The 43,855-nt window shown below is 67.6% G+C and carries 35 protein-coding genes and 3 pseudogenes (1 of these 38 running past the window's edge); 20 read left to right on the forward strand and 18 right to left on the reverse strand.

All coding sequences use genetic code 11. The features are described from left to right. From atpA to FHP25_RS27225, 6 genes are all read left to right on the forward strand, one after another. Positions 1–751 carry the final stretch of a F0F1 ATP synthase subunit alpha gene (gene atpA / locus FHP25_RS27200; RefSeq protein WP_147850128.1) on the forward strand. 779 nt of this gene lie to the left of the window's left edge, so only the last 751 of its 1,530 coding nucleotides appear in the window; the start codon falls outside the window, past its left edge; the stop codon is at positions 749–751. A 66-nt stretch (positions 752–817) separates the two neighbouring features. Continuing rightward, the gene (locus FHP25_RS27205; RefSeq protein ID WP_147850129.1) at positions 818–1,696 is read left to right on the forward strand and encodes a F0F1 ATP synthase subunit gamma; all 879 of its coding nucleotides are present in this window, start codon (positions 818–820) and stop codon (positions 1,694–1,696) included. 15 nt (positions 1,697–1,711) lie between these two features. Next, positions 1,712–3,166, forward strand: coding sequence for a F0F1 ATP synthase subunit beta (gene atpD / locus FHP25_RS27210; protein ID WP_231712493.1), 1,455 nt, complete (start codon positions 1,712–1,714; stop codon positions 3,164–3,166). Positions 3,167–3,193: 27 nt separating this feature from the next. Further along, entirely contained in the window at positions 3,194–3,607 is a 414-nt protein-coding gene (atpC, locus tag FHP25_RS27215; RefSeq protein WP_147850131.1) for an ATP synthase F1 subunit epsilon, read from the forward strand. Positions 3,608–3,750: 143 nt separating this feature from the next. Beyond that, positions 3,751–4,569, forward strand: coding sequence for a ferritin-like domain-containing protein (locus FHP25_RS27220; protein ID WP_147850132.1), 819 nt, complete (start codon positions 3,751–3,753; stop codon positions 4,567–4,569). Positions 4,570–4,719: 150 nt separating this feature from the next. After that, positions 4,720–6,102 (forward strand): S41 family peptidase, encoded by a 1,383-nt coding sequence (locus FHP25_RS27225; RefSeq protein WP_147850133.1) that lies wholly within the window; start codon positions 4,720–4,722, stop codon positions 6,100–6,102. A gap of 379 nt (positions 6,103–6,481) precedes the next feature. Here the strand turns inward: FHP25_RS27225 and FHP25_RS27230 are convergent, their stop codons facing one another. Beyond that, positions 6,482–6,886, reverse strand: coding sequence for a hypothetical protein (locus FHP25_RS27230; RefSeq protein WP_178133813.1), 405 nt, complete (start codon positions 6,884–6,886; stop codon positions 6,482–6,484). Positions 6,887–6,897: 11 nt separating this feature from the next. Between FHP25_RS27230 and FHP25_RS27235 the strand changes: the two genes are divergently transcribed. Together FHP25_RS27235 and FHP25_RS27240 are read left to right on the forward strand one after the other, a co-directional pair. Continuing rightward, positions 6,898–8,079: a divergent polysaccharide deacetylase family protein gene (locus FHP25_RS27235; protein WP_147850135.1), complete on the forward strand. Its 1,182-nt coding sequence runs from the start codon at positions 6,898–6,900 to the stop codon at positions 8,077–8,079. Continuing rightward, the gene (locus FHP25_RS27240; RefSeq protein ID WP_147850136.1) at positions 8,076–8,567 is read left to right on the forward strand and encodes an RNA pyrophosphohydrolase; all 492 of its coding nucleotides are present in this window, start codon (positions 8,076–8,078) and stop codon (positions 8,565–8,567) included. The genes FHP25_RS27235 and FHP25_RS27240 overlap by 4 nt, the downstream gene beginning before the upstream one ends. 18 nt (positions 8,568–8,585) lie before the next feature. Here the strand turns inward: FHP25_RS27240 and gpmI are convergent, their stop codons facing one another. From gpmI to FHP25_RS27285, 9 genes are all read right to left on the reverse strand, one after another. Further along, positions 8,586–10,193 carry a 2,3-bisphosphoglycerate-independent phosphoglycerate mutase gene (gene gpmI, locus FHP25_RS27245; RefSeq protein WP_147850137.1) on the reverse strand — a complete coding sequence of 536 codons (1,608 nt, stop codon included), beginning with the start codon at positions 10,191–10,193 and terminating at the stop codon, positions 8,586–8,588. Between the two features lie 236 nt (positions 10,194–10,429). Further along, entirely contained in the window at positions 10,430–12,058 is a 1,629-nt protein-coding gene (locus tag FHP25_RS27250; RefSeq protein WP_147850138.1) for an ABC transporter ATP-binding protein, read from the reverse strand. A gap of 2 nt (positions 12,059–12,060) precedes the next feature. Next, positions 12,061–12,927 carry an ABC transporter permease gene (locus FHP25_RS27255; RefSeq protein ID WP_408068552.1) on the reverse strand — a complete coding sequence of 289 codons (867 nt, stop codon included), beginning with the start codon at positions 12,925–12,927 and terminating at the stop codon, positions 12,061–12,063. 65 nt (positions 12,928–12,992) lie between these two features. Then, the gene (locus FHP25_RS27260) at positions 12,993–13,934 is read right to left on the reverse strand and encodes an ABC transporter permease (protein ID WP_147850139.1); all 942 of its coding nucleotides are present in this window, start codon (positions 13,932–13,934) and stop codon (positions 12,993–12,995) included. A 32-nt stretch (positions 13,935–13,966) separates the two neighbouring features. Further along, positions 13,967–15,553: an ABC transporter substrate-binding protein gene (locus tag FHP25_RS27265; RefSeq protein WP_147850140.1), complete on the reverse strand. Its 1,587-nt coding sequence runs from the start codon at positions 15,551–15,553 to the stop codon at positions 13,967–13,969. 131 nt (positions 15,554–15,684) lie between these two features. Beyond that, positions 15,685–17,268 (reverse strand): ABC transporter substrate-binding protein, encoded by a 1,584-nt coding sequence (locus FHP25_RS27270; RefSeq protein WP_147850141.1) that lies wholly within the window; start codon positions 17,266–17,268, stop codon positions 15,685–15,687. Positions 17,269–17,387: 119 nt separating this feature from the next. Next, entirely contained in the window at positions 17,388–18,215 is an 828-nt protein-coding gene (locus tag FHP25_RS27275; protein ID WP_147850142.1) for an enoyl-CoA hydratase-related protein, read from the reverse strand. A gap of 19 nt (positions 18,216–18,234) precedes the next feature. Continuing rightward, positions 18,235–19,539 carry an LLM class flavin-dependent oxidoreductase gene (locus tag FHP25_RS27280; protein ID WP_147850143.1) on the reverse strand — a complete coding sequence of 435 codons (1,305 nt, stop codon included), beginning with the start codon at positions 19,537–19,539 and terminating at the stop codon, positions 18,235–18,237. A gap of 88 nt (positions 19,540–19,627) precedes the next feature. Further along, positions 19,628–20,596 (reverse strand): GlxA family transcriptional regulator, encoded by a 969-nt coding sequence (locus FHP25_RS27285; protein ID WP_147850144.1) that lies wholly within the window; start codon positions 20,594–20,596, stop codon positions 19,628–19,630. Between the two features lie 96 nt (positions 20,597–20,692). Between FHP25_RS27285 and FHP25_RS27290 the strand changes: the two genes are divergently transcribed. Next, positions 20,693–21,394, forward strand: a complete 702-nt coding sequence (locus tag FHP25_RS27290) for a DJ-1/PfpI family protein (RefSeq protein WP_147850145.1) — start codon at positions 20,693–20,695, stop codon at positions 21,392–21,394. Here FHP25_RS27290 and FHP25_RS27295 read toward each other — a convergent pair. From FHP25_RS27295 to FHP25_RS27315, 5 genes are all read right to left on the reverse strand, one after another. Further along, positions 21,378–21,992, reverse strand: coding sequence for a class I SAM-dependent methyltransferase (locus FHP25_RS27295; protein ID WP_231712495.1), 615 nt, complete (start codon positions 21,990–21,992; stop codon positions 21,378–21,380). The two genes, FHP25_RS27290 and FHP25_RS27295, sit on opposite strands and share 17 nt — an antisense overlap. Before the next feature lie 17 nt (positions 21,993–22,009). Continuing rightward, positions 22,010–24,931 carry a glycosyltransferase gene (locus FHP25_RS27300; protein ID WP_147850146.1) on the reverse strand — a complete coding sequence of 974 codons (2,922 nt, stop codon included), beginning with the start codon at positions 24,929–24,931 and terminating at the stop codon, positions 22,010–22,012. Positions 24,932–25,294: 363 nt separating this feature from the next. Continuing rightward, complete coding sequence (locus tag FHP25_RS27305) at positions 25,295–25,675, reverse strand: response regulator (RefSeq protein WP_147850147.1); 381 nt, start codon at positions 25,673–25,675, stop codon at positions 25,295–25,297. 117 nt (positions 25,676–25,792) lie between these two features. Beyond that, complete coding sequence (locus tag FHP25_RS40950) at positions 25,793–26,296, reverse strand: hypothetical protein (protein ID WP_178133814.1); 504 nt, start codon at positions 26,294–26,296, stop codon at positions 25,793–25,795. Positions 26,297–26,306: 10 nt separating this feature from the next. Further along, positions 26,307–27,989 (reverse strand): ABC transporter permease, encoded by a 1,683-nt coding sequence (locus FHP25_RS27315; protein ID WP_147850148.1) that lies wholly within the window; start codon positions 27,987–27,989, stop codon positions 26,307–26,309. 641 nt (positions 27,990–28,630) lie between these two features. On the opposite strand from FHP25_RS27315, the gene FHP25_RS27320 reads away from it, so the two are divergent. Then, positions 28,631–29,614, forward strand: a complete 984-nt coding sequence (locus FHP25_RS27320; protein WP_231712497.1) for a cation:proton antiporter domain-containing protein — start codon at positions 28,631–28,633, stop codon at positions 29,612–29,614. Further along, a complete protein-coding gene (locus FHP25_RS27325) occupies positions 29,611–30,045 on the forward strand; it encodes an NUDIX hydrolase (protein ID WP_147850150.1) in 435 nt (144 codons plus the stop codon). Before FHP25_RS27320 ends, FHP25_RS27325 begins: the two co-directional genes overlap by 4 nt. A 344-nt stretch (positions 30,046–30,389) precedes the next feature. On the opposite strand, the gene FHP25_RS27330 is transcribed toward FHP25_RS27325, so the two are convergent. Further along, the gene (locus FHP25_RS27330) at positions 30,390–30,770 is read right to left on the reverse strand and encodes a YkvA family protein (protein ID WP_147850151.1); all 381 of its coding nucleotides are present in this window, start codon (positions 30,768–30,770) and stop codon (positions 30,390–30,392) included. 164 nt (positions 30,771–30,934) lie between these two features. Here FHP25_RS27330 and FHP25_RS27335 point away from each other — a divergent pair, with 164 nt between their 5' ends. Then, on the forward strand, positions 30,935–31,864 hold the full coding sequence (locus tag FHP25_RS27335) for an NAD(P)-dependent oxidoreductase (protein ID WP_147850152.1): 930 nt from the start codon (positions 30,935–30,937) through the stop codon (positions 31,862–31,864). Positions 31,865–31,871: 7 nt separating this feature from the next. Here FHP25_RS27335 and FHP25_RS27340 read toward each other — a convergent pair whose 3' ends face one another. Further along, entirely contained in the window at positions 31,872–32,465 is a 594-nt protein-coding gene (locus FHP25_RS27340; RefSeq protein WP_218578627.1) for a hypothetical protein, read from the reverse strand. Positions 32,466–32,684: 219 nt separating this feature from the next. On the opposite strand from FHP25_RS27340, the gene FHP25_RS27345 reads away from it, so the two are divergent. The 5 genes and pseudogenes from FHP25_RS27345 (at position 32,685) to FHP25_RS27355 (ending at position 39,837) form a co-directional block, all read left to right on the forward strand. After that, positions 32,685–33,620, forward strand: coding sequence for an LLM class flavin-dependent oxidoreductase (locus FHP25_RS27345; protein ID WP_147850153.1), 936 nt, complete (start codon positions 32,685–32,687; stop codon positions 33,618–33,620). 1,072 nt (positions 33,621–34,692) lie between these two features. Continuing rightward, positions 34,693–35,778 (forward strand): annotated as a pseudogene (locus FHP25_RS42690) (sensor histidine kinase); the annotation flags it as partial. A gap of 222 nt (positions 35,779–36,000) precedes the next feature. Further along, positions 36,001–36,339: pseudogene (locus FHP25_RS42695) on the forward strand (response regulator transcription factor); the annotation flags it as partial. Between the two features lie 108 nt (positions 36,340–36,447). Beyond that, positions 36,448–38,592: pseudogene (locus FHP25_RS42700) on the forward strand (response regulator); the annotation flags it as partial. Between the two features lie 267 nt (positions 38,593–38,859). After that, positions 38,860–39,837, forward strand: coding sequence for a Bug family tripartite tricarboxylate transporter substrate binding protein (locus FHP25_RS27355; protein WP_147850154.1), 978 nt, complete (start codon positions 38,860–38,862; stop codon positions 39,835–39,837). Here FHP25_RS27355 and FHP25_RS27360 read toward each other — a convergent pair whose 3' ends face one another. Further along, positions 39,838–40,749: a LysR family transcriptional regulator gene (locus FHP25_RS27360; RefSeq protein ID WP_147850155.1), complete on the reverse strand. Its 912-nt coding sequence runs from the start codon at positions 40,747–40,749 to the stop codon at positions 39,838–39,840. 71 nt (positions 40,750–40,820) lie between these two features. On the opposite strand from FHP25_RS27360, the gene FHP25_RS27365 reads away from it, so the two are divergent. The 3 genes from FHP25_RS27365 to FHP25_RS27375 are packed head-to-tail and all read left to right on the forward strand — an operon-like array spanning position 40,821 to position 43,762. After that, a complete protein-coding gene (locus tag FHP25_RS27365; protein WP_147850156.1) occupies positions 40,821–41,810 on the forward strand; it encodes an HpcH/HpaI aldolase/citrate lyase family protein in 990 nt (329 codons plus the stop codon). Then, a complete protein-coding gene (locus FHP25_RS27370; RefSeq protein ID WP_147850157.1) occupies positions 41,807–43,021 on the forward strand; it encodes a CaiB/BaiF CoA transferase family protein in 1,215 nt (404 codons plus the stop codon). The genes FHP25_RS27365 and FHP25_RS27370 overlap by 4 nt, the downstream gene beginning before the upstream one ends. Before the next feature lie 18 nt (positions 43,022–43,039). After that, on the forward strand, positions 43,040–43,762 hold the full coding sequence (locus FHP25_RS27375) for a TauD/TfdA dioxygenase family protein (protein WP_147850158.1): 723 nt from the start codon (positions 43,040–43,042) through the stop codon (positions 43,760–43,762). Positions 43,763–43,855: the final 93 nt, after the last annotated feature.

Here is a 43,855-nt window from a genome sequence, read left to right on the forward strand (position 1 = left end):
CGGCATGCACGCCGTGATCGTGTACGACGATCTTTCCAAGCAGGCCGTCGCCTACCGCCAGATGTCGCTGCTGCTGCGCCGTCCGCCGGGCCGCGAAGCCTATCCCGGCGACGTCTTCTACCTGCATTCGCGGCTGCTGGAGCGCGCCGCCAAGCTCAACGACAAGAACGGTTCGGGCTCGCTGACGGCGCTGCCGGTCATCGAGACGCAGGCCGGCGACGTGTCGGCGTACATTCCGACCAACGTGATCTCGATCACCGACGGCCAGATCTTCCTCGAGACCGAGCTCTTCTACCAGGGCATCCGGCCGGCCATTAACGTCGGCCTGTCGGTCAGCCGCGTCGGCTCCTCGGCCCAGATCAAGGCGATGAAGCAGGTTGCCGGCTCGATCAAGCTGGAGCTGGCACAGTACCGCGAGATGGCGGCCTTCGCCCAGTTCGCCTCTGACCTCGATGCCTCGACGCAGCGCCTGCTGGCGCGCGGCCAGCGGCTCACCGAGTTGCTGAAGCAGGGCCAGTTCCAGCCGATGCCGGTCGAGGAGCAGGTGGTGTCGATCTTCGCCGGCACGCGCGGCTACCTCGATCCGCTGCCGGTAGGCAAGGTCGGCGAGTTCGAGCGCCGCGTGCTCGAAGCGCTGCGGGCCTCCAACAACGGCGTGCTGGACGGCATCCGTACGGCGCGCGAGCTGACCAAGGATATCGAGGCCAAGCTCAAGTCCTTCCTCGACGACTTCGTCAAGAAGTTCGCCTGACCTGCCGGGCCGGGGCGCTGCGCCGGCCTTGCGTGACGCACACAGGACAGACGGGCAGAAGCGCCGATGCCAAGCCTCAAGCAATACCGACTACGGATCCGAAGCGTTCAGAACACGCAGAAGATCACCAAGGCGATGAAGATGGTCGCCGCGGCCAAGTTGCGGCGCGCGCAAGAAGCGGCCGTGGCCGGTCGCCCCTATGCGACGGCCATGGATCGCATGATGGCGTCGCTGGCCGGCGCCATGCAGGGCAAGGCGGGCGCGCCCAGGCTGCTGGCGGGCACCGGGGACGACAAAGTCCACCTGCTGATCGTCGCCACGGCTGACCGCGGCCTGTGCGGCGGCTTCAACAGCTCGATCGTGCGCGAGGCGCGGCGTGCGGTACGCGCGCTGCAGGCTGACGGCAAGACCGTCAAGATCCTCTGCGTCGGCCGCAAGGGCCGCGACCAGCTGCGCCGCGACTTCGGCAGCCTGATCATCGACACCATCGCCGACCTCGGTCGGCCGCGGGTCAGCTTCGGTGATGCCACCCAGGTGGCGACCAAGGTTGTCGAGTTGTTCGAAGCCGGCGAATTCGATGTCGCCACTCTCTTCTACAACCGCTTCCGCTCGGCGATCAGCCAGATCATCACCAAGCAGCAGATCATTCCACCGGCCCTGCCCGAGCAGGCGGCGCCGGTGGCTGGCGCGGCGCCCTACGAGTTCGAGCCCGACGAGGAAACGATCCTCAAGGATCTGTTGCCGCGCAACCTCACGGTCCAGGTCTATCGCGCCCTGCTCGAGAACAGCGCCTCGTTCTTTGGCGCGCAGATGACGGCGATGGACAACGCCACCCGCAACGCCGGCGACATGATCAGGAAGCTGACGCTGTCGATGAACCGGCAGCGGCAGGCCGCGATCACCAAGGAACTCATCGAGATCATCTCCGGCGCGCAGGCCGTGTAACGCGCGCCGAAACGAATGCAGAAGGGAACAACCATGGCTGCCAACAACATCGGCAAGATCACCCAGGTAATGGGCGCCGTCGTCGACGTGCAGTTCGAAGGCGAGCTGCCGGCCATTCTCAACGCCCTGACCGTCGACTCCGACGGCCGCAAGGTCGTGCTCGAAGTGGCGCAGCACCTCGGTGAATCGACGGTGCGCACCATCGCCATGGACACGACGGACGGCTTCGTGCGCGGGCAGAAGGCGACCGATAGCGGCGCGCCGATTGCCATGCCGGTCGGCCCCGAAACCCTGGGCCGCATCCTGAACGTCATCGGTGAGCCGGTGGACGAGCGCGGCGACGTCAAGGCCAAGCGCACGCTGCCGATCCATCGCAGCGCGCCGGAGTTCGTCGAGCAGTCGACCGAGGCGCAGATCCTGGTCACCGGCATCAAGGTCGTCGACCTGCTGGCGCCCTACGCCAAGGGCGGCAAGATCGGCCTGTTCGGCGGCGCCGGCGTCGGCAAGACCGTCGTCATCATGGAGCTGATCAACAACATCGCCAAGGCGCATGGCGGCGTGTCGGTGTTCGCCGGCGTGGGCGAGCGCACCCGCGAGGGCAACGACCTCTATCACGAGATGATCGAGTCGGGCGTCATCAAGCTCAACGACGACGGCACGACGTCGGGCTCCAAGGTGGCCCTGGTCTACGGCCAGATGAACGAGCCGCCGGGCGCGCGTGCCCGCGTCGGCCTGTCGGGCCTGACGGTCGCCGAGTATTTCCGCGACGAGGAAGGCCAGGACGTGCTGTTCTTCGTCGACAACATCTTCCGCTTCACGCAGGCCGGCTCGGAAGTGTCGGCACTGCTGGGCCGCATTCCTTCGGCGGTGGGCTATCAGCCGACGCTCGCCACCGACATGGGCGCCCTGCAGGAGCGCATCACCACCACCAACAAGGGCTCGATCACCTCGGTGCAGGCCATCTATGTGCCGGCCGACGACTTGACCGACCCGGCGCCGGCGACGTCGTTCGCGCACCTTGACGCCACCACCGTGTTGAACCGTGCGCTCACGGAGCTGGGCATCTACCCGGCGGTGGACCCGCTCGACTCGACCTCACGCATGCTCGACCCGCGCGTCGTCGGCGAGGAGCACTACCAGGTGGCGCGTGACGTGCAGCGCGTGCTGCAGCAGTACAAGTCGCTGCAGGACATCATCGCCATTCTGGGCATGGACGAGCTGTCGGAAGAGGACAAGCTGGTGGTGGCCCGGGCGCGCAAGATCCAGCGCTTCCTCAGCCAGCCGTTCCACGTCGCCGAGGTGTTCACCGGCACCAAGGGCGAGTTCGTGAAGCTCGAGGACACGATCAAGGGCTTCAAGGGCATCGTCGCGGGCGACTACGACGACCTGCCGGAAGCGGCGTTCTACATGGTCGGCACGATCGAGATGGCCGTGGCCAAGGCCAAGAAGATGGCAGCTGAGGCCGCCTGAGCGGACAGCTGAGCGGAGGCCCTGACAATGGCCAAGGTTGCATTCTCCCTGGTTCTGCCGGAGCGCGAGCTCGTCACGACCGATGCCGACATGGTGGTCGTGCCTGGCAGCGAGGGCGACTTCGGTGTTCTGCCGGGCCACATCCCGATGATCACCACCGTGCGGCCCGGCGTGATCGAGCTTCACGACGACGGCAAGGTGACGGCGCGCTACATCGTCGCTGGCGGCTTCGCCGAAGTGACACCGGAACGCTGCACGGTGCTGGCCGAGGAGGCGCAGCCCCTGGCCGACGTCACGGCCGACCAGCTGGCGGCCCGCGTGCGCCAGGCCGAGGAGGCCGTGGAGGACGCGACGGCGCCGGCGGCGAAGGCCAATGCCGAGCAGGCGGTGACCGTGGCGCGCGAGCTGCAGCGTGCCCAAGCTTACTACGCCGGTCGCTAAGCCCCTCTGGCGGCAGGGAAATTTTCTTTCGAATGTGGAAAGGGCCGGTTGAAAGCCGGCCCTTTCTCCCTTTATGACAGGGGTATGTCGGGCCTTTCGGGGCCGCAGTAGTAGGGAACGGCGATTCGACCGCCGGCGGGTTCATGAAGAACTGGACGCTCGACGATATCGCCTGGGACGCCTTCGATCGCTCGAAGGTCGATCCGGACCTGTTGAAGCTGGTGAAGGCTGCGGCGCTGGTCGAGCGCAACGCCTATGACTACGAGACGTATCTCAGCAACGTCTTCGGCGACGACCCCGAGTTCAGGGCCGCGATCGGCTGGTGGGCGCGCGAGGAGGTGCAGCACGGCGAGGCGCTGGGGCGCTGGGCCATGATGGCCGACCCGAGCTTCGATTTCGCGGCCGCCTTCAAGAAATTCACCGAGGGCTACCAGCTGCCGCTGGACGCGACCACGTCGGTGCGCGGCACCCGCGCCGGCGAGCTGATGGCGCGCTGCATCGTCGAGACCGGCACCAGCTCTTACTACAGCGCCCTGCGCGACGCCGCGGCCGAGCCGGTGCTGAAGCAGATCTGCGCCAATATCGCCGCCGACGAGCTGCGGCACTACAAGCTGTTCTACACCCATATGCGGCGCTGGCTGGAGCGTGAGCACCTGGGCCGCTGGGGACGCCTGCGCATCGGGCTGGCCCGTATCCATGAGAGCGAGGACGATGAGCTGTCCTACGCCTACTATGCCGCCAATGCCGCTCCCGGCGAGGCCTACGACCGGACGGTCTGCGCCAAGGCCTATGCGCGGCGCGCCTATGCGGTGTACCGCCCCGGCCATGTCCAGCGCGGCGTGGCGATGGTGCTGAAGGCTGCCGGGCTGGATGCCACGGGCCGTCTGAACGCCGGACTGACGCGCTTGGCCGTCAGCTTCATGCGCTGGCGCAGCCAGCGTCTGGCGCGCAGCGGGGCCTAGGCGGGGCTGGCCGCGGGTCATATTTTGAACCCTCGCAGGGCGACGCACACCATTGCGCGAGCCTTTCCGAGTCGCCCTTGTTCAGCCATAAAGCGGCGGCTATCGTGCCGCTGTAGCTGCTTTTCCGCCCTCTCGGTTTCGGAAAGAGTCATGAGATTCTTGCGCCATCCGGCCCTCGCCGCTGCCCTCTCCCTTTCGCTTGTGGCCGCGCCGGCCATCGCCTGGGCGCAGGACAAGGCCCCCGACAAGGACAAGCCCAAGACCGACAAGAGCGAGCTGTACCAGCAGCTCAACCTGTTCGGCGACGTGCTCGAGCGCATCCGCAACGACTACGTCGAGCCGCCGAAGGAGACCGACCTGATCGAGGCGGCGATCAACGGCATGCTGGCGTCGCTCGACCCGCACAGCTCCTACATGAACCCCAAGCAGTTCCGCGACATGCAGGTGCAGACGCGCGGCGAGTTCGGTGGGCTGGGCATCGAGGTCACGATGGAGAACGGCCTGGTGAAGGTCGTGGCGCCCATCGACGACACGCCGGCAGCCAAGGCCGGGCTGCAGTCGGGCGACCTGATCGTGTCGCTGGACGATCAGCCGGTCATGGGACTGACCTTGCAGGAAGCCGTCGAGAAGATGCGCGGCAAGGTCGACACCAAGATCAAGATCGGCGTGCGCCGTCAGGGAAAGGATCCGTTCGACGTCACGCTCACCCGCGCGATCATCAAGATCCAGTCGGTGAAGGCGCGGGTCGAGGGCGGTGACATCGGCTACGTCCGCATCACGTCGTTCACCGAGCAGACCGCCAGCGGACTGAACGCCGCGCTCGAGAAGTTCAAGAAGGACCTGGGCCCGAAGTGGAAAGGCCTGGTGCTTGACCTGCGCAACAACCCGGGTGGCCTGCTGGATCAGTCGATCGCGGTCAGCGACGCCTTCCTCGACAAGGGCGAGATCGTCTCGATCCGTGCCCGCAAGCCGGAGGACGTGCAGCGCTGGAACGCCAAGCCGGGTGACCTGACCGAAGGCCGGCCGATCGTCGTGCTGGTCAACGGCGGTTCGGCATCGGCGTCCGAGATCGTGGCCGGCGCGCTGCAGGACCATCGCCGCGCCATCATCCTGGGCACGCGCTCCTTCGGCAAAGGCTCGGTGCAGACCATCATGCCGGTGACCGGCGGCGGCGCCATGCGGCTCACCACGGCGCTGTACTTCACCCCGTCGGGCCGCTCGATCCAGAAGGAAGGCATCAAGCCCGATATCGAGGTCGAGCAGGCCAAGATCGAGGCGCTCAAGCCGGGTGACCGTACGCGCGAGGAGAACCTCCGCGGCTCGATCGCCAATCCCAACGGCCGCAAGGACGGCAGCAAAGCGCCGGATGCGCCTAAGCCCGAGGCGAAGCCGGATGGGACGTCGCCGGAGGCGAAGGATACCCCGCCGCAGGATCCCAACGAGCCGGCAGCGCAGGCCGCCAACGACTATCAGCTTCTGCGGGCCATGGATTTGATTCGCGGCATCAACCTGTTCAGCCAGCGCAGCAACTGAGGCGCTGGCCTCACGCCGGCGGCCGGCGGCTTCGCTGCCGGCCCGTGATGGGCTACAGACGCGACCGGCCTGAAGCGTTGTCGCAGAACGCGCAGAGAAGGCCTGGATCAGGGCGCGTCTCTGCTAAGATGCGCCCGCTGTCGGCCCTGCCGGCATGTGTAGCGGAGCGTCAGTATGACCAGGCAAGCCCCCTCGCCATGGCAGGCAACCAGACTTCGGTCGCGCGGTGGCCGTCGGGCAGGACCTTATGCGGCAGGCGCCGCGGCTGCGGTGCTGTTGCTGGGCGTGGGCGTGCTTGGCGTCGGCCTCCTCGGCGGTATTCCCTGGCGTGATGCTGCACGCGCCGTCGCCGGACCGCGCCAGCTGACGGCGACGCTGATCATTCCGCCAGTGCCGGAAGCGGCTGCGCCGCGACCGGCCAATCGCCCGACGCTGGTCCAGCATGGCGGTTCTTCTCCGCCACCGGTGGAGAGCCCGGCCGCGCCTCCGGCGTCGCCACCCCCGGCAGCGCCAGCGCCGGTCGAGACGCCGCCCCCGGCACCGTCGATATCACCACCAGCAGCCGCGACCACGCCGCCGCCGGCACCGGCATCGCCACCCGACGCCGCGAGCGCGCCGCCAGCACCGTCATCGCCGCCTGCTGCTGTGGCCACGCCGCCCTCACCACCGGCGTCGCCGGAGCCTGAAAAAGCGCCATCATTGCCGCCGGCAACGCCGTCGCCTTCGGTTGCCGAGGCGCCGCCGGCCGCGCCAACGCCGGCACCGGAGCAGGCACCTCCATCATCTGCTCCGCCGGTGCCGCCGGCGGCTGCCGACAGCGCCACGGCCACGCCGCCACCTGCGATACCAGCAACCGAGCCGGCGCCGGCCGTTCCTGCCCAGCCACCGCCAGTCGCCGCCGACACCGCACCGCCACCTGCCACGGCCAAGGATGCGCCCCCGGCGTCGCCGTCGACTGGGCCGTCAACCGAGGCGCCGGCGCCTTCCGGCAGCGCCGGCGCCACCGTGCCTGCCGCCCCGTCCGACAAGCCTCCCACCGAGGCGGCTGTCCCGACGCCGGCGCCGCTCGTGGCGCTGATCGCCGCCAACGGCTTGCCGGCGCCGCCACCCGAAAAGCCGGCGGTGCCGGCGCGCTGCCCGCCGCTCGATCCCGCGGCACTGGTCGAGTGGACCCCGGTCGGCCGGCTGCCGCGCATTGATGCCAATGGCTGCATGCCGTGGCTCGCCAACGCTGCCGCTTTCAACTATCGCGAGACGCGTCCGCGCGTCGGCGTGATTGTGCTCGGGCTAGGCAAGGATCCGCAGCTCACCCAGCGCGCCATCGATGCGCTGCCGCCGCGCATCTCGCTGGGGTTCGCATCCGATGCGCCTTGGCTTGATCGCTGGATCGACCGCGCGCGTGCCCGCGGGCACGAAGTGCTGGTGATGCTGCCGGTGCAGGCACCCGACAAGCCGCGTGACTCGACATGGCCGCCGCTGCGCGCCGATGTTGCGCCGGAGGAGAACATGCGGCGGCTGCACACGCTGCTCGCCCGCGCCGGCGCCGGCTATATCGGTGTGATCGTGCCGACCACGACGCCACTGAGCAGCACCGACGCGGCCTTGCGTCCGTTGCTCAAGGAGGTCGGCGACCGAGGGCTGCTGGTTCTCGAGACCTTCCGAACCGGCCGGACGGTCTACCAGACCAGCAAGGAGCTGGGCGTGCCGTATAGCAGCGACGCCGGCTGGATCGACCGCAAGAGCGAGCCGGATGAGATCACGGCCAACCTCCAGGCGCTGGAGGAGTTCACGTTGGTGAACCGCTTCGCGCTTGCTGTCGCCACGGCGCAGCGGGAGACCATCGAGCGGCTGATTGCGTGGTCGAAGGATATCGAGACGCGCGGAATTGCCCTGGCGCCGGTGACCGGCCTCACCGAATGCGTGGACCTGTGCGCCGAGCGCGTCCGCAAGGCGATGGTCGGCGGCGGTGGGCGATGAAGCGCAGCGACGATCTGCCGAAAGGCTATCGCCCCAATGTCGGCATCATGCTGATCGCGCCGGACCGGCGTGTCTGGATCGGCCAGCGTTTTGATAGGAATCCCGATGCCGATCAGGCTGGCTGGCAGATGCCGCAGGGAGGCATCGACAAGGGCGAGACTGCGGTCGTGGCGGCACGGCGTGAGCTCGAGGAGGAGGTCGGCACGGACAAGGCCGATATCATGCGCGAAAGCGCCACGTGGCTCGCCTACGACCTGCCGCCGACCCTGGCCAGGTCGTTGTGGAAAGGCCGCTTCCGCGGCCAGGCCCAGAAATGGGTGGCGATGCGTTTCACCGGCAGCGATGCGGACATCGACATCGCGACCGAGCACCCCGAGTTCCGCGCCTGGCGGTGGGCGCCGGCAGTCGATCTGCCGGGACTGATCGTGCCCTTCAAGCGTGACGTCTACCGCGCCGTGCTGGCCGAGTTCGCCGATCTGTTGGGGTGATGAGCCGCGCGTCGCGGACTATGCCACCTTGCGCGCCGCCTCCTGGCGCATGGCGGCCGGCACTGTCAGGACATGGTCGCGCGGCGTCGCGCGCAGGAGCGATTGTCCGGTCATCTCCGCCGGCTGCTTGATCCCCATCAGCGCCAGCAGGGTCGGGGCAACGTCAGCCAGGCGGCCATCGGCCAGCGACACCACGCCGGCCGGCGCGTTGAAGAGGACGGCGGGCACCTTGTTCAGCGTGTGCTGCGTATGCGGCTGGTTGGTTTCGTAGTCGAAGAGCTGCTCGACATTGCCGTGATCGGCGGTCACCAGCAGCGTGCCACCGGCCCGCTGGACGGCATCCATCAGGCGGCCCAGGCTTGAGTCCACGGTTTCGACCGCTTTCACGGCAGCGGCGAAGACACCGCTATGGCCGACCTGGTCGGTGTTGGCGTAGTTCACCACGATAAGGTCGAAGCGCTTGGCATCGATCGCTTCCACCAGACGGTCGGTGACCTCCGGCGCGCTCATCTCGGGCTTCAGGTCGTAGGTCGCGACCTTGGGCGAGGGAACCAGGATGCGGTCCTCGCCGGGGAAGACTCGCTCCTCGCCGCCGTTCAGGAAGAACGTGACATGCGCGTACTTCTCGGTCTCGGCGATGCGCAGCTGCGTCAGACCGGCTTTGGACACCGTCTCGCCCAGGCCGTTGGCGATGGCGATCGACGGGAACAGCGTGTCGAGGAAGGCGTTGAGCGCCGTCGAGTACTCGGTGAGCCCCAGCGCGCCGGCGAACGATACGACGCGCGGCCGGGGGAAGCCGTCGAACAGCGGGTCGAGCAGCGCCGTCAGGATCTCGCGCGCCCGATCGGCGCGGAAGTTGCCCATGAGCACGCCGTCGCCGTCCTTCATACCGTCGTACCCGGCGATCACGGTGGGCAGGACGAACTCGTCGGTGGTCTTGGCCGCGTAGCCCTGGGCCACGGCAGCGTCGGGCGTGTCGGCGCGCTCGCCCTGCGCGTCGGTGAGCGCGACATAGGCCTTGGTGACCCGATCCCAACGCTTGTCGCGGTCCATGGCGTAGAAGCGGCCGGACACGGTGCCGATCGTGATCGGCAGGCCGGGCTTGAGAGCCGCCTGCAGGTCGGCAAGGTATTCGCGCGCGCTCTGCGGCGGTGTGTCGCGGCCGTCAAGGAAGGCGTGCACGCGCACATGCACACCGGCTGCGGCCACGATGTTGGCCAGGGCCGCGATATGGTCCTGGTGGCTGTGCACGCCGCCAGGCGAAACCAGCCCCATCACGTGGCAGGCGCCGCCGCTGGCCTTCAGCTTGGCGATGAAATCCTGCAGGGCGGGGCCCTTGGCCAGGCTGCCGTCGGCGATCGCCCGATCGATCCGCGGCAGGTCCTGCATGACGACCCGGCCGGCGCCGAGATTCATGTGGCCGACCTCGGAATTGCCCATCTGCCCCTGGGGCAGGCCGACATAGAGTTCCGAGGCGTCGATCAACCCCTGCGGGCAGGTCGACACCAGCCGGTCGAAATTTGGGGTGCGCGCCGCGAGGACGGCGTTGTCGCGCGGATCGAGCCGGTGGCCCCAGCCGTCCAGGACACACAGCACGACGGGGCGGGGGGCGATCGGTTGCGCCATGAAACGACCTCAAGCTGGCAATCCCACCGTCCCCGGCGGGCCTAAGCCTGATGGGTATAGGCGCTGCCGGCGCATTGCTCCAGTGACCATATCCTCTCCCGCGCGCGGGCTAGGAAGGGGCCCATCGCGAAGCGATGGGAAGGTGAGGGGCCAGGGACGAAGTGCCTTGCATGGAGCCCTCACCCGTCGAGCGCTTCGCGCTCGCCGACCTCTCCCGCCGGCGGGAGAGGTGGAGGCTAAGCGGCCTCGAACTTGCCGAACTCCCAATCGCGCCCCGGAGCGGCGGCGAGGAGGGCCTGGGTGTAGGCGTGCTGCGGCCGCAGGAAGACGTCGGCGGCCGGCCCGTACTCCACGACCTTGCCCTTCTCCATCACGGCGACCTCGTCGCAGACCTGGGCTGCCACCCGCAGGTCATGGGTGATGAACAGCATGGCAAGGTTCATCCGCTCGCGGATCTCGTCCAGCAGCTTCAGCACCTGCGCCTGCACCGAGACATCCAGCGCCGACACGGCCTCGTCCGCGATCAGCACCTCCGGCTCCATCGCGAGCGCGCGGGCGATGCAGATGCGCTGGCGCTGGCCGCCCGAGAACTGGTGCGGGTAGCGATCGAGGGCATCGGGGTCCAGCCGCACCGTTTCCATCAGGGTGCGGGCACGCTGGGTTGCTGCCGACCGCGAGGCGCCGAAGTTCATCGGCCCTTCGACGATCGATTCGCCGACCGTGCGACGGGGATTGAGGGAGCGGTAGGGATCCTGGAACACGATCTGGATCCGGCGGCGATGCCGGCGCAGCAACCGCTGCGGCAGCAGCGCCACATCGTCCTCGCCCAGTGTCACCCGGCCTTCGGTCGGATCGATCAGCCTCGCGATGCAGCGTGCGACGGTGGACTTGCCGGAACCCGACTCGCCTACGATCCCCAGCGACTCGCCTTGCCGAACCACGATGCTGACGTTGTCGACGGCGCGCACGGTGCGCGCCTTCTGGAACATGCCGCCGCCGCCATAGACCTTGGTCAGCTTCTCGGTGCGCAGCACCGTGCGGGCGCCGTCGTGCCGCGGGCGCTCGGCCGGCAGCATGCTGGGCACGGACGAGATCAGCATGCGGGAGTAGGGATGGCGCGGTCGCGACAGGATGTCGTGTGTCGGTCCTGCTTCCACCAGCTCGCCCAGGCGCAGCACGGCGACGCGATGGGCGATGTCGCAGACGACGCCGAAATCATGGGTGATGAACAGGACGCCCATGTTCTTGTCGCGCTGGATGTCCTTGATCAGCTCGAGGATCTGCGCCTGGGTGGTGACGTCGAGCGCCGTCGTCGGCTCGTCGGCGATCAGCAGGGTCGGCTCCAGCACCAGCGCCATCGCGATCATGACGCGTTGGCGCTGACCGCCGGAGAGCTGGTGCGGATAGGAATCATAGATGCGCGGCGGGTCGGGCATGCTGACCCGCTCGAACACGCGGATGATCTTGTCCTTGCGTTGCTGCGGCTCGAGCTGGGTATGCGTGCGCAGCACTTCGTCGATCTGGTCGCCGCAGGTCATGACGGGATTGAGCGCCGTCATCGGCTCCTGGAAGATCATCGACATGCGCACGCAGCGCAGCTCGCGCAGACGGTTCTCGGTGGCGTGGGCGATCTCCTCGCCCTCGAGCCGGATCTCACCGCCGGTGACCGGCAGCGACTTGGGCAGCAGGCCCATCACGGCCTGGGCGATCACGGACTTGCCGGAGCCGGACTCCCCCACCAGGCAGACGATCTCGCCGGGATTGATGACGACGCTGACCTTCTCGACCGCATGCGGCCGGTCGCTGCCTTTGGGCAGCGCGATCGAGAGGTCGCGGATCTCGAGGACAGGGTGGTTCGAAGCCATGGTCAGACGCGCTTGCTCATCTTGGGGTCGAGCGTGTCGCGCAAGCCGTCGCCCAGCATGTTCACGGCCAGCACAGTGAGCGCCAGGAAGATCGCCGGGAACAGGATGTTGTGCGGATACACGCGGAAGAACTGGCGCCCCTCGGCCATGATGTTGCCCCAGGTCGGGGTGTCGGTCGGTATGCCGATGCCGAGGAAGCTCAGCGTCGCCTCGGCAAGGATGGCCGACGCGCAGATGAAGGTGCCCTGCACGATCACCGGCGCCACCGTGTTGGGCATCACGTGCCGCCACAGGATCTTGTGCAAGGGCGTGCCGACCGAGACCGCCGCCTCGACATAGGGCTCCTCGCGGATGGTCAGCACGACGGATCGCACCAAGCGTACGACACGGGGTATTTCCGGCACGACGATGGCGAAGATCACGGTGCCGAGACCGGCGCGGAAGAGCGACACGAGGCCGATGGCCAGCAGGATGCCGGGTATGGCCATCAGGCCGTCCATGATGCGCATGATGAAGCCGTCAAGCCATCGGATGTAGCCGGACAGCAGGCCGATCAGCACGCCGACGGCGATGCTGATGGCGCCCACGGCAAAGCCGACGACCAGCGATACCCGGGCGCCGTACATGACCCGGCTGTAGATGTCGCGGCCCAGGCTGTCGGTGCCCATCAGCGTCGTGCGCTGCGTGGTGGACCCGTCGTCATTGCGCACGGTGATCTCGACGCCCGGCTTCTTGTTGCGCACCGTCGGGTCGATCTGCGCCGGCGGCACCGTGCCGAGCAGCGGCGCGCACAGGCCGATCAGGACCATCAGCAGCACGATGCTACCGCCGATCAGCACGCTGGTATGCCGCAGCAGTCGGATCCAGATGCTGGGACGTGCAACAGCGGCCGCGCGTGCTGCGGCGGCGTCGACTTCGTTTTCGAGGGCGACGGTCAATAGCGGATCCTCGGATCGAGCACGCTGTAGGCCAGGTCGATGACCAGGTTGACCAGCACATAGACGACGCTGAACATCAGGATCACGACCTGGATCACCGGGAAGTCTCGCGCCAGCACCGCGTCCACGGTCAGGCGGCCGATGCCGGGGATGTTGTAGACGCTCTCCGTCACCACCACGCCGCCGATCAGCAGCGCGATGCCGATGCCGATCACGGTGATGATCGGCACGGCGGCATTGCGCAACGCATGGCGCAGCAGCACGATCCGCGCCGGCAGGCCCTTGGCGCGCGCCGTGCGGATATAGTCCTCACCCAGCGTCTCGATGACGCTGGCGCGGGTGATGCGGGAGATCAGCGCGATGTAGATCACCGCCAGGGTGATGCTGGGCAGGATCAGGCGTATGATGAAGTCGCCGAAGCCTTCGGATATTCGCCGGTATCCTTGCACCGGCAGCCATCCCAGCACGATCGCGAAGACGTAGATCAGGAGGTAGCCGATGACGAACACCGGCACCGAGAACCCCATCACGGAAAAACCCATGACGATGCGGTCGACCCAGCTGCCCTGACGCGCAGCGGCCAGGACGCCGACCGGCACGGCGATCAGGACCGCCAGGATGATCGTGCAGAGCGACAGCATCAGTGTCGGCTCGACCCGCTGCAGGATCAGCTCGGCGACCGTCTTCTTGAAGAAGAACGACTCGCCGAAGTCACCGACCAGAACCCGGCTCGACCAGATGAAGAACTGCGACCACAGCGGCTCGTTCAAGCCGAGCTTGGCGCGGATCGCGTCGACCTGGTCGGCGGTCGCGTTGTCGCCGGCGATGATGGCGGCCGGGTCGTCCTTGGTCATGCGCAGCAGCATGAACGCGAACACCGCCACAAAGAGCAGCACCGGAATCGTGGCGATCAGGCGTCGGACGATAAAGGCGAACATCAAACCATCCTGACGTTGGGCGACGGGCCGGCTCAGGAGCCGGTCTTCTCGATGTTCCAGAAGACGGGCACCGGCGCCTTCAACCAGCCCTTGATGTTGTTGCGATGGGCGCCAGGACCATACCACTGGCCGATCCAGCCGTATTGCGCCGTCTCCAGCGCACGCAGCTGCACCTTCTCTGCCAGCGCCTTCTGCTTGACCGGATCCGTCTCCCTGGCGAATGCGTCACGCAGCTTTTCCATTTCCGGGTCGGTCGGCCAGCCGAACCAGCTTTTGTCGCCGGCCGCCACCATGTACGAGGTCGAGATCGGGTTCAGCACATCGGCTGAAACGGAGTAGGTGTGCAGGATGTTCCAGCCGCCCTTGTCGGCCGGATCCTTCTTGGTGCGCCGCGAGACCAGCGTCTGCCAATCCATCGACTGCATGTCGACCTTGAAGCCACCCTTCTCGAGCAGCGCCTTGGTCACCGGCGCGGTGTTGGTGAGGATGGGCAGCGTGGTCGACTGCATCACCACCACGGGCGTGCCGTCGTAGCCGGCTTCCTTGAGCAGGGCCTTCGATTTCTCGAAGTCCGACTTCAGCAGGATCTCGCCGCCCTTGTCGGTTGCGAACGGCGTGCCACAGATGAACACTGCGGCGCAGACTTTGTAGTAGGCCGGATCGCCCACCGTCGCCTTCAGGTAGTCTTCCTGATTTATGGCATACAGCGCCGCGAGCCGGATCTTGGGATTGTCGAACGGCTTCACGACATGGTTGAAGCGGATGATGAACTGATGTCCCAGCGGGTTCCAGTCGTCGATGACGACGCTCTTGTCCGCCTTCAGCATGGGCAGCAGGTCATGCGGCGGCGCCTCGATCATGTCGATCTCGCCGGCAAGCAGCGCGTTGGCCTGGATCTGCACGTCCGGCATCTCGATCAGCTCGACGCGGTCGACCTTGACCACCTTGCCGCCGGCAAGACCGGACGCGGGCTCGGCCCGCGGCTTGTATTTGGGATTCTTGATGTAGACGTGCTTCTCGCCGGGCTTCGACTCGTCGGTCTTGTAGATGAACGGTCCCGAGCCGATCTGGCTCTTGATCTGCTCCATCGGGCTCGTCTCGGCGACGCGCTTTGGCATCATGAACGGCACGTTCGACGATGGCTTGCCCAGGGATTCGAGAAGCAGTCCGTACGGCTCCTTGAGAACGATCTCGAATGTCTTGGCGTCGACGGCCTTCAGCTCCTTCACGAAATCCCAGAGCTTCAGGCCCATCGCATCGCGCGCCGCCCAGCGCTTGAGCGACGCGATGCAGTCCTCGCCGGTCACCGGCTGACCGTCGTGCCACTCCAGCCCGTCGCGCAGCGTGAAGGTCCATGTCAGCTTGTCGCCGCTCACCTTCCAGGTATCGACCATCTGCGGCTTGACCACGTTGTCGGCATCGGTCGCAAACAACGTGTCGTAGATCAGGTATCCGTGGTCGCGCGTGACGTAGGCCGTCGTCCAGATCAGATCGAGGATGGTCAGGTTGCCGCTCTTGACGACGCGCAGCGTGGTTTGCGCAAACGCGCCGCTGGATATCAACGCGGCCAGCCCAGCGGCTGCCAGCGCGCGCTTCAAGGTAGTGGTGACGAACGCCATGGTGCCTCCCGAAGATCTTGGCGGGCGCGGTCGTCGACGGTGGCCCCGTCTGTTGTCAGCAAATCCTGTGCCGCGTCCTTCTCTCCTGACAGCAACGCGGCGGAGCTGAGCTCCGCCGCGTTCACTTCGCATTATTTCTTGGTGACGTTCCAGAACACGGGGACGGCGCCCACCAGGTTGCCGTCGACGTTCGAGCGTCGGGCCAGCGGCTGGTACCACTGGCCCAGATGCGCATGGGTCGGGTACTCCACCCAGCGCTTCTGCACGGCTTCGGCGATCGCCTTCTGCTTGACAGGGTCGCTTTCACGCGAGAACTGGTCGCGCAGCTTCTCCAGCTGCTCGTCGCAGGGCCAGCCGAACATCGCCTTGTCGCACGAGGCGTTGAGGAAGCCGGCCATCACCGGATTGAGGATGTCGGCTGCCACCCACGAGGTGAGGAAGGCATGCCAGCCGCCGGCATTGGGCGGGTCCTTCTTGGAGCGGCGTGCCACCAGCGTCTGCCAGTCCATCGACTGCATGTCGACCTTGAAGCCGGCCTTCTCGAGCTGGACCTTGGCGACCGGCGCAAGGTTGGTCAGCACCTGCAGGTCGGTCGACTGCATCAGCACGATGGGCGTGCCGTCGTAGCCGGCCTCCTTCAGGAGCTGCTGCGCCTTGGCGGCATCGCCGTTGAGCACGCCGTCCATGCCGGCGGTGGTCTCCAGCGGCGTGCCGCAGATGAACATCGCCTTGCAGACCTTGTACCACTGCTTGTCGCCGACCACAGCCTGCAGGAACGGCTCCTGGCTCAGCGCCACGAGCGCTGCGGTGCGGATCTTGGGATTGTCGAACGGCTTGTGCAGGGTGTTGAAGCGCATCGTGAACTGGTTGCCGGTCGGGTTCCAGTTGAACAGGTTGATGCTCTTCTCGGCGGCCAGGATCGGCAGCAGATCATGGCCCGGCGATTCGATCATGTCGATCTCGCCGCTGATCAACGCGTTCACCTGGGTCTGCACGTCGGCGATCCAGACCCATTCGACCCGGTCGAGCTTCACCACCTTGCCGCCGGCCAGCCCCGAAGGGGGCTCGCTGCGCGGCTTGTATTTGGCGTTCTTGACGTAGACCACCTTCTCGCCCGGCTTCCATTCGTCGGCCTTGAAGATGAAGGGGCCGGAGCCGATCACGTCGGTCGGCTTGATCTGCGTGTTGGGATCGGTCTCGGCGACGCGCTTGGGCATCATGAAGGGCACGTTCGACGACGGCTTGCCCAGCGACTGCAGCACCAGCCCGTACGGTTCCTTCAGCACCAGCTGGAAGGTCTTGGCGTCGACGACCTTGAGCTCCTTGGTGGTGCCCATGAGCTTCTGGCCCATCGAGTCCTTGGCGCCCCAGCGCTTGATCGAGGCGACACAATCCTCGGCCGTGACGGGCGTGCCGTCATGCCATTCCAGGCCGTCGCGCAAGGTGAACGTGTAGGTCAGCTTGTCGGCCGACACGTCCCACTTGTCGACCATCTGCGGCTTGACCTCGAACTTCTCATCCATGGCGAACAGCGTGTCCCAGACGAGATAGCCGTGATTGCGCACGATGTAGGCCGTGGTCCAGATCGGATCGAGGATCTTCAGATCCGAATGCATCACCACGCGCAGAGTCTGCGCTGACGCTGGCGGCGCCATCGCTATCGCACCGGCCACCAGAGCCGCACCGACCAAACGCTTCCACAAAGACATGAGCATCCCCCTAGTCAGTCATTGATTGCACACACACGATTTATCCCACCCTAGCACCCCAACCGGCGCTGACAAGGCCGAAGCGCAGCCATCACCTCCATGCACGGTCTGTACCAATGGCTGCGTCAGCTGTGCCGGCGCTCACCGGCCTGAAATCGCGGCGGTCGCTTCTCGACGAAGGCGCGCACCGCTTCCTTGTGATCCTCTGTGCGCATGCAGCGCACCAGGCGCTCCGCCTCGCGCTCGATCGCGGTTGCATGATCGATGTGAAGCGCCTCATCGAGATTGTCCTTGATGCTGTGCAGCGCAGCGCGCGGCCCCTGGGCCAGCGACCGTGCAAAGGCGAAGGCTTCTTCCCGCAGCCTGTCGTTCGGCACGACGCGGTTCACCAGGCCGATGCGCTCGCAGCGGCCGGCATCGACGCGCTCGGCGGTGAGCATCAGCTCGCGCGCTCGCGTCGGGCCGACGGTGCGCGTCAGCAGCCACGCAATGCCGTAGTCGCCTGATAGGCCGATCTTTGCGTAGCCGGTGCTGACGACGGCCGAAGCGGCTGCGATGCGGATGTCGCAGGCCAGCGCGATGGCGAGGCCGGCGCCGGCGGCGGCGCCCGGCAATGCGGCGATGGTCGGCTTGCGCAGGCCGACCAGGGCGCCCGTGACCGCCGCATGCTGCCATTTCAGCTCGGCGACCCGTTCCTCGACACTCATGTCCTTCTTGGCGCTGCGATCACCCATGCCCTTGACGTCGCCGCCGCTGCAGAAGGCAGAGCCGGCGCCGGTGATCAGCAGGGCGCCGACCTCGGGATCGGCGCCGCGCTCCTTGATCTGCGCGCGCAGCGCCGGCCGCATCTGGTCCGACAGCGCATTGCGTGCCTCCGGTCGGTTGAGCGTGATCACCGCCACGCCGTCTTTGATCGTGCAGAGAAGCTCGGTCGTCCCGGTATCGATATCCATGATCACTCTCTCCCAAACGCTACTGCGCAGCCTCAACCTTCCTGGATGGATCCTGCAGGGGCACGTTGATGTCGCCGCGGCCGAAATCGGCGACCTTGCCGTCCTGCGATATCTCCGCCTGCTGGCTGGTGGCCACGACCTGGCGGCCCAGCGCCATGTAGGTCGGCACCTCGTCGTCGGTGAGCGCGCGCATCTTCTGCTTGCGCGCCATGGCCTGCTCGAGATAGGGCGCCAGCATCTCGAGCTTCCGGGCCTCGCGCTCGGCCGCCCGCTCCTTGAATTCCGGCATGATGTCGCGGCCGAACAGCTCCAGCGACTCGCAGATATGGTCGTGGCGGTTGTTGCCGCCCTGCTGGACGAAGCAGACCTGATCGACGCCGGCCTCGGCGAAGCCGCGCAGATGCCGCCGCACCTCGTCGGGCGTGCCGATGCCGCGCGCTTCGTTGGTGGGCATCATGCCGCGTGCGGCCTGGTACTTCTGCCACACGTCGGTGCGGCCCGGCTTGTGCTCACCGAAGATATAGAAATGGCCCAGCGCGAAGCCGAAGAACATGAAGCCGTCGAGCCCGCGCTTCAGCGCCTCGTCCTTGTCGGGATGGACCGAGAAGCCGCTGACCATGCAGATGTTCGGGTTGATGCTGTGCCCGATCGGCACGCACTCGGTCTTGAGGATGCGGTAGTAGTCGTCGACCCAGTGCCTAGCCTCGGCCGGATCGACAAAGGCGAAGGTCAGCGCGCCGATGCCGCAGCGCGCCGCCAGATGGATGGTCTCGCGCTTGGAGCAGGCGATCCAGATCGGCGGGTGCGGCCGCTGCACCGGCTTGGGCACGACATTGCGGCAGGGCATCGAGAAGTACTTGCCCTCGAAGCCGGGATACGGGCTCATCACCATCATGTTGGCGGTCTGCTCGACCGCCTCGGCCCACATCGCGCGCTTCTCCTCGACCGGCACGCGGAAGCCGCCCAGCTCCATCAGCGACGAGGATTCGCCCGTGCCCCAGTCGACCCGGCCGTTGGAGACGATGTCCAGCGTGGCGATGCGCTCGGCGACCCGCGCCGGATGGTTGTAGCCGGGCGGCGACAGGCAGATGCCGTGGCCCAGGCGGATGTTCCTGGTGCGCTGCGAGCAGGCGGCCAGGAACACTTCCGGTGCCGAGGAGTGCGAGTACTCCTCGAGGAAATGGTGCTCGACCTCCCAGGCGTAGTCGATGCCCAGGCGGTCGGCGAGCTCGACCTGCTCCAGCGCCTCGTGGAACAGCTTCTGCTCGGCCCCGTCGGTCCATGGCTTGGGCAGCTGGTGCTCGTAGAAGATCCCGAACTTCATCGCCGCATTCCTTCCCTTGGCAGGATCCTTTGGCGGCGAGCCTATCAGCGCATGACGGGAGCGTCACCGTTGCCGGGCGCAGACGGTGTCATGCCGCGAAACCGGCACGATAGGCGCGCGGCGACACACCGAGATGGCGATGGAAGGTGCGGCGCAGCCGGTCGGGATCGCCGAAGCCGGAGGCATGGGCCACGATGCCGATCCGGGTTTCGGCGCCTTCGAGCTGGCGGCGTGCCGCCTCCAGCCGCAGCCGTGCCACGGCCTTGGCTGGCGTCACGCCGGTCTTGGCGCGGTAGACCCGTGCGAAATGGCGCGCGCTCATGCCGGCGCGCGCCGCCAGCGCCTCAACCGACAGGTCGGCATCGAGGTTGGCGGCGATCCATTGGTGCAGCGCATCGAACGTGCCGTCGTCGGCGCTCTGGGCGCGCAAGGTCTCGCTGAACTGCGACTGGCCGCCGGGGCGGCGGGCGTAGACCACCAGGTGCCGCGCGACGCGCATCGCCAGCGCCCGGCCGAGGTCCTCTTCGATCAGCGCCAGCGCCAGGTCGATGCCGGCGGTGACGCCGGCCGAGGTGAAGAGCTTGCCGTCGCGGATGAAGATGGCGTCGGCATCGACACGCACCTGCGGGAAGCGTTCCGCCAGCCGGCGGCACTCGCGCCAATGCGTCGTCGCTGCCCGTCCGTCCAGCAGGCCGGCGGCGGCGACCAGGAAGGCGCCGGTGCAGACCGAGCCGGCCCGGCGTGCCGCCGTCGCGCGCCGCCGCACCCAGTCGACATGCCGGGGATCGCGGGATGCGTCGTGCACACCGGGGCCGCCGGGCACGACGAGCGTGTCGGCCATCAGGCGGGCCGCCTGCTGGAACGACACGGTCTGGATGTGCAGGCCGGATGAGCTCGCCACCAGGCCGCCGTCGCGCGACACCACGACCGGCCGATAGGCGGCCACGCCGCTGAGCTCCGAAGCCGTCGCGAAGCTCTGCAGGGGCCCGGTAACGTCGAGCAGCTGGAAGCGGTCGAAGGCGAGGAAGGCGATGGTGCGCTGCGGCTTGTGGCCCATGGACGCCTCTGGCAGGAATTGCCGGGACTATGTCATTCCCGCCACTGCATGTCAGGCCTATCCTTCGCCCGCTTGCGCCGTTCCAGGAGGGTGATCATGGCCGCCACGCCGTTTCGGGTCGGGTTCCTGCTGTTCCCCGACATCACGCAGCTCGACATGACCGGGCCGTACGAGGTGCTGACCAAGCTGCCCGGCGCCGAGGTCCACCTGGTGTGGAAGAACCGCGAGGCGGTGCGGGCCGCCGGCGGCATGCAGATCGTGCCGACCATCACCTATGCCGACTGCCCGCAGCTGGATCTGGTCTGCGTGCCCGGCGGCGCCGGCATGAACGCGCTGCTGGAGGACGAGGAGACGCTGTCGTTCCTGCGCCGCCAGGCCGCCGGCGCCCGCTACGTGACGTCGGTGTGCACCGGCTCCCTGGTGCTGGGCGCCGCCGGGCTGCTGCAGGGCAAGCGCGCCGCGACACACTGGATGTCGATGGACATGCTGAAGGCCTTCGGCGCGATTCCCGTGCCCGAGCGGGTCGTGGTCGACGGCAACACCATCACCGGCGGCGGCGTCACGGCCGGCATCGATTTCGGCCTGACCGTGGCGGCCCAGGTCGCCGGGCCGGAGGCGGCCAAGGCGATCCAGCTGGGCATCGAGTACGACCCACAGCCGCCCTTCGATGCCGGCTCGCCGACGGGGGCCGGCGCGGCGCTGACCGAGATGGTCACGCAGGCGGCGGCGTCGCGCCAGGCCGAGCGCGCGGCGGCCGTGGCCCGGGCCGCGGCGCGCCTGGCTAAGCCCGCCGCGTGAAGCGCCACACCACCGCGGGCGGCAGGTTGGACCACACCCGCCGGCCGCGGGTGGCGTCCAGCTGCAGGCGCCGCAGCAGCTCGGGCGGCACCGGCGAGGTCGGGCCATAGGTGAACTGCACCAGCGCACCGCCCGGCGGCAGCACCGCCACGGCGCCGGTGACGATCGCCTCGACCACCGGCGCCGGCATGGCCAGCAGCGGCAGGCCCGAGACGACGGCGCCGACCGGCGCTACGCTGTGGGCGGCCAGCAGCTCGGGCAGGCGCGCAGCATCGCCGTTCAGCAGGCGCAGCGACGGGAAGGCGTGCTTGAGGTGCGCATGCAGCTCGGTGTCGAGCTCGACCGGCACCAGCAGCCGGTCGGGCAGGCCGGCGGCCAGCAGGGCGCGCGTGATGCTGCCGGTGCCGGCGCCGAGCTCGATCACGACGTGATCGGCAGGCAGGCCGGCGAGGGCGGCGCGCGCCATGGCGCGGCCCAGCGCCTGGCTGCTGGGCGTGACGCTGCCCATGCTCAGCGGGCGGCGCAGCCAGCGCTTCAGGAACACCGCGCGATCGCGCGTCGTGGTCGCCGGCATGGGGCGGCCGTCATTCGTCGTCATGCGACAGCGGCCCGGCGTCAATCGCCGGCGGCCAGCGGCACGGTGGCCTCGGCCGCCACCGGCTGGGCCGGCGCCGGGATCACCAGGGCGCGGGACTGGCGCATCTGCTCGAGCGCGTTGACCAGCGACACGTACAGCGCTGCGACATAGGGCAGCGACTGCACCACCAGCAGCACGGCCCATAGCCGTGCCTCGGGATCGATGGTGCCCTTGCCGAGCCAGACGCCGATGGCCGCCAGCCACAAGGCGACGGCGATCAGCGCCTCGTCGCGCGCCATGGCCACGGCGCGGCCCAGCGTCGCGCGCGAGTCCATCTTGGGCGTGCGGATGAACGGCAGCTTGCTGGTCAGCAGGCCGTAGATCACCGCCCGGCCCACCGTATAGGTCAGCGACAGGCCGGCGAAGGCCGCCCCGATGCTCTGGCGCAGGCTGCAGTTCACGCGCGCGCCATAGAGGGCGAAGGAGTAGACCAGCTTGAAGACGAACAGCGCCAGCGTCGGCACCACGAAGGATTCCGGCGGCAGCGGCAGGGTGCCCCAGTCCTTGGCGGCCATCATCGGCGACAGCGCGTTGCCGACCAAGCCTTCGGCGCCGACCAGCGAGGCGAGCCAGGTGAGCGCCGCGCCCAGCGGCGCCAGCGGTGGCACGATCGGCACCAGCGCGCCGAAGGCCCAGACCAGCCCGGCCAGGGTGAAGACGACGTTGAGCGCGTCGGCGAACCACGGCAGCCAGCCGGTGGCGAAGTGGTACTTCTGCCACAAGGTCAGCTTGGTGCCGTTGCTGACGAGGCTGCGCCAGTGGCCCTTGAGGATCTGCATGGCGCCATAGGCCCAGCGGAAGCGCTGCTTCTTGTAGCCGGAGAAGTTGTCGGGCGTGAGCCCCTGGCCGAAGCGCTCGCGGCTGTAGGCGGCGGAGTAGCCGCGCTCCATCGAGCGCAGGCCGAACTCGGTGTCCTCGGTGATGCACCAGGTGGCCCAGCCGTCGAGCTCCTCCATCAGGCTGCGGCGCACCAGCGTCATGGTGCCGTGCTGGATCAGCGCGTCATACTCGTTGCGCAGGCACATGCCGATGTCGAAGAAGCCGGCGTACTCCCACTGCAGCATCTCCTTGAAGCGGTCGTCACGCCAGTCGCGATGGTCCTGCGGCGCCTGCACGTAGCCGATCCGGGGGTCGTCGAACTGCGGCACCAGCGCCTTCAGCCAGTCCTTGCGCACGACATAGTCGCTATCGATCACGCCGATGATCTCGGCGTCGGGCGCCGTCTCCTTCAGCACGTGGTTGAGCGCGCCGGCCTTGAAGCCCTTCATCACGTCGAAGTGGAAGAAGCGGAAGTGCGGCCCGAGCTGCTGGCAATGCTCCTCGACCGGACGCCACACCGCCGGGTCGCGGGTGTTGTTGTCGATGACGATGACCTCGAGGTTCGGGTAGTCCAGCGCCGCCAGCGAATCGAGCGTCTCCTTCACCATGGCCGGCGGCTCGTTGCAGATCGCCAGGTGCAGCGACACCTTGGGCCAGCGCCGGATCGCGGGCAGCGACGCCAGCACGTCCCTGGCCGGCGGGATGGCGCGCACCCAGCGCCGGCGCCAGATCGTGTCGGCCAGCTCCAGCGCCTGCGCCAGCACCATCGCCAGGCTGGCCAGCAGGAACGCCATCAGCAGCAGCCAGCCCAGCACCTGGTACCAGACCATGTAGGTGCCGGCGGCGACGTAGCCGGCATAAACCATGCCGGCCCCGGCCAGCGCCACGACGCCGCCGAAGGCGACCTGGCCGGCGAAGCGGATGTTGCGCATGGTCCACAGGAACAGGCCGAACACCGGCAGCGCCAGCGCCAGGGTCCACAGCGCCAGCTTCCACCAGGCGCCGAACACTGTGACCGGTCCGGTCCAGTCGAACTTCTGCTGCCGGTCGGCGTCCCACAGGCCCCAGTAGCCGCCCGCCATACCCTCAAGGTCGCGCGATTTCCACGGCTGGTCGAAGGCCTCGATCACGAAGTGGTCGATCTTCTGCTCGCGCAGCCAGGCGACGGCGTTGCGCACCTGGCGCGCCTGCTCGGCGGGCGAGGCGGTCTTGACGCCGGTGCCGCCCTGGTCGTGGCCGATGCGCGAGGCGCCGTGCGAGGGCCAGCCGACCTCGGTGACGACGATGTTCTTGTTCGGATAGCTCTCGCGCAGCTTGCCGATCTTGTCCTTGAGGTAGGCCATGGGGCCGTCCTTGCCGGCGCCCTCGTCCCAGTAGGGCAGGATGTGGACGGCGATGTAGTCGACCTCGCGCACCAGCTCGGGGTGGTCGAGCCAGACGTGCCACGGCTCGGCGGTCGACACCGGCACCTTCACGTTCTTCTTCACCTGGCGGATGTACTCGATCAGCCGCTTGGTCGAGATCTCGCCGCGCAGCACCGTCTCGTTGCCCACCAGCACGCGCTCGACATTGGGGTTGGCGTTGGCGATGCGGATCAGGGCCGCGATCTCGCGATCGGTCAGGCGCTGGTAGAACTCGAGCCGGCCGCGCTGGTCGTTGGTGACGCCGACATGGTCGTAGACCCAGCTGCCGGCCACCACCTTCAGCCCGTACTGGTCGGCGATCTTGGGCACCTCCTCGATGCCGTCGAGCGCCGAGTAGGTGCGCACGTAGCGCACGCGGCCGGCCAGCGTGCGCATGTCGCGCTCGATCTGCTCGCGCCGCGGCCCGTGCTGCAGCACGGCCGCCTTGGCGCCGGCGTCGTCGGACAGCGCCGCGCGCTCCTTGGCGATGCCGAAGGCCATCGCGTCCTGGTCCTTGCCGTAGGGCGCGTAGGTGACGCCGTAGAGCTGCCCGTCCATCGGCGGCGGCTCGATGGCGTGGCTGAACAGGTTCCAGCCCAGGAAGGTGGCGGCGATGATGGCCAGCAGCGCCGCGAGCGCGCTGGTCCGGGACGCTGAATGTCGGTCGTCGGCACGCATGGACAACAGAAGGCGTTCCCCCGGCTGGAGCCGTCGCAAATCGCGTGCCGTTCGGCGGCGTTCGGGACGCCCGTCGCAATCGCGCCGCTGGGGGAAGCGACACCGGCGACAGGGAATTCGTGCGTCACACCGACCGTGGCCGACAGCGACGTGCGGCGAACCTCGTGAGGCTCTTTACCCTGCGCCTGTTTCCTCGTCGCCGACCCGTCGGCGCCGATACGGCGATGTCGGTCTATAGCGTTGTCGCGCGCACCCGGGCAAGTGTCTCACCCGGAAAGCGGCGAAGAATCCTTGAGTGCGGCGAGGTTGGGGCGCGGCCGTGTCGGGCATGCCACGACTGCGGTGCGGCGAAGGCGGACGCCGCTACAGCGTCACGGCCGCGGTCGCCGGCCGGATCGCGGCGTTCACCGCGTCCATGACCTTGCGCAGCGACAGCGGCTTCCAGATCACGGTGCGCGCGCCGGCGCTCAGCGCGTCGTCGACGTCGGACTGGCTGGCCTGGCCGGTCATCAGCAGCACGGCCGGCGGTTCCGTCAGGCGGCTGCAGGCGTGGACGACCTCGACGCCGCTGCGCGGCGGCATGCGCATGTCGGTGACGACGACGTCGAAGCCGCCACCGCCGTCGAGCGCGGCGCAAGCCTGCTCGACGCCGCCGGCGCCCGTCACCTGATGTCCTCGGCGCTCCAGGAAGCTGCGCAGCTCGTCGACGATGTCGTGCTCGTCGTCCACCACAAGAATCTTCATAGCTAGTCCAATGGCTGCCCGACAAGTTCGAGCGATACTGCAATAGAGTCAGACTGTCCCTTGATTTGATACCCTGTTCGTGAATTTACATCCAGAACGCAATTACCCATTCTGGGTTTATGCGGGCGGGTCCAGGTCGTAGATCCCGTCCTCGAGGCAGGTGTTCAGCAGCCGCAGGGTCTCGGCCGACAGCTCCTCGAACAGCCGCTGATAGGGCGGTGACTGCAGGACGCCGGGCTGCCACACGTAGTCGCGGGTGCTGCGGCGCACCAGGATGCCCATCTCGACCAGCTGCTTCATCTTGCGCCGCACGGTCTCGCGCGGCAGGCCGGTGGCCTCGGCCAGCGACAGGGCGTTGCAGCCGCGCTGCCGCTCGCCCACGATCGTGCGGATGTCGGCAAAGTCGCGGCGCTGCGTGGCGTCGCGCATCAGGGCATCGGTGACGACGATGCCGGCGGCGCCGGCGATGATCGCCAGGTCGATATCGCCCTGCGACAGCTCGCGCTGCAGGCGGCAGACGCGCTGGAAGTAGCGGCCGAAGGCCATGGCGAACAGCCGCGACGTCGCGTCGTGGTCCTTGTGGGCGAGCCGGAAGCGTTTCTTCCTGACGGGAGCCGGCATGGATGTCCTCTCAACGCGGGTGGCCGGGCCGGGCCCGCAAGGCGGCGCGCGTCAGCAGCACGATCGGCAGCACGCCGACGGCGACGATGGTGAGCGCCGCCGTCGATGCCTCGGCCAGCCGCTCGTCGCGCGCCAGGTTGTAGGCTTGCACCGCAAGCGTATCGAAGTTGAAGGGCCGCAGCATGAGGGTCGCCGGCAGCTCCTTCATGGTGTCGACGAACACGATCAGCGCGGCGCTGGCGAGGCCGCCCTGCAGCAGCGGCCGATGGATGCGGCGCAGGGTCTCGAGCGGGCCGGCGCCCAGCGTGCGCGAGGCGCCGTCGATGCCGGGCGTGATGCGCGCCAGGCCGGCCTCGATGCTCTGCATGCCGGCAGCCAGGAAGCGCACGACGCAGGCATAGACGATGCCAACGATGGAGCCGGTGAGCAGCAGGCCGGTGGAGACGCCCAGCGCCGCGCGCATCCAGGCATCGAGCGCGTTGTCGAACAGCGCCAGCGGCGCCAGGATGCCGACGGCGATCACGGCGCCGGGCACGGCGTAGCCCATGCCCGCCAGGCGCGCGATCCAGCGCACCGGCGCGCGCCGCGCGCCGCGCGCCGCATAGGCGATGATGGTCGCCAGCGCCACGGCGATCACCGCGACCAGCGCCGCCACCATGACGCTGTTCAGCGTCAGGCCCAGGTAGCGCCGGCCCCATTGCGCATCGCCTGACAACAGCGCGAAGCGCAGCAGGATCACGACCGGCAGCGCGAAGCCCACCAGCAGCGGCACGGCGCAGACCAGTGTCGCGGCGGCGGCGCGCAGGCCCGACAGATGGAACGTGGGCAGGGCGCGATAGCGCTGCGTCGCCTGGTGGAAGCGGCGCGAGGCGCGCGAGGCGCGCTCGACCAGCAGCAGGCCCAGGGCGAACAGCAGCAGCGCCGCCGCGAGCTGGGCGGCGGCGACCTTGTCGCCGAACGAGAACCAGGCGCGGTAGATGCCGGTGGTGAAGGTGGGCACGTCGAGATAGGCCACGGCACCGAAATCGGCCAGGGTCTCCATCAGCGCCAGCGCCACGCCGGCGGCGATCGCCGGCCGCGCCAGCGGCAGCGCGACGCGGAAGAAGGTCTCGGTGGCGCTGGCCCCCAGCGTGCGGCTGGCGTCGATCGCGCACACCGATTGCTCGACGAAGGCAGCGCGTGCCAGCAGGTAGACATAGGGGTAGAGCGCGACACTGAGCAGCACGATGGCGCCGCCGGGTGAGCGGATGTCGGGGAACCAGTAGTCGCCGGCCTGCCAGCCGAGCAGATCACGCAGCGCCGTCTGGACGGGCCCGGTGAACTGCAGGAAGTCGGCATAGACGTAGGCCAGCACATAGGCCGGCACGGCCAGCGGCAGGGTCAGCGCCCACTCGAAGAAGCGGCGCCCGGGGAAGCGGCACATGACGACCAGCCACGCCGTGACCACGCCGCCGAAGGCGGTGCCGGCGCCGACGCCGAGCAGCAGCCACAGCGTGTTCAGCAGGTAGGCCGGCAGCACGGTGCCCATCATGCCGCGCCATTCCTCGCCGCTGGGCTGCAGCAGATGGGCCAGCACACCCAGCGTCGGCACCGCCACCAGCACCCCGACAATGGCGGCGGCCAGCGCCAGGCCGCCGCCGCGGTGACGCCGCGGGCGCGCTTGCAGGTCGATGGCGGGGCTCGAGAGGGTCATCGGATCAGGCTGTCACGCGAATGCCGTGCGGCGGGGGTGGAAGGTGGCCTCAGGCGGCGGCGGGCGCGGGTCACGAGTATCGATTGGCAGGAAAATTCTTCAAGGACAACAATGGTTTGCTGTTTTTCATGCCGGAAAACCGGTGACGCAAACGTCGGAAACGACGAAAACGCGGCGGCGCGATAGTCGCGGACCGACGTGGCCGCTGCAGGGACGGAACGGGAACATCAGCTCTCGGATGCTCGGTTGGATCATTCTACGCCCCAACGGCTTCGGCCATGCAGTGGCCATATGCACCATACATGTATCATGTTTCCGATTTAAGAACAACAGGAAACGTACCCTTGACCGACGGCGCCTGGAGACGATGTGGCGTCGATTGACTTCCGGGGGGTGTGGGCTAGGTTGGCCCGGCCATGACGACGATTTCGCTCCACGACCTTCATGAGGCTTCGCGCCGCAAGGTCGGCTCCTTGCCCGGACGCGCGTGAAGAAGGTTCCGCGTCCGGGATAGTCGGGCGTTCTTCGATCAGGTCTTCAAAATTGGTGTCCGCCCCGGTCGGACGGCCGGTTCGCTCGCGGCCCCCGACGGGGCGGCGCGCGCGTCGTGAGGGCGTTGCATGTCCGGGGATTTGTCGTTGATGGAGGTGATGGCTGGCGGCGCCGTGCTGGCCCTGGTGCTGGGCATGATTGCCCATCGTCTCAGGGTGCCGCCGCTGGCCGGATTCGTGCTGGCGGGAGTCATGCTGGCGCCCGCGACTCCGGGCCCGTCCATCAGTCCGGTCCATGCCGGGCTGCTGGCTGATGTCGGCCTGGTTCTGCTGATGCTCGGCATCGGCCTGCGGGCGCCGTGGCGGGCCTTGTGGCCGCTCGATCGCGCGGCCGTCGCGGGGGCCTGCGCGCGCCTCGGCGGCGGCCTGGCTTTCGGTGGGCTCATGGGCATCGGCTTCGGCTGGTCGCCGGCGACGAGCATGGTCTTCGGGGCCTGCCTCGCGCCAGCCAGCCTGGTCGCGACCCGGCGCCTTCTCGGGAACAGGCTCTGCGGCTCGGCCGGCCGGTTCACGGCAAATGTCGCGATGATCGAGACACTCGTTTGCGTCGCCGCCGCGGCCGTGCTGCCGGCAGTGGTCGGCCCGGCCGGCGGCAGCGCGATCCTGCCCGGGATGCCGCTGGCAATCGGCGCGCTGCTGGTTGGCGCAGCGCTTGGCGTCGACGCAGCGATGCGGCGAACGGTCGAGCAGATGCTGCCCTTCATGGATGCGTTCGCCGTTCCGTTCTTTGTCGCGCTCGGCATGCAGTTCAATTGGGAAGCGATCGCGCAGATGCCCGTGGCGTTCGGGGCGACGGTGCTTTTCGTCCTGGTCGCAAAGGCCGTGCTTCTCCATCCGTGCGCCGCGCGGGCCGGGCTGCGGTGCGGCCCGGCGGTCATGGCGGCTGGCGGACTGGCCCAGATCGGTGAATCGTCCTGGATGCTCGTCCTGACCGGCGTCGGCACGGGTCTGCTCGACGCGGATGCGCAGGCGCTGGTCCTGAATGCCGCCGCCGCGTCCACGCTCGTGGCTGCGCTGCGCGCCAGGACCTGGGCCACGCCGGGTGCCGCGGACGTTGAAAGCGGCGCGGCATGACGGCGGACCTGCGCGTTTCGATCCATACGCAGTACGCGGCGCTGCCATATCGGCCGTCACCCGACGGACAGCTGCACGTATTGCTGATCACGTCGCGTGACAGCGGGCGCTGGATCATACCCAAAGGCTGGCCGATGCCAGGCAAGACCGGTCCGCAGGTGGCGGCGCAGGAAGCGTTCGAGGAGGCCGGCGTCATCGGGAAAACCGGCGACGTTCCGGTCGGATCGTATCGCTATGTCAAACGCCGGCGCCGCACGGACTCGATGACATGCCTGGTCGAGGTGTTTTCCCTCGAAGTCACCGACGAACTGGAGCGCTGGCCTGAAACGCGCCGGCGGGTCAGATCCTGGTTCACGCCGCAGGACGCTGCCGCGCGTGTCGATGAAGCGGAGCTCAAGGCGCTCATAGGCATGTACGGGCTTCCGCGCTGACGGCAATGCTCCGAGCGCGATCGAGGGGACACGTCCGCCGTGCCCCTCCAACCCGAGTGCTGGGAATCGCAGGTCGCTGATACATCCGTCATCCCGAGCGTGTGTGACTGAATCCTTCCCCCGGAGGGGCAGGGCATTCGCATATGCCCCTACCGTCATCCCGAGCGTAGCGAGGGATCTCCCGCGAATTGCGCACCGTGCGCCTTGCCGCAGGAGATCCCTCGCTGCGCTCGGGATGACAGTCACGATTCACCTTCCACCGATAGCCGGTACTGGGGCGATCGCATATGGCGCGCCCCCCAGCGTGTGATAGGTCCGCCGAGGCCATATGCGATCGCCTGCCTTCAACCCCATATCGCCCAGCCGGCGACGCCGATCGCGGCGGCCCAGATCAGGGCGATCGCCACGGCACCCCAGACGGATACCGGCCGCTGCCGTGCCAGCCGCTCCGCCGCCCGCTGGCGCAGCTCGAGGGCGAGCGGGGCGGGAATCAGCCGAACCACGAGCCAGATGCCCAGCGGGATGAGGATCAGGTCGTCCAGCAGACCCAGGACCGGAATGAAATCCGGGATGAGGTCGATCGGGCTGAGCGCGTAGCCGGCGACGCACAGCGCGAGTCCCTTCACGTACCACGGCACCCGGGGATCGCGCGCGGCCAGCCAAACCATCAATGTGTCGCGCTTCAGGCGCCGGGCCCATTCGCCAATCCTGCTGCCTTCGGACATGCCTCGCCTCGTGTGCGGCGGACACCTTGCCCGATTCCCGAGGCGGCGGCGACGGCGGCTGCATAGCGGCTTTGCCAAAGCGCAACGCCCGCTGGACTATGCTGGGGGAAGGGTGGACCCAAGGACAGCGGGATCGCCACAAGACACATTGAGGAAAACGCGAGATGAGCAAGATAGGCTTTATCGGCCTGGGCACGATGGGCGGCAGCTTCGCGCGCAATGTGCAGAAGGCGGGCTATGACCTGGTGGTCCATGACCTGCATCGCCAATACGCCGAGCCGCACCTGGCGGCGGGTGCTGCCTGGGCCGACAGCCCGCGCCAGCTGGCCGAGCGCTGCGCCGTCGTGCTGACCTCGCTGCCCGGACCGCCGGAGGTCACCGCTGTGGCCCAGGCGCTCGCCGACGGCTTGCAGCCGGGCAGCGCGGTGTTCGACCTGTCGACCAATGCGCCCGCGGTCGTGCGCCAGCTGCACGCCGACTTCGCCAGGCGCGGCCTGCACTTCCTCGATGCGCCGGTGAGCGGCGGCCCCAAGGGCGCCCAGTCGGGCCGCTGCGCGATCTGGGTCGGCGGCGATCGCGCCGTGTTCGAGCAGCACCGCAAGGTGCTCGACGCCATGGGTGACCAGGTCCGCTATATCGGCCCGATCGGTGCCGGCTCGATCGCCAAGCTGGTGCACAACGCGGCCGGCTATGCGATCCAATGCGCCCTGGCGGAGGTCTTCTCCGTCGGGGCCAAGGCCGGCGTCGAGCCGCTGGCGCTGTTCGAGGCGGTACGGCAGGGCGCCCGCGGCCGCATCCGCACCTTCGACATGCTGGCCGACCAGTTCCTGGTGAACCGCTACGACCCGCCGTCCTTCGCCTTGCGCCTGGCGCACAAGGATGTGTCGCTGGCCGTCCAGCTCGGCCAGGAGGTCGGGGTGCCGATGCGCATGGTCAACCTCGCGCTGCAGGAGCTGACCGAGGCCCGCGGGCGCGGCTGGGACCACCGCGACTCGCGCGTGGCCATGCTGCTGCAGCTCGAGCGCGCCGGGGTCGATTTCCACGAGGCGCCCGATGCGGTGCGCGCCGTCCTCGACGCCGACGGGCGCACGTGATCGCAGGTCAGCCGTCGTGTCCGGTGCCGGTGCCGAACAGGACGCCCAGGATGCCGGAGGTTCCGGCGATATAGAGCGGGTCCAGCATCACCGTTCGCCGCAACGTGGCCCACAGGCCGGTGTCGACGGGCGGGATCCGGACCTTCCCGGCCTGGTATTGCCGCAGCAGGTCATCGGCCACGCCGCCGGCCGTCGCATGCGGCTCGGCATTCCAGCGCGACCGCCTCAGGCCGGTCATGCGGAAATAGAGGGCATCGACGACATAGGCCGCGGCCTCGTCCTCGTTGTCGGTGACCTGGGTCTTGGTGAGATCGAAGATGGCGTGCGTGCACTCGTGCAGCAGCAGCCCTTCCTCGGTGCGGCCCACCAGCGGCGCGACCTGCAGCGTGTTGGGCGTGCCGGAAATGTATTGTCCGCCCACGCCCGGCGGGAACGTGTTCGTAACCTGCAAGCTTACCGTGCCCGCCTCGATCGCGGTCGCGACCCGATGAAACGATTGCGGGGCGATCGTGACGGTGCCGGCCGCGAACGGAAACGTGAAGCGGATGCGGGAGACAACCGGCCCGCGAAGCAGGCTCAGGACCTTGTCCCGGGTAGCCATGGTGAAGTCCTCCTCGTGTGGATCGTCATGACGGCAGGGCGCGATGCACGATGCACTGGGCGCCAGGACGTCTGTGATGCTCGAAACCCGACGCGAACGAGAGATCGAACATTGATATGAGTGAACGTTCACGTCAATTTATTTTTTCACTGGGTTTCCAGGGCACGTTGCCGTACCCGAGTCGCCAACGATCACCGGCTTGAAACGGAGAGAACGCCGATGCCGCGATTGGGATACCTCCTGCCGACCCGCGAGCAGATCATGGTCGGGCGCCACGAGACGGCGCCGCTGCTGGCGCTGGCCGAGCGGGCCGAGGCGCTGGGCTTCGATTCCGTGTGGGTCGGCGACTCGCTGCTGGCGCGGCCGCGGCATGATCCGCTGACATTGCTGGCCGCGGTCACGGCGCGCACGCGCTCGGTCGCGCTCGGCACCGCGGTGCTGCTGCCGGCGCTGCGCAATCCCGTCGTGCTGGCGCAGCAGGTGGCCACGCTCGACCGCCTGGCCGAGGGGCGGCTGATCCTGGGCGTCGGGATCGCCACCGACGTGCCCAACATCCGCGCCGAGTTCGAGGCCGCCGGTGTGCCGTTCGACAAGCGGGTGGGGCGGCTGGTCGAAGGCCTGGCGCTGGCCCGCGCGCTGTGGAGCGGCCAGAAGGTGGACTGGGACGGGCGCTGGACGGTGAAGGCCGGCGTGCTGGGCCCGACGCCGCACCGGCCGGGCGGTCCGCCGGTCTGGATCGGCGGCTCGGTGGCGGCAGCGCGGGCGCGGGCCGGCAGGCTTTACGATGGCTGGTTTCCCAACGCGCCGACAGCCGCGGCGTATGACGGCCAGTGGCAGGAGGTGCAGGCGGCGGCGCGTGCCGCCGGCCGTGATCCGGCGGCGCTCACCGGCGCCATGTACCTGACGCTCGCGATCGACGAGGACGGCGCCCGCGCCGAGGCGACGATCAACACCTTCCTCGAGCAATACTACGGCATGCGGCCGGACACGATGCGCAAGCGGCAGATGTGCTACGCCGGGCCGGCGGCCGGCGCGGCCGACTGGCTCAAGGCCTACGCCGACGCCGGCGCCAGCCACCTGGTGCTGCGCTTCGCGGGCGATCCCGAGCGCCAGCTCGAGACGGTAGCGCGCCTGCGCCGCGACCTGGGCTGGTAGCGGGTATCAGGAGGCTCTGCGGCCCAGGGCGCGGACGGTCGGCAATGCTTTCTACCTTCCCCCGCTTGCGGGGGAAGGTGCCCGAAGGGCGGATGGGGGGTGCTGCAACGGCGTGGGTGCTCGATGGGATGCACCGCTTCCGTTGAAGCATCCCCCATCCGGCGCTTCGCGCCACCTTCCCCCGCTTGCGGGGGAAGGTGGTCGAAAGGCGACACTTCCGCGGTCGCGGGCTCCTCGACGTGAGGTCGGGGCCATGGGCGGTCGCCCTGTCTCGTGCCGGGACGGCCAGACCCGGGAACGCCGCAGGTCCGACCGCGACGGCGAGGTCGCGGGACGTATCGAAAACCCGCCATCCCCGCTTGCGCGCCCTTTCGGAGACGGGGGCCATCACCTAGTGTCTGGTTTGTGTTTGCTTCGCGCGGGCAGGCTCATGAACCCGTCGACTGGCGCTGCCGCCGCTTCGACCGTCGGCGCCCCGGAATTCCTGGGCGGAGGTGGCGAGATGGGCGCGCTCATGCGCGCCTTCGACTGGTCGACGACGCCGCTGGGCAATCCGCGATCGTGGCCGCAGAGCCTCAAGACCGCCGTCCGCATCATGCTGACCTCGCGCCAGCCGATCTGGATCGGGTGGGGCCAGGCGCTGACGTTCCTGTACAACGACGCCTACAAGCCGATCATCGGCGGCCGGCACCCGCTGGCCATGGGGCAGCCCACCAACATCGTCTGGCGCGAGATCTGGGACGAGATCGGTCCCCTGCTGGCGACCGCGCTGCAGGGCGACGAGGGCATCTATGTCGAGCAGCAGCTCCTGATCATGGAGCGCAACGGCTACCCGGAAGAGACCCACTACACGTTCTCATACAGTCCGGTGCCGGACGACCATGGCGGCGTCGGCGGCATCATCTGCGCCAATACCGACGACACGCAGCGCGTGATATCCGAGCGCCAGATGAACCTGCTGCGGGACCTGGCCACGAGCGCCGCCCATGCCCGCACGTGGCAGGAATGCTGGGAACGCTGCATCGGCGCCTTGGGCAGCAACCCGCGAGATCTGCCCTTTGCGCTCATCTACATGGTCGAGCCCGGCAGCGACGACGTCACGCGCGCCGCCGCGACGGGCATCGACCTTTCCCACCCGGCGGCGCGGCCGGCGGTGTGCACCGACACCGCCGGGGCGCTGCCCTTCGCCGAGGTGCTGCGCACGCAGCAGGTCCAGGTGATCACGGACCTCGAAGGGCGTTTCGGCAGCGGCTTTTCCGCCGGGGCCTGGTCGCTGCCGCCTAAGCAGGCGGCGCTTCTGCCTCTGCCGGCGATCGGCGACACGGGGCGCGCCGGCGTGCTGGTGGTCGGCCTCAATCCTTACCGGCTCTTCGATGATGGCTATCGGGCGTTCCTGACACTGGCCGCGGGCCAGATCGCAAGTGCGATCGCGCGCGCCGGCGCCTACGAGGAAGAGCGCCAGCGGGCCGAGGCGCTCGACGAGCTCGACCGGGCCAAGACGACGTTCTTCTCCAACATCAGCCACGAGTTCCGCACGCCCTTGACCCTGATGATGGCGCCGCTCGAGGAGGTGCTGGCGCAGCCGGCCGGCGGCGTCCCGGACGTGACGCGCGCGTTGCTGGAGACGGCGCACCGCAATGCCACGCGCCTGCTGAAGCTGGTCAACACGCTGCTGGATTTTTCGCGCATCGAGGCGGGCCGCATGCAGGCCCGGTTCGCTCCCGTCGACCTGCCGGCGTTCACGGCGGAGCTGGCATCCAGCTTCACGTCGGCGACGCAGCGGGCGGGCCTGCGCTTCACCGTCGACTGCCCGCCATTGCCGCAGCCCGTCCATGTCGACAGCGACATGTGGGAGAAGATCGTCCTCAACCTGATCTCGAACGCCTTCAAGTTCACCTTCGAAGGCGGCATCACCGTCGCCGTGAAGCCGTCCGCGGACGGCACGCGTGCCGAGCTCACGGTGCGGGATACCGGCATCGGGATCGCAGCGGCGGATCAGCTGACACTGTTCGAGCGGTTCCGCCGCGTCGAGGGCGCGCGCGGCCGTTCGTACGAGGGCAGCGGCATCGGCCTGGCGCTGGTCCAGGAGCTGGTGGAGCTGCACGGCGGCAGCATCGGCATCGGCAGCGCCGTGGGCCAGGGCAGCGTCTTCACCGTTTCCATACCCCTGGGCAGCGCGCATCTGCCGGCGGATCACGTGGACGACGCACGTGCCGCCGCCTCGACCGGGCTGCGTGCCCAGGCCTATGTCGACGAGGTCCTGGGGTGGCTGTCAGCCGAGCCGGCGGCTGCGGGGGACATGCCGTTGCCCGCGACGGCGGAAGATCTCGCCGACGTGCGCGCCATCCCGGGCGCCGAGGAGCGGCTTGTGCTGCTGGCCGACGACAACGCCGACATGCGCCGCTACGTGCAGCGTCTGCTGCGCACGGCCGGCTTCAAGGTCGAGGCTGTCGCCGACGGCTGGGCGGCGCTGGCCGCCGCCCAGCGCCTGAAGCCCGATCTCGTCCTGTCGGATATCATGATGCCCAAGCTGGACGGCTTCGGGCTTCTGGATGCGCTGCGACGCGACGCGTCCCTGCGCGACACGCCCGTGCTGCTGCTGTCGGCCCGCGCCGGCGAGGAGGCGAAGATCGCGGGCCTCGCCGGCGGCGCCGACGACTACATCACCAAGCCTTTCTCGGCCCGGGAGCTGTTGGCGCGTGTCGAGGTCAACCTGCGCCTGGCGCTGATCCGCAAGCAAAGCACGCGGGCGCTGCTGGAGGAGGCGCGGACCCTGGAAAGGCTCAACAGCACGGGCACGGCGATCGCCGCCGAGCTCGATCTCGAACGTGCCGTGCAGATCGTGACCGATGCCGCCACGGAGCTGTGCGGCGCCGCGTTCGGGGCATTCTTCTACAATGTCGTCAACGCCGCCGGCGAGGCGTACACGCTCTACACGCTGTCGGGCGCGTCGCGCGATGACTTCGCGCGTTTTCCCATGCCGCGCAACACGGCCGTCTTCGGGCCGACCTTCCGCGGTGAACGCATCGTGCGATCGCCGGATATCACCCGCGATCCGCGGTTCGGCCGCAACCAGCCCTATCGCGGCATGCCCAAGGGGCATCTGCCGGTCCGCAGCTATCTCGCCGTGCCGGTGACGTCGCAGACGCGGGAGGTGATCGGCGGCCTGTTCCTCGGGCATCCCGAGCCGAACATATTCGATGAGCGCGCGGAGCGCCTGATCGCCGGCATCGCAACCCAGGCCGGCATCACGATCGACAAGGCACGGCTCTACCGCTCCGCCCAGCAGGAAATCGAGCAGCGCCGACGCACGGAGGAGGCTCTGCGCGAGAGCGAGCGCTCTCTGGAACGCAAGGTCGCCGAGCGCACCGCCGAGCTCTTTGCGGCCAACGAGCAGCTCAGGATCGAAGCCGGCGAGCGGCTGCGGGTGGAAGATGCGCTGCGCCAGGCGCAGAAGATGGAGAGCATCGGTCAGCTCACCGGCGGCGTCGCGCACGACTTCAACAACCTGCTCACGGTGATCGCGGGCAACCTCGAGACGCTGCAGCGCCAGCTGCGCGATCCCACATGCAATGTCGCGGCCCTGGAGCGTGCGGCGAGCCAGGCCATGCGTGGCGCGCAGCGGGCGACGACGCTGACGCAGCGTCTGCTCGCCTTCTCGCGCCAGCAGCCGCTGGATCCGCGGCCGGTCGATGTCGGCCGCCTGGTTGCCGGCATGTCCGATCTGCTGCGGCGGACGATCGGCGAGCAGATCGCCGTCGAGACAGTTCTCGCCGGCGGCCTGTGGAGCATCCATGCCGATCCCAACCAGCTCGAGCTGGCGATCCTCAACATCGCCGTCAACGCCCGCGATGCGCTGCCCGGCGGCGGCAAGCTGACGATCGAGACAGCCAATGCGTTCCTCGACGAGGCCTATTCCGCCGCCTTTGCCGAGGTCGTTCCCGGGCAGTACGTCGTGATCGCCATCACGGACAACGGCGTGGGCATGTCCCGCGACGCGCTCAACCGCGCCTTCGAGCCGTTCTTCACGACCAAGGATGTCGGCCACGGCACCGGCCTGGGGCTGTCGCAGGTCTACGGCTTCGTCAAGCAGTCCGGCGGCCATGTGAAGATCTACAGCGAGCTCGGTGAGGGGACGACCGTCAAGATCTACATGCCGCGCCAGCACGCGACCGAGAGCGCGGCCGTGGCCGAGCCGGTCCGCGACGCGCCCGGCGCCACACGCCACGAGACGATCCTGGTGGTCGAGGACGACGACGACGTGCGCACGCATACGACGGGCATCCTGCGCGAGCTGGGCTACCGCGTCCTGGAAGCGGCCAGCGGCAAGGCAGCGCTGCGTCTGATCGAGCGCCACCCGCGGATCGACCTGCTGTTCACGGATGTCGGGCTTCCCGACGGCATGAACGGGCGCCAGCTCGCCGACGCCGCGCGGCAGCTGCGCGGCGATCTGAAGGTGCTGTTCACGACCGGCTATGCCCGCAACGCCATCGTGCATGACGGACGCCTCGATCCGGGCGTGCAGCTCATCACCAAGCCGTTCACCTACGCGATGCTGGCGGCGAAGCTGCAGGACCTGCTCGTGGCGCGGCCGGCGACCGGGCGCATCCTCGTCGTCGAGGACGAGATGCTGGTGCAGATGCTGCTGGTCGACAGCCTGCAGGAGCTCGGCTTCGATGTCGATGCCGCGGGCACGGCAGCGCAGGCGCTCAGCAAGCTCAGCCTGCTGCCCGGCGGCATCGACGCGGCGATCGTCGATATCGGCTTGCCGGATCGAAGCGACGGCAGCCTGGTCGACGAGCTGCGCGTTCTCTACCCGGCCTTGTCGATCGTCATCTCAAGCGGCGGCGAGGAGCATGTGTGGCGCGACCGCTATGGCGCCGACCCGCGGATCGCCTATCTGCCCAAGCCGTTCGCGGCGACGCAGCTCGAAGCGGCGCTGCGCACGCTCAATGTGGTGAAGCGGAAGTGAAGTGGAGCCGTGCCTGCGGAGCAGGCGGCCGCATGAGTTCCCAGCTCGGTGAATCGGCTCATTCCAGTATCGACAATCGATGGAAGGCGAGTCGCAACTGAATTTCACCTCCTGAGCGCCGGCGTTGCCGCGACGAGACCGTCAGAATTCGATGCCTGCCTATGCCCATGAGTGATCAGCAACACAGGACAATCATACAGATATTCCTGATTATCGCCGTCTTCGGTCCGGGCGATAATCCCGCGTGAAAGGGAATCGAGGAAACCGATGTACTCCGCTTTTGTAGCGTTGGTGAGGAGCTGTCTAGCCGTTGCCCTGCTGGCTGCTCCCCTCTTCGCCGGCCACGCCCAAGACTATCCGGACAAGCCATTGCGTGTCGTCGTGCCGTTCGGTGCGGGGAGCGCAACGGATGGCCTCGCCCGCGCGGTTGGCGAAGGGATCGCCAAGCAGACCGGGCAGAACGTCATCGTCGACAACCGGCCTGGCGCCAATGGCATCATCGCTGCTGAGAACGTTGCCAAATCATCTCCGGATGGCCACAGCATCCTGTTCGGCACGCACACGACCCACGCCGCCAATCCCTGGCTGTACAAGAAGCTGCCGTATGATCCAGTCAAGGACTTCGAGCCCGTTTCCGCTCTCGCGCGGGGATGGTCATTCCTCGTTGTCCATCCAAAGTCTCCGGCCAGGACCCTCGGTGATCTTATCGAGATGGCGAAGCGGGCACCGGGGACATTGACGTACGGCGCAGGTGGCGCCTCCAGCCGAGTATCGGTCGAGCTCTTCGCCCAGATGGCCGGCATCAAGCTCGTCTATGTTGCCTACAAGGGAAATCCTCTGGCCGTGAACGACCTGGTCGCCGGCCACATAGACCTCATGATCACAGACTCCGCGACAGGCCTTCCTCAGATCAAGGCAGGCGCTCTAAGAGCGCTGGCCTATACCGGCCCCATGCGTTCGCCGCTTGCGCCAGACGTACCAACCTTCGATGAGGCGGGCGTCAAGGGCTACGAGAACAGCTACTGGTTTGCTGCCTATCTGCCTGCCGGGTCGCCAGCGCCGATCGTGGGCAAGCTGAACAAGATCCTGGTCGAAGCGGCCAGGGGCGAGGCCGCCAAGCGCTATTTTGCGAGCACCGGGCTGGTTGGATTTACCACGGCGCCCGATGGCTTGGCGCGTTTCCAGGCCGAACAGTCGAAGATCCTGGGCGAAGTCATCCGCGGCGCCGGCATCGACCCCGAGTGATCATCCCAACTCGTCGTCGTGCGCTCGCAACCGGCTTATGACCAAATCCAGACATGTCGTGGACGGCGGTGACAGCCTTGCGCCGCGCTGGGTGACAGCAGAGACATCGCGATTGACTTTGGGCCGCGTGAGCCGCGCGACCTGGAAGCGACGCTGCCTGCCGCGAGGCACGCTGATCAGCGGCATGATGGTCATACCGAGCCCGGCCTCGACCATTGTGAACAGCGTCTGCTGCTGCGTTACCTCGAATGCGGGACTGTGGACTGCTCCGCGTTCGTGAAACAGACCATCGACGACTTGCCGCGTCGCCGTTGCCTTGGGCATCGATAGCTGCGGCAGGTGCATTACATCCTCGAACCGGACATCGCGGCGCCGCCTGAGCGGAAAGTCGGGTGGCAGGACCGCAACCAGGGGATCGTCCAGGATATGCTCGAAAGCAAAGTCGTTCAGGCCCTCGAGCCTCGGGCCCAGTGCGAAGTCGACTTCGCCGTTGCGCAACCTCTCGTACATCTCCCTCGCGAAGTCCTCCTTCACCGACACCGCGATGCCCGGATAGCGGGACCTGAACTCCGCGATGATCGGCGGCAGTCGGTTCGTGGAAATGGACGGCGAACAGCCGATCGTCACCCGTCCGCGTCTTATCTGCACTTCTTCGCGCAGCTCCTGCGCTACCGCATCCAGGTCGGCCACGATGTTGCGGCAACGGATGGCAAGCCGGCGTCCGGCGTCGGTCAGGCTCACGGAGCGTGTTGTTCGGTTCAGCAGCGAGATAGAAAACTCTTGTTCAACCTGCTGGATCTGAGCGCTGATGGCCGATTGCGATCTGTTGAGGATCTCGGCCGCCCGACGAAAGCTGCCGCAGTCGGCCACCGCAAGGAAAGCCTGGATGCAGCGGGTGTTGAGATTGATCATCTTTGCCGATCAATAATCTTAATAATCGCGATTTTATGTCTACCGGATATCTGCTTCAAGACTGAGGACGCATGACCGACCAACATCCCCCTCGACCCGCCCGTATCCAGCGCTCGGAACTCGCAGTTCCGGCGACGTCGGAACGATTTTTCGAAAAGGCACGACAGAGCGCTGCCGACGTGATTTTCCTCGATCTTGAGGATGCGGTGGCGCCCGCCGAAAAGACGCGCGCCCGACAGGTTGTGGTCGAAGCCCTCAACGACATCGACTGGGGGCGAAAAACCATGGTCGTGCGCGTCAACGGTCTGGATACCGAATGGGGTTATCGTGACGTCGTTGAAGTGGCCGAACGATGCCCGCGCTTGGACATGGTTCTCCTCCCCAAGGTCCAGGGAGCGCGGGACGTTGAATTCGTGGACACGCTGCTTGCCGGCATCGAAGCAGCGACGCGACGCGCCACGCCGATCGGGCTCGAGGCGCTCATCGAGACAGCCATGGGGCTGGCCAACATTCGGGCGATCGCCGGCGCTGTCGCGCGCCTTGAGGCGCTGATCTTCGGGGTGGGCGACTTCATCGTCAGCATGGAGACGCCTGATCTCATTGTCGGCGCCTTCAACGCGGACTACGCCGTCCTGACCGATCCCGACGACGCGGGGAGCAGGCGCCGCGCCTTCAACGACCAATGGCACTACGCCCTAGCCCGCGTTGCCTCGACCTGTCGCGCCTTCGGCCTGCGGCCCATCGATGGGCCCTATACCAACTACGCCGATCCCGACGGCTACCGCGCCTCCGCATTGCGCTCGCGCGCGCTGGGCTTCGAAGGAAAATGGGCAATCCATCCGGCGCAGATTCCAATCACCAACGAGGTCTTCACGCCGTCGTCCGATCGGATCGCCTGGGCACGTCGGGCGATCGAGGCAATGCGCAAGGCGACGTCCGAAGGACACGGCGCGACCGGTGTCAACGGTGAGCTGTTCGACATGGCCCACATCAAGCTTGCCGAGAACATCTTGCGGCGTGCCGATGCGATAGCCGAACTTGAAGGGAGGGCGACAGCATGACCGGCGCGGAAAGGCGGCCGAGGCCGCTCGACGGTATTCGTGTTCTAGATATCGCGACGTTTATTGCCGCCCCGTTCTGCGGCGCAATCATGGCCGAGTTCGGCGCTGATGTGGTCAAGGTTGAGCAGCCCGGCATGGGCGACCCGCTGCGCGGGTGGGGCACTGAGAGCGAGTGCGGCGACTCGCTCGTATGGCTGAGCGAAGCGCGCAACAAGAAGTCGATCACCCTCGACCTTCGCACGCCGGAGGGCGTGGCGCTGTTCCGGAGGCTGGTCGAAAAGGCCGACGTCGTGCTTGAGAACTTTCGACCTGGCACACTTGAGCGCTGGGGCATCGGATACGAGGCTCTGCGTCAGATCAATCCGGGTCTGGTGATGCTGCGCGTCAGCGCGTACGGCCAAACCGGCCCGTATCGAGAAAAGCCAGGCTACGCGCGGATCGCCCACGCCTTCAGTGGCCTCGCCTATCTGGCGCGCGAGCCGGACCGGACGCCGGTGATCCCCGGGTCGACCTCCCTTGCTGACTATACATCCGGCCTCTACGGCGCTATCGGCGTCCTGATGGCGCTGCGTGTCAAGGATCGCACGGGCGCGGGTCAAGTCATCGATCTCGGTTTGTATGAGCCGATCTTCCGCATGATGGACGAGTTGGTGCCGTCCTTCGGCAAGAGCGGCTTCGTTCGCGAGCCGATGGGCGCAGACACCGTGAATATCGTACCGCACAGCCATTACCTTACCCGCGATGGCCGTTGGGTCGCCATTGCCTGTTCCAGCGACAAGATGTTCGAACGCCTGTGCGTGGCCATGAGCAAACCAGAGCTCGGCCGAGACCCGCGATACGCGACAATGCGGCAACGCGATCTCCGGCGCTCGGAGGTCAACGGCATTGTCTCAGCGTGGACGGGCGGCCTCACCGCAGCAGAGGTCCTGGAACGCTGCGAGACCGCCGAGATGGCCTGCGGCCTCCTCTACAACATCAAGGACATTTTCGATGACCCGCAGTACGCCGCCCGCGGCAACATCCAGCGCATGGACCAGACGCGTGCCGGCGCATTCGCTGCGCCGGCGGTAGTGCCGAAGCTCTCCGATACGCCCGGCCGGTTGGATCATCTGGGACCGGAGCTCGGCTCGCACAACGCCGAGATCTACAGAGAATGGCTAGGCCTCGGCGACGAGGAGATTGCCAGATTGAAGGCGTTGAAAGTGATCTGAAAGCGGGGAGAAGGCGACATGGAAAGCCAAGAAGTGTCGATCACATCGCTGTCACCGGCATTGGGCGCCGAGGTGCATGGACTGGACCTCGCCGAGCCATTGACGGGCGCGCAAACAGACGAGATCGCTTCGGCATACAGGCAGCATCATCTCCTTGCCTTTCGCGATCAGAAGCTAAGCAAGGCTGCGCAGATTGCATTCAGTCGCCGCTTCGGGGAATTCGAGCTGCCGGTCAACAAGGACTATCTGGGGATCGATTATCCGGAGCTGCATGTCGTCAACAATCTCGGGCCATCTGGCCGGCCGCAGTCGCTCGAGGACATCGAGAATAAGGGCAACTACTTTTGGCATACGGACGCTTCGTACATGAAGCGGCCATCTTCGACGACATTGCTCTATGCGGTGAGGCTACCGAGGTCGGGTGGTGATACGATGTTCGCGAACCTGGCCGCTGCTTATCAAACGCTATCCGATGCGATGAAGGCGCATATCGAGGCACTCCGTGTCGTGCACAGTTGGGAGCAGTCACGAATCAACTCAAACAGTCGGCCTGCAACGGAGGAAGAGAAGCGCAAGGCGCCGCCTGTTGTGCACCCACTCGTCCGTACGCATCCCGAGACCGGCGAGAGAGCCCTCTATCTCGGAAATCATACGTCCCACGTAGCGGGTATGCCGATCGAAGACGGGTGCAAGCTCCTGGCGGAGCTACTAGGGCCTGTTTTCAAACCCCGATCCAGATGAGGATACAGGCGATCAGCGCCATGGCGAGGTAGTTGCGGGCGGTCTTTTCGTAGCGAGTAGCGAACCGACGGAACCGCTTGAGGCGATTGATGC

The sequence above is a fragment of the Vineibacter terrae genome, assembly GCF_008039615.1.
GTDB classification, from domain to species: Bacteria; Pseudomonadota; Alphaproteobacteria; order Reyranellales; family Reyranellaceae; genus Vineibacter; species Vineibacter terrae.

Coding starts and splice junctions, on each gene's coding strand:
- FHP25_RS27205 (WP_147850129.1), top strand. CDS start 818: ATGCCAAGCCTCAAGCAATACCGACTACGGATCCGAAGCGTTCAGAAC.
- atpD (WP_231712493.1), top strand. CDS start 1,712: ATGCAGAAGGGAACAACCATGGCTGCCAACAACATCGGCAAGATCACC.
- atpC (WP_147850131.1), top strand. CDS start 3,194: ATGGCCAAGGTTGCATTCTCCCTGGTTCTGCCGGAGCGCGAGCTCGTC.
- FHP25_RS27220 (WP_147850132.1), top strand. CDS start 3,751: ATGAAGAACTGGACGCTCGACGATATCGCCTGGGACGCCTTCGATCGC.
- FHP25_RS27225 (WP_147850133.1), top strand. CDS start 4,720: ATGAGATTCTTGCGCCATCCGGCCCTCGCCGCTGCCCTCTCCCTTTCG.
- FHP25_RS27230 (WP_178133813.1), bottom strand. CDS start 6,886: ATGATGGAGGTGCCTGCTCCGGTGCCGGCGTTGGCGCGGCCGGCGGCG.
- FHP25_RS27240 (WP_147850136.1), top strand. CDS start 8,076: ATGAAGCGCAGCGACGATCTGCCGAAAGGCTATCGCCCCAATGTCGGC.
- gpmI (WP_147850137.1), bottom strand. CDS start 10,193: ATGGCGCAACCGATCGCCCCCCGCCCCGTCGTGCTGTGTGTCCTGGAC.
- FHP25_RS27250 (WP_147850138.1), bottom strand. CDS start 12,058: ATGGCTTCGAACCACCCTGTCCTCGAGATCCGCGACCTCTCGATCGCG.
- FHP25_RS27260 (WP_147850139.1), bottom strand. CDS start 13,934: ATGTTCGCCTTTATCGTCCGACGCCTGATCGCCACGATTCCGGTGCTG.
- FHP25_RS27265 (WP_147850140.1), bottom strand. CDS start 15,553: ATGGCGTTCGTCACCACTACCTTGAAGCGCGCGCTGGCAGCCGCTGGG.
- FHP25_RS27270 (WP_147850141.1), bottom strand. CDS start 17,268: ATGCTCATGTCTTTGTGGAAGCGTTTGGTCGGTGCGGCTCTGGTGGCC.
- FHP25_RS27275 (WP_147850142.1), bottom strand. CDS start 18,215: ATGGATATCGATACCGGGACGACCGAGCTTCTCTGCACGATCAAAGAC.
- FHP25_RS27280 (WP_147850143.1), bottom strand. CDS start 19,539: ATGAAGTTCGGGATCTTCTACGAGCACCAGCTGCCCAAGCCATGGACC.
- FHP25_RS27285 (WP_147850144.1), bottom strand. CDS start 20,596: ATGGGCCACAAGCCGCAGCGCACCATCGCCTTCCTCGCCTTCGACCGC.
- FHP25_RS27290 (WP_147850145.1), top strand. CDS start 20,693: ATGGCCGCCACGCCGTTTCGGGTCGGGTTCCTGCTGTTCCCCGACATC.
- FHP25_RS27295 (WP_231712495.1), bottom strand. CDS start 21,992: ATGACGACGAATGACGGCCGCCCCATGCCGGCGACCACGACGCGCGAT.
- FHP25_RS27300 (WP_147850146.1), bottom strand. CDS start 24,931: ATGCGTGCCGACGACCGACATTCAGCGTCCCGGACCAGCGCGCTCGCG.
- FHP25_RS27305 (WP_147850147.1), bottom strand. CDS start 25,675: ATGAAGATTCTTGTGGTGGACGACGAGCACGACATCGTCGACGAGCTG.
- FHP25_RS40950 (WP_178133814.1), bottom strand. CDS start 26,296: ATGCCGGCTCCCGTCAGGAAGAAACGCTTCCGGCTCGCCCACAAGGAC.
- FHP25_RS27315 (WP_147850148.1), bottom strand. CDS start 27,989: ATGACCCTCTCGAGCCCCGCCATCGACCTGCAAGCGCGCCCGCGGCGT.
- FHP25_RS27320 (WP_231712497.1), top strand. CDS start 28,631: ATGGAGGTGATGGCTGGCGGCGCCGTGCTGGCCCTGGTGCTGGGCATG.
- FHP25_RS27325 (WP_147850150.1), top strand. CDS start 29,611: ATGACGGCGGACCTGCGCGTTTCGATCCATACGCAGTACGCGGCGCTG.
- FHP25_RS27330 (WP_147850151.1), bottom strand. CDS start 30,770: ATGTCCGAAGGCAGCAGGATTGGCGAATGGGCCCGGCGCCTGAAGCGC.
- FHP25_RS27335 (WP_147850152.1), top strand. CDS start 30,935: ATGAGCAAGATAGGCTTTATCGGCCTGGGCACGATGGGCGGCAGCTTC.
- FHP25_RS27340 (WP_218578627.1), bottom strand. CDS start 32,465: ATGGCTACCCGGGACAAGGTCCTGAGCCTGCTTCGCGGGCCGGTTGTC.
- FHP25_RS27345 (WP_147850153.1), top strand. CDS start 32,685: ATGCCGCGATTGGGATACCTCCTGCCGACCCGCGAGCAGATCATGGTC.
- FHP25_RS27355 (WP_147850154.1), top strand. CDS start 38,860: ATGTACTCCGCTTTTGTAGCGTTGGTGAGGAGCTGTCTAGCCGTTGCC.
- FHP25_RS27360 (WP_147850155.1), bottom strand. CDS start 40,749: ATGATCAATCTCAACACCCGCTGCATCCAGGCTTTCCTTGCGGTGGCC.
- FHP25_RS27365 (WP_147850156.1), top strand. CDS start 40,821: ATGACCGACCAACATCCCCCTCGACCCGCCCGTATCCAGCGCTCGGAA.
- FHP25_RS27370 (WP_147850157.1), top strand. CDS start 41,807: ATGACCGGCGCGGAAAGGCGGCCGAGGCCGCTCGACGGTATTCGTGTT.
- FHP25_RS27375 (WP_147850158.1), top strand. CDS start 43,040: ATGGAAAGCCAAGAAGTGTCGATCACATCGCTGTCACCGGCATTGGGC.